This is a genomic window from Brevundimonas sp., from assembly GCF_016463485.1.
Taxonomy (GTDB): Bacteria; Pseudomonadota; Alphaproteobacteria; order Caulobacterales; family Caulobacteraceae; genus Brevundimonas.
In genome coordinates this window covers 1-48,525 of sequence record NZ_JAEMRD010000008.1, presented here as the reverse complement: position 1 = coordinate 48,525, position 48,525 = coordinate 1, and the positions used below count along the sequence as shown (strand labels likewise).

General features: G+C 62.6%; 40 protein-coding genes. 21 read left to right on the top strand and 19 right to left on the bottom strand.

Annotated elements, in window-relative coordinates:
• On the bottom strand, positions 1–1,162 hold a 1,162-nt coding region (locus tag JHC99_RS02785; protein ID WP_366927702.1), incomplete at its 3' end, for an outer membrane beta-barrel protein.
• A 246-nt stretch (positions 1,163–1,408) separates the two neighbouring features.
• Here JHC99_RS02785 and JHC99_RS02780 point away from each other — a divergent pair.
• The 3 genes from JHC99_RS02780 (at position 1,409) to JHC99_RS02770 (ending at position 4,884) form a co-directional block, all read left to right on the top strand.
• Positions 1,409–2,491, top strand: a complete 1,083-nt coding sequence (locus JHC99_RS02780) for an N-acetylneuraminate synthase family protein (RefSeq protein WP_292151942.1) — start codon at positions 1,409–1,411, stop codon at positions 2,489–2,491.
• Positions 2,488–3,651 (top strand): UDP-N-acetylglucosamine 2-epimerase, encoded by a 1,164-nt coding sequence (gene neuC / locus JHC99_RS02775; protein WP_292151941.1) that lies wholly within the window; start codon positions 2,488–2,490, stop codon positions 3,649–3,651. The genes JHC99_RS02780 and neuC overlap by 4 nt, the downstream gene beginning before the upstream one ends.
• Positions 3,652–3,729: 78 nt before the next feature.
• The gene (locus JHC99_RS02770) at positions 3,730–4,884 is read left to right on the top strand and encodes a glycosyltransferase family 61 protein (RefSeq protein ID WP_292151940.1); all 1,155 of its coding nucleotides are present in this window, start codon (positions 3,730–3,732) and stop codon (positions 4,882–4,884) included.
• Positions 4,885–4,898: 14 nt separating this feature from the next.
• Here JHC99_RS02770 and JHC99_RS02765 read toward each other — a convergent pair whose 3' ends face one another.
• On the bottom strand, positions 4,899–5,573 hold the full coding sequence (locus JHC99_RS02765) for an NTP transferase domain-containing protein (protein WP_292151939.1): 675 nt from the start codon (positions 5,571–5,573) through the stop codon (positions 4,899–4,901).
• Between the two features lie 124 nt (positions 5,574–5,697).
• Here JHC99_RS02765 and JHC99_RS02760 point away from each other — a divergent pair, with 124 nt between their 5' ends.
• From JHC99_RS02760 to JHC99_RS02735, 6 genes are all read left to right on the top strand, one after another.
• On the top strand, positions 5,698–6,714 hold the full coding sequence (locus JHC99_RS02760; protein ID WP_292151938.1) for a GDP-mannose 4,6-dehydratase: 1,017 nt from the start codon (positions 5,698–5,700) through the stop codon (positions 6,712–6,714).
• Entirely contained in the window at positions 6,711–7,766 is a 1,056-nt protein-coding gene (locus tag JHC99_RS02755; protein ID WP_292151937.1) for a nucleotidyltransferase family protein, read from the top strand. The genes JHC99_RS02760 and JHC99_RS02755 overlap by 4 nt, the downstream gene beginning before the upstream one ends.
• 143 nt (positions 7,767–7,909) lie before the next feature.
• A complete protein-coding gene (locus tag JHC99_RS02750) occupies positions 7,910–8,689 on the top strand; it encodes an ABC transporter permease (protein ID WP_292151936.1) in 780 nt (259 codons plus the stop codon).
• A gap of 46 nt (positions 8,690–8,735) precedes the next feature.
• The gene (locus JHC99_RS02745) at positions 8,736–9,899 is read left to right on the top strand and encodes a chain-length determining protein (protein WP_292151935.1); all 1,164 of its coding nucleotides are present in this window, start codon (positions 8,736–8,738) and stop codon (positions 9,897–9,899) included.
• Complete coding sequence (locus JHC99_RS02740) at positions 9,899–10,573, top strand: ABC transporter ATP-binding protein (protein ID WP_292151934.1); 675 nt, start codon at positions 9,899–9,901, stop codon at positions 10,571–10,573. Before JHC99_RS02745 ends, JHC99_RS02740 begins: the two co-directional genes overlap by 1 nt.
• Complete coding sequence (locus JHC99_RS02735; protein WP_292151933.1) at positions 10,570–11,433, top strand: hypothetical protein; 864 nt, start codon at positions 10,570–10,572, stop codon at positions 11,431–11,433. Before JHC99_RS02740 ends, JHC99_RS02735 begins: the two co-directional genes overlap by 4 nt.
• Position 11,434: 1 nt before the next feature.
• On the opposite strand, the gene JHC99_RS02730 is transcribed toward JHC99_RS02735, so the two are convergent.
• Positions 11,435–12,481 (bottom strand): radical SAM protein, encoded by a 1,047-nt coding sequence (locus tag JHC99_RS02730; protein WP_292151932.1) that lies wholly within the window; start codon positions 12,479–12,481, stop codon positions 11,435–11,437.
• A 496-nt stretch (positions 12,482–12,977) separates the two neighbouring features.
• Between JHC99_RS02730 and JHC99_RS02725 the strand changes: the two genes are divergently transcribed.
• From JHC99_RS02725 to JHC99_RS02705, 5 genes are read left to right on the top strand one after another with little or no spacing between them, the layout of a single operon-like run.
• Positions 12,978–13,424 carry a hypothetical protein gene (locus tag JHC99_RS02725; RefSeq protein ID WP_292151931.1) on the top strand — a complete coding sequence of 149 codons (447 nt, stop codon included), beginning with the start codon at positions 12,978–12,980 and terminating at the stop codon, positions 13,422–13,424.
• A 22-nt stretch (positions 13,425–13,446) separates the two neighbouring features.
• Positions 13,447–14,514 carry an NAD(P)-dependent oxidoreductase gene (locus JHC99_RS02720; protein WP_292151930.1) on the top strand — a complete coding sequence of 356 codons (1,068 nt, stop codon included), beginning with the start codon at positions 13,447–13,449 and terminating at the stop codon, positions 14,512–14,514.
• 31 nt (positions 14,515–14,545) lie between these two features.
• Positions 14,546–16,303 carry a hypothetical protein gene (locus tag JHC99_RS02715; protein ID WP_292151929.1) on the top strand — a complete coding sequence of 586 codons (1,758 nt, stop codon included), beginning with the start codon at positions 14,546–14,548 and terminating at the stop codon, positions 16,301–16,303.
• Positions 16,300–16,587, top strand: coding sequence for a hypothetical protein (locus tag JHC99_RS02710; protein WP_292151928.1), 288 nt, complete (start codon positions 16,300–16,302; stop codon positions 16,585–16,587). Before JHC99_RS02715 ends, JHC99_RS02710 begins: the two co-directional genes overlap by 4 nt.
• 20 nt (positions 16,588–16,607) lie before the next feature.
• On the top strand, positions 16,608–17,765 hold the full coding sequence (locus JHC99_RS02705) for a glycosyltransferase (RefSeq protein ID WP_292151927.1): 1,158 nt from the start codon (positions 16,608–16,610) through the stop codon (positions 17,763–17,765).
• A gap of 326 nt (positions 17,766–18,091) precedes the next feature.
• Here JHC99_RS02705 and JHC99_RS02700 read toward each other — a convergent pair whose 3' ends face one another.
• From JHC99_RS02700 to rfbB, 6 genes are all read right to left on the bottom strand, one after another.
• A complete protein-coding gene (locus JHC99_RS02700) occupies positions 18,092–19,198 on the bottom strand; it encodes a GSCFA domain-containing protein (RefSeq protein WP_292151926.1) in 1,107 nt (368 codons plus the stop codon).
• A gap of 56 nt (positions 19,199–19,254) precedes the next feature.
• Positions 19,255–20,049, bottom strand: coding sequence for a hypothetical protein (locus tag JHC99_RS02695; protein ID WP_292151925.1), 795 nt, complete (start codon positions 20,047–20,049; stop codon positions 19,255–19,257).
• Positions 20,050–20,175: 126 nt separating this feature from the next.
• Complete coding sequence (locus tag JHC99_RS02690; protein ID WP_292151924.1) at positions 20,176–22,113, bottom strand: glycosyltransferase; 1,938 nt, start codon at positions 22,111–22,113, stop codon at positions 20,176–20,178.
• Between the two features lie 122 nt (positions 22,114–22,235).
• Positions 22,236–24,899 carry a glycosyltransferase gene (locus tag JHC99_RS02685; protein WP_292151923.1) on the bottom strand — a complete coding sequence of 888 codons (2,664 nt, stop codon included), beginning with the start codon at positions 24,897–24,899 and terminating at the stop codon, positions 22,236–22,238.
• Positions 24,886–25,764 (bottom strand): dTDP-4-dehydrorhamnose reductase, encoded by an 879-nt coding sequence (rfbD, locus tag JHC99_RS02680; RefSeq protein ID WP_292151922.1) that lies wholly within the window; start codon positions 25,762–25,764, stop codon positions 24,886–24,888. The genes JHC99_RS02685 and rfbD overlap by 14 nt, the downstream gene beginning before the upstream one ends.
• Entirely contained in the window at positions 25,764–26,825 is a 1,062-nt protein-coding gene (rfbB, locus tag JHC99_RS02675; protein ID WP_292151921.1) for a dTDP-glucose 4,6-dehydratase, read from the bottom strand. Before rfbB ends, rfbD begins: the two co-directional genes overlap by 1 nt.
• A 123-nt stretch (positions 26,826–26,948) precedes the next feature.
• Here rfbB and rfbC point away from each other — a divergent pair, with 123 nt between their 5' ends.
• Positions 26,949–27,515: a dTDP-4-dehydrorhamnose 3,5-epimerase gene (rfbC, locus tag JHC99_RS02670; protein WP_292151920.1), complete on the top strand. Its 567-nt coding sequence runs from the start codon at positions 26,949–26,951 to the stop codon at positions 27,513–27,515.
• On the top strand, positions 27,512–28,375 hold the full coding sequence (rfbA, locus tag JHC99_RS02665) for a glucose-1-phosphate thymidylyltransferase RfbA (RefSeq protein ID WP_292151945.1): 864 nt from the start codon (positions 27,512–27,514) through the stop codon (positions 28,373–28,375). The genes rfbC and rfbA overlap by 4 nt, the downstream gene beginning before the upstream one ends.
• A 15-nt stretch (positions 28,376–28,390) precedes the next feature.
• On the opposite strand, the gene JHC99_RS02660 is transcribed toward rfbA, so the two are convergent.
• Entirely contained in the window at positions 28,391–33,067 is a 4,677-nt protein-coding gene (locus JHC99_RS02660; RefSeq protein WP_292151919.1) for a glycosyltransferase, read from the bottom strand.
• Positions 33,068–33,255: 188 nt separating this feature from the next.
• Between JHC99_RS02660 and gmd the strand changes: the two genes are divergently transcribed.
• The 3 genes from gmd (at position 33,256) to JHC99_RS02645 (ending at position 36,528) form a co-directional block, all read left to right on the top strand.
• Positions 33,256–34,239: a GDP-mannose 4,6-dehydratase gene (gmd, locus tag JHC99_RS02655; protein ID WP_292151918.1), complete on the top strand. Its 984-nt coding sequence runs from the start codon at positions 33,256–33,258 to the stop codon at positions 34,237–34,239.
• 2 nt (positions 34,240–34,241) lie between these two features.
• Positions 34,242–35,210 carry an NAD(P)-dependent oxidoreductase gene (locus JHC99_RS02650; RefSeq protein WP_292151917.1) on the top strand — a complete coding sequence of 323 codons (969 nt, stop codon included), beginning with the start codon at positions 34,242–34,244 and terminating at the stop codon, positions 35,208–35,210.
• Between the two features lie 85 nt (positions 35,211–35,295).
• On the top strand, positions 35,296–36,528 hold the full coding sequence (locus JHC99_RS02645; RefSeq protein WP_292151916.1) for a hypothetical protein: 1,233 nt from the start codon (positions 35,296–35,298) through the stop codon (positions 36,526–36,528).
• Between the two features lie 21 nt (positions 36,529–36,549).
• On the opposite strand, the gene JHC99_RS02640 is transcribed toward JHC99_RS02645, so the two are convergent.
• Positions 36,550–38,730, bottom strand: a complete 2,181-nt coding sequence (locus JHC99_RS02640; RefSeq protein WP_292151944.1) for an AGE family epimerase/isomerase — start codon at positions 38,728–38,730, stop codon at positions 36,550–36,552.
• Positions 38,731–38,923: 193 nt separating this feature from the next.
• Between JHC99_RS02640 and JHC99_RS02635 the strand changes: the two genes are divergently transcribed.
• The gene (locus JHC99_RS02635) at positions 38,924–39,925 is read left to right on the top strand and encodes a phytanoyl-CoA dioxygenase family protein (protein WP_292151915.1); all 1,002 of its coding nucleotides are present in this window, start codon (positions 38,924–38,926) and stop codon (positions 39,923–39,925) included.
• Positions 39,926–39,940: 15 nt separating this feature from the next.
• Here JHC99_RS02635 and JHC99_RS02630 read toward each other — a convergent pair whose 3' ends face one another.
• The gene (locus JHC99_RS02630; protein WP_292151914.1) at positions 39,941–41,422 is read right to left on the bottom strand and encodes a carotenoid oxygenase family protein; all 1,482 of its coding nucleotides are present in this window, start codon (positions 41,420–41,422) and stop codon (positions 39,941–39,943) included.
• Positions 41,423–41,599: 177 nt separating this feature from the next.
• Positions 41,600–42,028 (bottom strand): DUF2141 domain-containing protein, encoded by a 429-nt coding sequence (locus tag JHC99_RS02625; RefSeq protein WP_292151913.1) that lies wholly within the window; start codon positions 42,026–42,028, stop codon positions 41,600–41,602.
• A 249-nt stretch (positions 42,029–42,277) separates the two neighbouring features.
• On the opposite strand from JHC99_RS02625, the gene hslU reads away from it, so the two are divergent.
• Positions 42,278–43,579 (top strand): ATP-dependent protease ATPase subunit HslU, encoded by a 1,302-nt coding sequence (gene hslU, locus JHC99_RS02620; protein WP_292151943.1) that lies wholly within the window; start codon positions 42,278–42,280, stop codon positions 43,577–43,579.
• Here hslU and JHC99_RS02615 read toward each other — a convergent pair.
• From JHC99_RS02615 to JHC99_RS02590, 6 genes are all read right to left on the bottom strand, one after another.
• Complete coding sequence (locus JHC99_RS02615; protein ID WP_292151912.1) at positions 43,576–44,388, bottom strand: CatB-related O-acetyltransferase; 813 nt, start codon at positions 44,386–44,388, stop codon at positions 43,576–43,578. The two genes, hslU and JHC99_RS02615, sit on opposite strands and share 4 nt — an antisense overlap.
• Positions 44,385–45,080 (bottom strand): hypothetical protein, encoded by a 696-nt coding sequence (locus JHC99_RS02610; RefSeq protein WP_292151911.1) that lies wholly within the window; start codon positions 45,078–45,080, stop codon positions 44,385–44,387. Before JHC99_RS02610 ends, JHC99_RS02615 begins: the two co-directional genes overlap by 4 nt.
• On the bottom strand, positions 45,077–46,612 hold the full coding sequence (locus JHC99_RS02605; protein ID WP_292151910.1) for an N-acetylneuraminate synthase family protein: 1,536 nt from the start codon (positions 46,610–46,612) through the stop codon (positions 45,077–45,079). The genes JHC99_RS02610 and JHC99_RS02605 overlap by 4 nt, the downstream gene beginning before the upstream one ends.
• Positions 46,536–47,246 (bottom strand): inositol monophosphatase family protein, encoded by a 711-nt coding sequence (locus tag JHC99_RS02600; RefSeq protein ID WP_292151909.1) that lies wholly within the window; start codon positions 47,244–47,246, stop codon positions 46,536–46,538. Before JHC99_RS02600 ends, JHC99_RS02605 begins: the two co-directional genes overlap by 77 nt.
• Entirely contained in the window at positions 47,243–48,052 is an 810-nt protein-coding gene (locus tag JHC99_RS02595; protein ID WP_292151908.1) for an undecaprenyl-diphosphate phosphatase, read from the bottom strand. The genes JHC99_RS02600 and JHC99_RS02595 overlap by 4 nt, the downstream gene beginning before the upstream one ends.
• A gap of 29 nt (positions 48,053–48,081) precedes the next feature.
• On the bottom strand, positions 48,082–48,525 hold a 444-nt coding region (locus JHC99_RS02590; RefSeq protein WP_292151907.1), incomplete at its 5' end, for a citrate/2-methylcitrate synthase.

The window sequence follows — 48,525 nt, the reverse complement described above, 5'->3', positions numbered from 1 at the left end:
CGATCGTGGCGCGACGGTTCAGCGGCTCGCGCACGCCGTCGGCCGTGGCCTTGGCGAGTTGCGTTTCACCGACGCCGTTCAGCGAGATCACGCCACCGGCGACGCCTTGAGCGACCAGGGCGTCAGCCGTGGTACGGGCGCGGCGGTTCGACAGGCCGATGTTGTAGGCGGCCGAACCGGAGGTGTCGGCGTGACCGACGACCAGGACGCGGGTCGGACGACCGGTCTTGGCGTAGTTGGCGGCGGCCGTGATGACCGAGCGGGCTTCAGCGGTCAGGTCCGAGCGATCCCAGTCGAAGTAGACCACGAACTCACGGGCGACGGGAGCGGCCGGAGCGGTCGGGCGCGGCGGAGCCGGGGGCGCGACGGGGGCCGGCGGAGGCGAGACCGGAGCCGGAGGAGCCGGCGGAGCGACGTAAGGCGCTTCAGCTTCCGGGCCGAAGGCGTAACGCAGGCCCAGCGAAACGCTGTGCGCCGAGTCATAGTCTCCTTCCAGGGTGCCTTGCGAGAAGGCCGCGACGGAGGAGGTCGTGAAGAACTCCATGTCGCCCGTCAGGTAGCGGTAGGTCAGGTCGATGTTGGCGCGGTCCGAAACGGCCCAGGCCAGACCGGCGATCGCCTGAGCGGCGAACTTGGTCGAGGAGTCATCGGCGGCGAAGCCGACGGTGCGCAGGTTGCGGTGACGGCCGATCACGTCGGTGTTGACGTGGTTCACACCGGCGCCGAGGCCGACGAAGGGACGGATGCCCCAGTATTCGAAGCCGAAGTCATAGATGACATTGGCCATCAGGGTCGTCGAGGTCGCGTCGCCTTCGGGCGAGAAGCAGGGGCCGGTGGCGGGCGTCAGGTTGCAGACACCGTTACGGCCGCGACGAGCACGGAAGGTGCCGATGTCGCCCGAGCGGTAGCCGCCCTCGACTTCAACGCGCCAGTTCGGGTTGAACCGGTAGCCCAGGCGGGCGAAGGCGGTCCAGCCGTCGTTGATTTCCATGCGGAAATTGTTGCCCGTCGTCGCCGACTCGAGGTTGATGCGGCGATCGATGTGCTGATAGCCGGCGTCAACCGCGCCGTACCAGCCATCGGGTTCCGCCGAAGCGGCGCCGGCCGACAGGGCAAGAGCCGCCGCCGCGCTGGTCGCCAGGATCATCGTCTTCATACGCATGGGTGTGAGCCCTCCGCCAAAATTGATTCATGCGGCGGTCTCACCGCCTGATGGCTCTCTAACAGCGTTGCCATAGTCGGTCGAGGCGATAACGTCGTTACCCGTGCGTGAATCTGCGACCGTGGCGTTGAAGCTACACGAAAAAATCGTGTCGGGCGGTCCGACGACCCCTGTCCGGGATCGCAGGTGACGCGATCGGGTCCGTCCGGCTTTCGGAACGGGGCGAACCTGACTACAGATTCGGTCATGGCGCACCAGGCTGAACGCTGCGAGATCATCGCCGAGGCGGGGGTGAACCACGACGGCCGCGAGGACCGGGCGCTGGCCCTGGTGGAGGCCGCCGCCCGTGCAGGTGCGGACACGGTAAAGTTCCAGACCTTCGACCCCGAGGAACTGGCCACGGCCGCCGCGCCGACTGCCGCCTATCAGTCCGCCGCCGGCCAGGGCCCGACCCAGGCGGAGATGCTGGCCCGGCTGGTGCTGTCGCCCGCCGGCTTGAGACGTGTCGTCGATCACTGCCGGGCGCACGACATCGGCTTCCTGTCCACGCCGTTCGACATCGGCTCGGCGCGGATGCTGGTCGATGACCTGGGCATGTCGCGGATCAAGGTGGGATCGGGGGAATTGACCAACCTGCCCTTCCTGCTGGACCTGGCCCGGCTGGACCGGCCGCTACTGCTGTCCACCGGGATGGCGGAGATGAGCGAGGTCAAGGACGCCCTCGGGTGCGTAGCCTTCGCCCGCCTGGCGGGGTCGGGCGAGCGCCCGTCGACCGCGGCCTTTCGCGCCGCCCTCGCTTCGGCCGAGGCCCGGCCGATCCTCGCCGGGACGGTCGTCATGCAGTGCGTGACCCAGTATCCGGCCCCCCACGACCAGGCCAATCTGAGGGTAATCGACGCCTATGCCGGGCTGGGCGTCAGGCCGGGCTATTCGGATCACACCCTGGGCATCGACATCGCCCTGGCGGCTGTGGCGCGCGGCGCCGTCGTGATCGAGAAGCACCTGACGCTCGATCGAACAGCCGAAGGGCCGGACCACAAGGCCTCGCTGGAGCCGAACCAGATGGCCGCCCTTGTCGCCGGAGCGCGCCGGGTGACGGAGGCTCTGGGCAGCGCGGTCAAGCAGCCCGTCGAGGCGGAACGGCCCAACATCGCCGTCGCCCGCCGCAGTCTGGTCGCGCGACGCGCCATCGCTGCCGGTGAGGTCTTCTCGTCCGACAACCTCGCCGCCCGCCGGGCCGGGGCGGGTCTGGCCCCCGCGCGGCTGTGGGATCTGGAAGGCGGCCCCTCGCCCCGGGCCTATGCCGCCAACGAGCTGATCGACCCGTGACGGTCCGGGCCCGCATCGGCGTCTTCACCGCGACCCGCGCAGAGTACGGCCTGCTGCGGCCGGTGCTTGCGGCGATGGAGACCTCGGCACGACTGGAGCCCGTCCTGATCGTCAGCGGAACCCATCTGTCGGAACGCCACGGCCGGACCCTGTCGGAGATCGAGGCGGACAGACGGACGCCCGCCATCCTGATCCCGGTTCCCCTGAACGGGAACGCGCCGGCCGATGTCGCGGCGGACATGGCGGCGGTGCTGGCAGGACTGGGGGCCGCCCTGCCCGACCTCGGGCTCGACGCCCTGATGATGCTGGGCGACCGGACCGAGGTGCTGGCGGCGGCGGCGGCGGCGGTTCCGTTCGGTTTGCCGATCCTGCATCTGGAGGGGGGACACAGGACCACCGGCGCGGTCGACGACGCCATCCGCCACGCCGTGACCAAACTGTCAGCCCTGCATTTCACGGCCGCCGAACCCTATCGTCAAAGGATATTGCAACTGGGCGAGGCGCCCGACCGGGTGTTCACCGTCGGCTCAACGGCGGTCGAGACGATCCGGGCCGCCCGCACCGACCGGGCGACGGTGGCGCGGATGCTGGAGACGGACCTGGAGCCCGGCTTCCTGCTGGTCACCTTCCACCCCGAGACGCTGGCGGCAATGAGCCCCGCCGATCAGATCGTGGCCTTTCTCGCCGGGCTGGCGACGGTGAAGGACCGCAAGCTGGTCATCACCCGGCCCAACGCCGACGTGGGGTCGGAGGCCGTGCGCGCGGCGCTGGACACCTTCGCCTCCGAACGGCCAGATCAGGTCATGCTGCATGAGTCCCTCGGCGCGGCCCGCTATGCCGCCGCCCTGACCGCCTGCGACGCCGTGGTCGGCAACTCCTCCAGCGGGGTGATCGAGGCCCCCATCGCCGGTGTCCCCTCGGTCAATGTCGGAGGTCGCCAGGACGGCCGGATCAAGCCTCCCAGCGTCATCGACTGCGTTAACAGGCCGGATGCGGTCGCCGAGGCCCTGACCCGCGCCCTCGACCCTGCCTTCATCAAGGTCGCCCGCCGCCAACTGGCTCCGTTCGGGGATGGCGACGCACCGAAGCGGATCGTCACGATTCTGGAAGCGACCGACTTCACGGACCTGGCGCGCAAGCCTTTCGTGGATCGATACTGACTTTCCCGCTTTCCGTGAACGGCAGGGCCCCGGTCGATTGGGGTCGACGAGTCGAGCGGCCCCCGGCATATAGCCGGCATGAAACCCTACGCAATTCATGGTTTTCTGTCTGACGACGGGGCCGTCCTGGGCGACGCGACCGACCGGGTCAGCCAACCCTCCAAACGTATCCGGCTGGACCGCGACGCCGCCCGCGAGGCCGTGGATCTGTTCGTCGCGCGCGTACCCGACGTTCTGGTGACGAGCTCCTACCTGCCGATCGAGATGGCATCGGGCCGGATGATGCTGAACCAGAGCTATCACGACATCGCCTACTGGTTTCCGGACATGCGGCCCAGGCTGGACGGGGAGCGGTTCAGGCTGGAGTCCGACCCCGTCGTCCTGGACGGCCCCTACGTCCTGATCGGCGGCCCGATCGACCGGGTGTGGTATCACTGGCTGGTCAGCTGGTGCGCCCGGATCTCAATCCTGCGCCTCCTCCGACCGGACCTTTTCAGCGATCCCGAGGTACGCTTCCTCATTTCCTATGAAGCCGGCGAGGCCCAATTCCGCGAGAGCCTGATGGCCATGGGCGTTGCAGAGGACCGCTTGCACTTCGTCAGCCACGGCTTCGACTATCTCCTGAAGGACGCCATCCTCGTCACCTTTCCAGACCAGCGATTCCTCTATCCCGACGTCGTGCGCGCCGTAGCCTCGGACATGAAGGCGCACTTCCTCGACAACACCGGCTCGCGCCCTTCGTCCGGTCGCCGCATCTTCGCCTCGCGACAGTCGATCGACCATCCCAAGCGGCGGGTCGCCAACTGGGATGCCCTCCGCGAAGTCCTCGACGCCTTCGGCTTCGAAGTGGTGTCGATGGGTGCCGAGAGCGCCGCCTCACAGGTTCGGATGTTTGCAGAGGCCGAGTTCGTCCTGGGCGTTCACGGGTCCGACCTTGCCAACCTGGCCTTCTGCGAGCCCGGAGCCACGGCTTTGGTCATCGAAAACGAGCGCAACGTCTATCACGGGATTTCCGCCTCGCTGGACATCCTGTGCCAGATCACGGGCGTCCGATACGACTGCCTCGTCGTGGACGAGGTTGTCGATCCCGACACCGACTATTCCAACTTTCCGGTCGTCCACAACCGCGATGTCATCGTGCCACCGGAGATACTCCGGGAGCGACTGATTGCGCTCGGTTGCCTGCCCCTGCCGTCTGCGGTGGAGCGATCGGTCGCTCGGGTCAAGGCATAGCCGTCAGTGAGTCATCAGGCCTGAACCCCGAGTCCCTCCCGGATCAACGCCTCCGCCATCGTGAAGTCGAACAGGGTGTCCACGTCCCACCCCCGCTCCGACGACATGACCCAGGCCAGGGTTCCCTCCGTCTGGAATGAGCGGTCGATCCGAAGCCGGTCCGGCCGGCCGACATAGACGGCACCGTTGATGACCACCGCTTCCTCGGGCGTGGCCTCCGACTTGCGGTAAAGACCAGCCCCATCCACCCGACCATAGAACCCCGGCGGCTTGGGCATGGTCGAGACTCCGATCACGGTCGGAGCCCCGCGCGCCTCACACAAGGCCACGGCGTCGTCGATGTCGGCGGCGGTGCGCAGCGGCGAGGTCGGCTGGAGCAGGACCACATAATCCCAGACGCCGCCTATCGTCTCCAGCACCTGATCGATGGCGTCGATCACCGAGGCGGTCGGGCCGGCGAGGTAGGCGGGGCGGTCGATGACCTCGACGTCCATGCCGTGCGCCACCCCGGCCACCGCCGGATCGTCGGTCGAGACCACCAGCCGGTCGATCGTCGTCGATACCAGCCCGGCCTGCAGCGTCCATTCGACCATCGGCCGTCCTGCCATGGGGCGAACATTCTTGCCCGGCAGGCGCTCCGAGCCCGCACGGGCTGGGACAATGGCGAGCACGCGTTTGCCTTCGATCATCGCCTGCCTTTCCCGGTTCGCCGTGATCAGAGCAGGCCGCGCCTTACGTCTGGTTAACCACGTTGGACGACATTGCTCCGAACGGCCCCGTCTCCGACAGTGCGGGGGCCGCAGGAGCCGACACGTGAGCCAGCCCATCCCGTCCGACGACGCTCTGACCGGGCTGGCGGGCAAGCGTGTCCTCGTCACCGGTGCCGGCGGCTTCATCGGCAGCCGTCTGACCGAGCGACTGGTCGAGTGCGGGGCGCAGGTGCGCGTGCTGGTGCGCTATACCTCCGACGGAGACGCGGGCTGGCTGGACCGGTCGCCCGTGCGCGGGGACATCGACGTCCGGCGTGGCGACCTGGCCGACCGCGACAGCGTCACCGACGCGGTGCGGGACCGGGACATCGTCTTTCACCTCGGTGCCCTGATCGCCATTCCGTATTCGTACTTGGCGCCCGAAAGCTATGTACGGACCAATATGTTCGGGACCCTGAACGTGCTTCAGGCCGTGCGCGAACTGGGCGTCGGGCGAATGGTCCATACCTCGACCAGCGAGGTCTATGGCTCGGCCCAGACCATCCCGATGACCGAGGCCCACCCCCTGGTCGGCCAGTCGCCCTACTCCGCCACCAAGATCGCCGCCGACAAACTGGCCGAGAGCTATCACCGGTCGTTCGGAACGCCGGTGGTGACCCTGCGCCCGTTCAACACCTTCGGCCCGCGCCAGAGCGCGCGCGCGGTCATCCCCGCCATCGCCCTCCAGATGCTGGCCGGGCGGCCGGTCAAGCTGGGCGACACCCGCCCAACGCGAGACTTCGTCTTCGTGGATGATACGGTGGATGCCTTCCTGCGCGCCGGGATCACGCCGGGCATCGAGGGCGAGACGATCCACACCGGCGGCGGGCGCGAGGTTCGCATCGGCGACCTGCCCCAGATGATTGCCACGGCCGCCGGCGTTTCGGTCGAGGTGGTCGCCGACGAGACCCGGATGCGCCCGCCCGCCAGCGAGGTCGAACGGCTGATCGCCGACGCGTCCCTGGCCAGGACGAAGCTCGGCTGGGGCCCGCTCGTGTCGGTCGAAGAAGGCCTGGCCCGCACCGTCGACTTCATCCGCGCCAACCCGACCCTGTATCGCCCCGACGAGTACGCCGTATGAGCCGACCCGGCGACATTTCCGGCAACCTTCTGGGGCCCGACGACACCCTGCTGACCGCCATCGAGCGGATGGATGGGGTTCGGCGCAAGTTGCTGGTCGTGGTCGACGAGGATCGCCACCTGCTCGGTACGCTGACCGACGGCGACATCCGGCGCGGGCTGATGCGGCGGATCGAGATGGACGCCGCCGTCCGCCAAGTGATGAACCTCGATCCCGTCGCGCTGCGCACCGGCGGATCGGAGGCCGAGGCCGTCCGGCGGCTGTCGGATCGCGGCGTGCAACTGGCCCCGATGCTGGACGCCGAGGAGCGGGTCATCGGCCTGTATCCCGACGCGATCGGCATCTCGGCGACGCGCGATACCCTGGTGGTCATCATGGCCGGAGGGCGCGGCGTGCGCCTGGCTCCCCTGACCCAAAACTGTCCCAAGCCGATGCTGAAGGTCGCGGGCCGGCCCCTGCTGGAGACCATCATCGAGCGGCTGCGCGACCAAGGCTTCTGGCGCTTCCGGCTGGCGGTCAACTATCTGGCCGAGATGATCGAGGACCATTTCGGTGACGGCTCAGCCATGGGGATCGAGATCCGTTACCTGCGCGAGGATCACCCGCGCGGCACGGCGGGGGCCCTGGCCCTGCTGGAGGAGCCGCTGGATGGCCCGATGCTGGTCATGAACGGCGACCTGCTGACCCGGATGAGTTTCTCGGACCTGATCGATTTCCACACCGACCTGGGCGCTCAGGCCAGCCTGTGCGTGCGCGAACACGCCTTCCAGGCCCCCCACGGAGTCGCCGAGATCGAGGGTAGCCGCCTGGTGTCCCTGCGCGAAAAGCCCACCTTCCGCTGGCAAGCCAACGCCGGCGTCTATTGCCTCGATCCATCGGTGCTGGCCCGCGTCCCGGCCCAGGGCCCGTACGACATGCCCGAATTGCTGGCGGCTCTCGCCGCCGACGGCGAGACGGTCGGCGCCTATCCGATCCACGAGTACTGGCTCGACATCGGCCGCCCACCCGATTTCGAGAACGCGCAGACGGAGTTCGGGGCAGTGTTCGCATGACACAGACTGGCATGCCCGCGCCTTTCAAAACATGTGAAACATCGTCCCTTCAACCGCCAATCTAGTTCGCTCTTCCAATGTCGCACTTATATTCGCTATGGGTTCGACGGCCCAGTTGGCGCTCCTGAGGATACGTGGTCGGCATGGCGTTCATTTCTGCGATCAAGAAACATGGGAGGCTGACCGGCGCCCTCATGATCCGCGAGATCACGACCAGATTCGGCCGAGAATGGGGTGGCTTTCTGTGGGTGATTGGCGAGCCGCTGATGTTCTGCGTCGGCGTGATTATCCTCTGGGACTACATTAAGCCGGAGTACGAACATGGCATTCGAGTCTCTGGATTTGTGATGACCGGCTACAGCTGCCTGACACTAATCAGGCACATGATCGGGGCCAATATGACCGCGATCCAGGCGAACATAGGTCTCCTGCACCATAGGCAAATTACAATCCTGCACGTGGTCTTCACACGCAGTCTGTCGGAAATGACGGCCTCAACCGCTGCCTTCGGCGTCGTCTATATTGCTCTGTTGGCGCTAGGGCAGGTTCAACTGCCCTATGATTGGCTGTTGTTCTGGAGTGGATGGTTCTTGATGGGCTGGGTGGCCTTGGGACTTTCTCTCTTCATGGCGTCCTTGGCAATTCGGTTCGAATTTATGGAGCGGATCGTACCTATCATCAGCTATGCCATGATCCCAGCGTCAGGGTGCTTCCAGATGGCAGCCTGGATCCCGGCGCGATTCCGGGACGCCTATCTTCTGATCCCGTTGCCACATGGGGTAGAGATGGTCCGCGGGGCCGTCTTTGGAGAGTTCGTTCACGTATATTATCACCCCGCCTACGCTTTCGCATGGGGTGCGGGGCTTCTGATGACGGCCCTCGTCCTTCTTACTGACGCGAAAGATCGCGTGCACATCGAATGATGCCTCCCTGCGTGCTAGAAAATTCGGCCTCGCCGACGGATGAAAAATGACCGAGCCTAATCTCAGCTACTTGGGCCCTATTCCCAAGGCCCTATCCTACGACAAGCCCACGCCGCCTTGGTGGCGAAGGATTCCTTTACCCTTCCTGATCGTCGTGGTGCTGCCTACGCTGATTGCAGCGGTCTATTATTTGCTGATTGCCTCGCCCCGATATGTGTCGGAGACGCAGTTCGTCGTTCGCGCAGCGAACAGATCCCAGCCCTCGTCACTCGGCATGGCTCTGGAAGGCGTCGGCCTGTCGTCGACCCAGACTGACGCGTTCACCGTGCACGAGTACATGACCTCACGAGATGCGTTCAAAGAGGTGGGGAGACAAGTCGATCTCCGTCGCATTGTAGGCCCCCCGGGCGCGGACGCCTTGTCCCGCTACCCGCGCCCCTGGGAGAAGGGAACTGAAGAAGGCTTTTACAAGGGATTTCAGCGATTCATTGTCGTGGGTTATGACTCCAGCACCGGAATAAGCACGCTGAGGGTCGAAGCCTACTCTCCTCAGGATGCGCGTCGGGTCGCCGAAGTGATGCTGGCAAGCGGTGAGAATCTTATCAATCGGTTGAACGAACGCTCGGCGACAGACGCCGTGCGCGACGCCCAGGCTGCCCGCGACCGAGCGCGCCAAAGGCTCTCAGAAGCTCAACAGCAACTCGTCGCCTTCCGCAATCGCGAACGCTTCATCGATCCCGCAGAAACGGCCACGGAGAGTTCGCGTCTCATCGGCGGCCTGATGGCCACCGTGGCTCAACTGAGGGCGGAGCGGACACAGGTCATGAACGAGGCCGCAAACAGCCCGCAGCTTCCCGTCATCAACAGCCGCATCGCAGCCTATGAAAGCCAGATCTCGGCAGAGCGGGCCAAGATCGCCGGCGATTCCGGTTCATTGGCTCCCAAGCTCAGTGCGTATGAGGATTTGTCGCTGAATCGCGAATTCGCGGATCGGGAACTGACGGCGGCGAATGCGGCCGTCACATCGGCCGAGGAGGACGCCCGGCGCCAGAAGCTTTACCTTGACCGGATCGTCGCTCCGAGCCTGCCAGACGAACCTGCTGAACCGCGTCGCTGGATCGCGATCCTGACCCTGCTGATATCGAGCCTGGTCGCCTATGGTATCGGCTGGTTCATTTGGGCCGGCGCACGTGAACACAGGCAGGAGTGATGGGGAACCCGGCCGATCCGATCGGGCTTCGAGTCGAAAACCTGTCGAAAACCTACCATGGAACAACCCGGTCGCTTTTTGAGGGACTTTCGTTCGACCTGGCTCGCAGTGGCCGCATCGCAATCCTTGGCCGAAACGGCCAGGGAAAGTCGACGCTCATCAAAATGTTGGGCGGGATACTTCCTCCCACCGATGGGCGGATCAGATGGGGCATGTCGTCGTCATGGCCGATCGGATTTGGCGGCGGGTTCCAAGGAAGCCTGACAGGCCTAGACAATATTCGGTTCCTGGCGAGAATTTACGATCGCAACTTCAAGGACGTGCTTGCCCGGGTAGACGACTTTGCCGAATTGGGCCCCGCGCTCAAGGTTCCGGTCAAGATCTATTCATCAGGGATGCGGGCCCGCCTCGCGTTCGGGCTGTCTTTAGCAATCGAATTTGACTGCTATCTGATCGACGAAGTTACCGCCGTGGGAGACGCCCGCTTCCAGCGGAAGTGCAGTGAAGAACTTTTTCAGGCACGTGCTGACCGCGCGCTGATCATGGCTTCGCACGACATGAACATCATCGGCCAGCATTGTGATCGCGCCCTCATCATCGAGAGTGGCAAGGCCAAGATCTTTACCGACATTCACGAAGCCATCGACATCTACACCTGGTTGCGGGCGGCATGAGCGATCCAATTCGTCTGTTCGTTCTGTTCGTCGATGAGCTTGCGGCCAAGATATGGAAGCCGATCCTGGTCGATGCGGCCCATGCCGGGGGTTGGGATCTGCTCGGCGGGACGGTCGAAAACTGGTCCAAGATGACGGATCGATGTCTGATCCTGTCAGACGATCCGGACTGGGGCATCGTCGTTCCTGCCGGCCAATCAGCGGTAATCATGACGGGACCGCCGCAGTGGGAGGGTCACGATCTGGCTGATCCCTTAGAAAAGGACGCTCTTGCCCTGGCATCCGCTCGGCTGGCCAAGGCATCGGCTCTGATTGAAGCAGGTGCCGTCCCCGTCAGAGGCCAGGATAAGCACTTCACCCTGGCTGATCTGATTTCGGTCACTCGAACTTCTGAACCTCTCGGCATCCCAATCAGCCGAACTTCTCCGCTCGACATCTACAAGAGCTTGCCTCCGACATCTGGTGCTGCCGCGATCTGGCCCGCTGAATGCCTATGGTATCCTGTCGGGGAGGCCCTCGACGGCGGTGCGCCGGCCATGGATCTGACTGGGCGTGCACGAATCCTGTTCCATGGCCCGCACATCTATCTCACCCCCGGGGTCTGGCGAGCGACCTTCCAGATCAGTGTCGATCCAGAAGGCGGCGTACCGCCTCTTCGTTTCGAGTGGAAACATGGGGAATCGGCCGTCGTTTGCGACGCCCCAATCAACCAACCTGGACGCTATGAAATCAGTCTTGAGCGCAGATGGGACGTTGTTGGGCCATCCCAGATTGCCGGCTTGATCAACCAGGCCGTCTTCCAGGGCAGTCTCGAGGTTCATGACTGCAAGGTCGAACTGCTTTCGACCGATCCTGCCTGAACTATTCGGTGCGCCCCAGCAAATAGGGACACCCTGCTCCGGCGCAGTGGTTGTGGACCCGGCCATCTATCAGGGATTGGCGCAAGTCTGTCATGGCCTCGCCACGCCAAAGGTCCTCTGCTGAGGAGTTCTGGATGTTGCCGATTGGCGCAGCCCCCCAACAGCATGCATAGGTGTCCCCCGCGTAATGCACGCGCTGTTCCTGCCATGGCAGAGGGCAACGGATCGAACCGTCCTTCCAGGCGATTTCCGTGCCCCTGCCCCAGTCATCAGCCGGAAAGCCGCCTTCCCATCGCGCCGTACCAAGCACCATCGTCATCAGCGGAACTGACTTGGTCTGCGCATACCAATGCAGATGATCAATTTCGAGCATGACCTGATCTCGATCAAGGTGGCTCAACATTTGTTCATCGTAGTTGAACAGTCCCACTGACCATTGGGCAGCGCGCTCGCGCGGAATCTCGTTCAGTGACCACATCTCGACGAAATCTGCGGACATCTGTTCGCAGAGATCGATGACTGCCCCCGCCGTTTTGAGGTTTGCCTTCATCAAGGTCGTCGCAAGGCCAATTTTCGGCAACGTACGACCCATTGCGTTTCGGCGGCGAATGAAGTTTTTTGTGTCTGATACTACCTTCTGCAATCGAATACCACGCAATGCGAAGTTCATCGCGGCGTCTCCGGAGTCAACCGACACCATGATTTTCTTTACGCCCGACTTTAATATTCGATCGATATTGACTTCGTTAAATAACGTTCCATTACTATTAAAATATATCTTGAACTCATCCGTACTTGAGTCTTCGGAAACCGGAAAAAGGTCCAGTATTTTCCAGAACTGAGGGCTCAACAGGGGTTCGCCAAGACCTGTCAGGTCGATGGAACCGGCACCCTGGAGATGGCCGGCCATCTTTTCGATGACAGTGTCTGAAACATCTTCCTTTTTTACCGCAACCACCGCGTGATCGCACATCACGCATTTAAGGTTACATCGTGAAGTGACGGTCAGATTGATCATCAACGGACCGTCGCAGCCAACGTCCATCATCGACACTCCCAACCGTTGGCTGGACCAGCCAGCGTCGCCCCCCCGGCCTCCGTAGCGGCCTGCGGCGGCATCGATCGCGCAGTTGTCGCAATTCGAGCTATGGAAGTTTGTCGCGCGGTCAACTTGCAACACTCACTGGCCGGGGACGGTAAAATCATCGATCCGTGCGTCACGCTATGGCATTGCCTCACGCAATTCGCTAGTCGCTATCCTCGGGGAAATCAGGACAGTGACACCGCCTTTGCCAGATAGAATCGATGAAATCAGGGCGCGGGCAATCGCCCTGCGAGTGTTCGACGAGCCATGGTATGCGGGGAGAGTAGGCCTGCCTGAAAGCCAGGCATGGGACCACTACCTCGTTCACGGCTGGCGCGAACTTCGCGACCCGTCCCCACTCTTTGATGTCGCATGGTATGATCGCGGCGTTCGGCATGGCCTTTCGCCCGTAGCGCGGTTCTGCGATCCGACCACGGCAGGCATACAAACGCCTCACCCGATGTTCGATCCCGATTGGTATGCTCGGGCATATGCCCGCCCCGGCCTGACGAACCGCAACGCCTGGGAGGACTTCATCGCCACAGGGCTGACCAACGATCCCGGCCCGCTGTTCAGCGGCAATTGGTACCTGAACGAATACGCAGACATCGCAGACAGCGGTGCCAATCCGTGGATTCACTTTCTCGAGCACGGCGGGATAGAGGGTCGAAATCCTGGACCGCTGTTCAACTCGGCCTGGTATCTCGACACCTATCCGGGCGTGAGGGCGGCCGGGATCAACCCATTGACGGATTTTCTGTCGATCGGCGCAGGCTTGGGACGTAACCCATCACGATATTTCGACTGCGCCTGGTACGCCAAGACATACATGACCACCGACCAGAACCCGCTCGTGCATTTCGTGCTTACGGGGCAGGCGGCCGGGTTCAACCCCAGACCGCGCTGACGCGGAACGAAGGCTTGGTAAAATGGACTGCATTCTCATCACCGGCGGTGCCGGATTCATCGGCTGTGAACTGGCACATCGCATCGGCGACGCCGGCCTCCCCATCGTGGCCGTCGATAATCTGCTCGAGCAAGTTCACCCTAAAGGCGGTCGACCTGAGAGAATGCCTGCGCATGTAACGCTGCTGAAGGAAGATGTCCGAGACCCTGCGTTCTGGGAACGTTTCCTGCTGACCCACAACGTCAAGGTTCTGATCCATTTTGCTGCGGAAACGGGAACGGGCCAGTCCCTGACCCATTCCGCGCGCCACGTCAGCGTCAATGCGCTGGGGACTGCGGAAATGGTCGATGCCTTGTCGCGGAGTGGCCAGGTTCCGGATCAGATCCTGCTTTCATCGAGCCGGGCGACCTATGGCGAAGGCGGTTGGATCGCGGGAGGCGAGGTCTTTTATCCGGGTTCGCGCAAGCTGAGCGACCTTCAGTCGGGGGTGTGGGGCTTCAAAGGGCCGAACGATGCACCGGGCACCCCACGCCCTCATCGAGCGTCAGACACTCACCCCAAGCCGACCAGCGTCTACGGGTCCACCAAGCTGTCGCAGGAGCATATCCTGGCGTCATGGGCGGCTGCGCACAAATGCCCTTTGACGATCCTGCGTTTTCAGAACGTCTATGGTCCCGGGCAATCACCTTTCAATCCCTACACCGGCATCATCAACATCTTCCATCAGGTTGCCCGAAAGGGTGGCACAATCGATGTTTATGAAGATGGTGACATCGGCCGCGACTTCGTCTTCATCACCGATGTCGTCGAAGCCTGCCATGCGGCGCTGCAAAACCCACCCGAAACGATCCGGACGCTCGATGTCGGATTTGGAGAGGTCACGACGATCCTCCAGGCTGCCCAGTACGTCGCCAAATTGCACGGCGCGCCGGAGCCTGTCATCAGCGGCAAATTCCGGAATGGCGATGTTCGCTGGGCTGTCAGCGATCCGCACGATCTCGAGGCAGAGCTCGGTGTTCGCGCAAAGGTGACCTTCGAACAGGGTTGCCGCGAAGTCGGTGAATGGCTCGTGGCGCAAGGTTACGCCTGATGTGCCTCTCGGCCCCGGGACGCACGCGAGCGTGACGATTCGAGCGATCATTTACGGCTCCGGTCAACCGGACGACGCCTGGATGCTGACGCTCAGGGCCGTCCAATCCCTGCAGGGATTGGGCGGCGTCGTTGTCGCTGGGTCTGCCTTCAGCTCTACTAAGACAGGCCGGGTCAAGGCTGTTGATCGCCCGCTCAGCAGCCTCGTCGCCCAAGCCCTCACCGACGGTGCCACACAGCTGCTGCTGCTTACCGCACCGGTCGATCTGTCTTCAGACTTCCTGGAACGAGCGTCTCGCTGGATCGACGCCGACTCCAGGATCAGCACGGTCAGCGTCCTGACCAACGAAGTCAGCCTGGCCGACGGCACCCTGTCGTTCGCCGATATCATCTCACGGGGTTCGCCCGACCAGGTCGGGCGATTGCTGGGCCATGAGCGAGGCGAAATCGGGCTCGTGTCCCTCGCCCTCGCCGATGGAAGCCTCTGCATCCTGGGACGCAATGCGCTAGAAGCGACCGGGGGGCTTTCGCCGGAGTTCGATGACGACCCGGCCCTTTCAATCGCAGAGTTCAGCCTGCGGTCCTCCCGACGCGGCTTCAATTCCTTCCTCGACACCGGCAGCATCGCATTCGTGCGAAAGGGTCATGCGAGAACGCGGAAGCTCGATGATGACGCTGTCCGTCGACGTCGGCTCGCGACGGCTCACCGCTTCTTTCCCGCCCTCTACGACGCCTCTCGCGCCGGCCGTGGAACATCTCTTGCGGACGCGCTTATACTGGCGGAAGCCAAGACGAAGGGCCTGCGCGTCCTGCTCGTTTCGACGGACGAGGGCCCCCATGGCGTTTCTTCAGCGCGGCTCGACGTTTCGGTTCGCCTTCTGATCCAGGATCCGACCATTCTGGAGGTCGGGGTCTGGACGCGCAAGTTGAGCAAGGCGCTACTTCAGCTTTCGCTAGACTCTAAGGTCGTGCTGATCGACTCCTATGAAAGGGCACAGGCCTTCGATGCCAACATCGTTCACCAGATAGCTGGCGACGTGGGCCAGGCAGCCGATCTGCGGTGGTTGGGCCATCGGTCGGTTCGTACACTGGACACGATGCCGCGATCTGTCTCTCAGCGTCTCGCCGCCGGGGCTAGCGATATGGTTCTGACGTCATCGCCTCTCCTACACACCAGCCTTCGCGGGCGTCGTAGTCCTGTGGCGCGCGAACGCGTCCGGTTGGCTCCGGATCCCGAAGGCGTAAACAGCGTTGATGGCGTACCAACGCCGCCGTCAGGCTTGTTGCGCGCGGGGCTTGCTGCCGAGAGGTTCGCCGTACTCGCCACCGAAACCTTTGCCCACCCCGAGATCCTGAGCGCGCGTCGCCTGGTCGAAGCGTCGAACACCCAGTTGCGCCTGATCGTCATTTCTTCACGTCCCAGCCTGCACGGCACGAACGAACAGACCTCTATGCCGTCGTCGAAGAATGTCAGAGAGTTGTGTCTGCCGCATATGCTGCCGCTCGAATGGGCTTGGGTCGTTCAGCATGCTGAGGTGGCCCTGATGGGACCCGGTCAACTCTCGGCCGACCTTGCGGGAGAGATAGCGGCGCTTGGAACGGCCCCGATAGGGCTGGCCAACACCAAGGCGGCCGACATCGCCGACATCGTGGCGTCCCCCGAGCGATCCGCCGCTCAGAGGAAGGCGATGACCAAGGCCGTGAACGGCAAAACCGATCAAGACACCGCCGCCGATTTGGTGGCAGTGTATCTCGACGCCATGGCGCGTCCCTCCTGGAGGTACTCATGAAAAAGCCGAGCCCTGCCCGCCTCACTCCCGAGACCGTGCAGCCTGCCCTGGAAGAAATCTCGCTGAAAAGCGCATTGATCGACGTTGAGGTCGCCAATGCCCGCGCCATCGATATGGCCCGACGACTGACCGCCATGTCGGAAGAAATCCTGAACCTGCGCAGCCAGCTCTATGGCCGCCAAGGTGAGGCGTCGACATCCGGCTCGCATCATCGCGCGCCGGACGCCGGCGAAGAGACTTTCGATGATCTGGCCGCTCAGGAAGCGGCCCGACTTTCGCGCTGATCGAACCGGAACACCTGACCATGACCAAGCCGCGCGTACTTCATTGCATCACGGTCTACAACGGCCGCGCCATCGTGCCCCAGGCGCTCAGGAGCGCGATGCGGATGGACAGGTCCGTGGCGGATTTCGACGTCCTTATCCTGGACGACGCCAGCCCCGAACCCGGCTGGAGCGCGGACCTCAAGGCGCTCTGCGAAGAGGTGGGTGCGCTGTATTATCTGACGCCGCGCAACCTCGGCATCCCCCGCAACGTCAGCCTGGGGCTGAACGCAGCGGTGACGCACGGCTATGACTATGTGACGATCAACAACTCCGATGTGTTGTTTCCCAAAAACTTCATCTCCGGAATGGTCACCGGCTGTCTCCAGAACCCGGGCGTCGGTTCGATCACGGCGTCGTCCAACAATGTCTCGATCTATTCGGTCCCGAACGAGGATCCCGATCGGTTCATCGGCAACCAGGAAACAGTGGACTGGATCTCAAGCGTCGCCCAGACCCATTTCCCTGGCACCGTGATCGACATCCCCGCCGGGATTTCTTTCGCCATCATCATGCCGATCGACGCCATCCGGACGGTCGGCGTCATGGATCCGATTTTTGGACGCGGCTATTGCGAGGAAACGGACTGGAGCCTGCGCAGCCTTCAGGCCGGCCTTCGGCTGACGATGGCACCCGGCGTGTTCGTCTATCACCAGGGTCGCGGTTCGAACCTGGAGGCCGGCCTCGTCAGCGAAGGCCACACCAGCGTGCCTGAGAACGAGGCCATCATCGACCTGCGCTACCCCAATTTCCGCCGCGAGGTGGACGCCTATTTCCGCAGCGGCCGCAACAGCTGGGAGGCCTCAAAGCTTATCCACGAACTTCACGATTACTCCGCTCGGGCCGACGGCGTGCATATCGAAGTCGGATCGATTGTGCCGGTGGGCGACGGCAAAGGGCTTCAAGTCAGGGTATCATCTAGGAACAATCTGACCGAAGTAGTCTTGGCGCACAAAGGCTTCATACAGACGTTGCATTTCGACAGCGAGAAGTCTGCTGTTGATTTCATCGAGGCACGCTTTGGCCAGACGAAAGTTTACGTAGTAACCCACGATCATTCGCCAGTCGCAGTGCGTCTTCGGACCGCATTCCCGACGAACCTGACAGAACGGGCTATCGGATACCCTATGAGCGTTTAGCCCCCTCGGGGTTACGGGAATTCGGCTGCCGCATAGTGTCGAGGTCTTTTGCCAGAACCGCCAGGGCGTGAGCGAGTCCCAAGATCTCATTGAAATCAAGATCACCGTCCGGACAGTCACGCCAGATCCATATGAAAATAGCATGGTGGATCATGGGCCGTTCCGCCACCCTGCAGCTGTGATGCCGTCAGAACAGGCCTCGCCTGAATCGCAAGACGATGACCCTGAGGTTGACATCTCGCCAGTTCCTGAAGATCAGGGGCACCGTGAAATACCCCAAGCCCCTTCAATCAAGCGCCTGTTAATCGATCACGGCCAAGCATCGTTCAGGCACTCGGGCTTGAGGACTCTTCTTCCTCAAGAGACGCTTCTATCAAAGCCTCTTCACAAGCCACGTGGACCACGTCGTTCATACGGGCAAGGAAGTCTGAAGGCTGCTGCTGCGTCACGACAGGTGCCGCATCGAGCTCCGCGCCCGTAACGTGGCGCATGAAAAGCCTCATGACGTGGCTGACACCCTCCTCTGTGACGTCACGGAGAGTTTCATCGTAGTAACGACCACGATTGAAGTTTCCGGTTATGATCTCGTAAGAAGGATAATAATTTACCTGATCAAAGTCCTGACAAAGATGCTCCGCTGCAACTCGCAATACTGATTTACTATACGTAGTGCTAACAAGGACATGCCTGTTCAATGCTGTGGCCGCCAAGGGCACAGGCGAAACAGTAAGAATTACCTTCGCCCGAGAATTGACTTTCTTCAGGAGCTCGAAAAACTCTGTCATATCCGCGATGACTTCGTTCGCAGTCAAATTTGTGAAGCCATAGATCGAGTCGTCAAACTCTCCACCGGAAACACCGGGGCAAACTGGCAATGCTGTTCCATCCGCCTTGTTGTACCAGAGCTCGGTCAGCCCCAGGGTGAAGACGAAAACATCGAGTTCCGCGAACATTTGCCTGACGAATGCCAGGTGGTTCTCCCGATCGGCTCTCAACTCATCAAGAGTCGCGAACCCCGACGGCTGGATCGCGGGGCGAAACGGATCTACCCAGGCACCATCCTGATTTCGCCACGCGTCTTCGACCGACTCAAACCCACCATGAGCGCGCTTGAACAATTGAACGAGCTGTCGCGATGTGTAGATGTTTCCGTAGCGCGCGGAGAAGGTCCCATAATTGTATCTTTTCGCCATCTCCGGGACAGCGTTGATAAGCTCGTGTGCAGCTTCAGGGACGAAATAATTAAAGCCGCTCTGACTGAGATATCGGGCGATATGCTGGGCGAAACAGCTACCTGCAGTAGCAACGCGATCTGACAAACCGATCTGCATCGGAAACGAAACGACCGGATCGACCTCGGGGTAAGGCAAGGCCGCAACAGACTTTGACCACCGTGTAAACTGGGGAAGTGCTTGGTAAGGATGTTTTGCCATCGACGATCTCGGGTCCAAGATTTTCTAGTGCTGGTCGCGGAGAAACGGGTTCACGGTCATAGCCACAGCCAGCCGCCGTAGTGTCCGCCGAGCCGCTCCTCAATCTGCTGGCAAATCAGGCGTCCATACCACTCGCCTGCGTGCGTGGAATCACCGGAATAACCCTCAGGACGCAGCCACTTGCCGTCCAGCATTCCTTCGTCCGGAGCCGGAATGAAAGTGACGCCATAAGCTTCGCAGGCCTCACGGACGATCTGACTGTGCACACGCCACAGTTTATACCTCAACAGAGGCGGGGTGATCGGGCGATCACCTTGATCCTTGAAATAGTTTTCGAGGTGAAGTGAGACGTAGTGATTGTCACCGATCGGTGGAGGCGACTCGATGTGAAAAAGCGGACCGTCCTTCCGCTGGCTCATCACACTTGTGTTCATAATGTGAAACCGAGCCTGGTATTCGATAAAGGCTCGCACAGCATCGTACGGAATCAGTCGCCGCCCGGGAAGACGCGGCAGGTCCGGCTCGCTTGGAAGGATCACATCGAAAGGCTCATCCATCTCGAGCAAGGTGAGCGCGTTGTGGGCGTTTCCACCAAACATCGAAACATAGGCTCGCCTATGCTCAGATGGAATCTCCTCGTCGATCAGTTTGTCGAGGTGGGGATTTGGGACCAAATGTCCGCCTCCGGCATCTATCGTAAACTGATAGTCAATGCCGTACTTTATCGTATTGAATACACGATGAATAACCGGAATCGTCTCAGCTGAAACCTCACCCTTGCGGTCTTTCAACCCCTGAACAACCGAGGACAGATGGCTGTTGCCACAGATAATTACTGAAATGGGCGACATACTTACCTTCCTAAGCGTTTCAGCTCAGCCTCGACCGACTGCACGATTACCATGTAAAATTCGACTCGAGGTGCAACCCGAAAAAAGACAATAGACGGATGAACGCCTGATCCGGAAAGACTTTCATCAATGCTGGTTCGGAGATAGGGCCAGCGTCTTCTGGTAGGCGTCGACCATGATGCCGGCGCAGCGATCCCAGGTCAGGTGGGCCACGCCCTCGGACGCTGCGAGGATCGCCTGGCGGCGGACGGCAGGGTCGGAGATCAGACGCTCGGCGCGGTCGGCCAGTTCCTCGATTCCCCAGCCCTTGGGCGCATCGGGATCATCGATGAATTCGGCCAAGGGGCCAAAAGCGACATAGAGGGCCGCCTTGTCGAAGCGCGCGACTTCGGACGGCACCAGCCCGAACCCTTCGGCCGACGTCGGATACATGATCAGGCTGGCACGATCGAACAGCCAGTCCCGTTCTTCGCCCGTGATGTCAGCCAGTCGCAGGACATCGGGCTCGTCGATCAGGAGGCGCGCCTCATCCTGCCGACTGGAGCCGAAGGGGACCGTCGCCCCGGCAAGCACCAACCGAAGATCATGGCCTCTGGCTTTCAAGGACTGCCATACCCGAATGGAAACATCGCGGTTCTTGTGCGCATAGGTTGCGCCCAGACTGAAGAGGAACGGCTTGTCCGTCCAGCCCCGCTGCACGAAAGCCGCAGGCTCGGCCCGCTTTCCCTTGTTGTCGCGATAGTCGACGCCGTTCTCGGCGACGTGCAGTCGATCCTCGTCAATCAGCAGGCGATCCTGGCGCATCACCGCCACCACGTCACGGCTGATGGTCATGACACCGTCGGCGCGCGAAGCGACCCGCGACAGGTTGGCACGGTATTCGAGCCAGTCCTCGGGCTTCTGGAAGTACGAACCGTTGCGATAGGCGATGAGGTCCTGAATCGTCACAACAATTCGCTTGCCCAACGCCCGCCACCGCTCCCAGGGGATCGGCTCATGGGGCTGGTAGGGTCTGTGGATGATATCGACTTCCGGCGCGTCGGGGAAATGCAGGCCACCGGACGAGACGAACGTGATCTTCGATATCTGGCGCAGCGGCTGCACATAGGCAGGGACACGGCTCGGATCCGGGACCGCCAGATAGACAGCACGAATCCCCTTCTGGGCCGCAAGCGAACGGCTGAGGGCGACCGTCAACAACTGGGTTCCCATCTCCTGGGGACCCAAGCATGAACCGTCGATCAGGACGCGCAACCCCTGGGTCCTTGCCCGGGCGATCGAGAGCTCGTCGGCCAGGGCACCGCCGTGCGAAGATACCTCGATATCGTAGGCGGCGAGAGCCGCGCCGTTCCACGTGTCGAGCACAGACCGATAATCTCTATCCCGCAAAACTGATCCAGACGGCCCGCTCCAGTCCCACGACCGTGTGATGAACGTCGTCACATCGACGACGTTGACATAGCCGTAGCCTGGCCCGTCCAGCGAGAGTGCGGCGAGCACGAGCCGCGGGTCCCTGAACGATATCTCACGCCCACCACTGCGGAACGTCTGCCAGCCGAGGATCGAAACCAGAATGGCCGCACCATCCGCTGCTGTGATCGGCACGGGCCGGGCGTCGCCCCTGGACCGCAGCTCAGCCGTCAGGGTGCGCTCGTTGTGGCCTTCCGCGCCGACAGGGACCTCTGCATTGTGGTACGGAAAACTCAGACCGCCGGCGCTGTTCGACAGAAACGATACCGTCCCGATCCGGCCATCCTTGGCCAGCCAGTCCCGGGCGTTTTCCAGAACCCGTTCCGGCAGGGCGACGGGCGCAACGATGACGAAGACTGCGCTGGGCGATTTCTCTGCAAAGCACTGATCCAGCGCGTCGACGAGGCTTGCAAAGCCAACCGCCTCGAAGTCGGCTCCCAACCCGATCCGAGGTGCCCTTGATCGCTTGTCGAAGGCCACAACGACCGAGTCGAACTCGGCGCTGTCCCTGAGGTCGCACAAGGTTTCGGCCCAACTCGAGCCATGTCCGGACACCCAGACGAGCGCGGCGACGCCGCCTGTTCGATCGCCCATCATCCGAACCTTATCATCCCCACACGCCAGCATCTTGTCCTAAGCCCAATCGCGGCTTCGGTACAGAAAGGATGCGCTTCTGGACGGTGGATTGCTTGTTTTACGCGCGGGCATGCGTCGGCTCATTGCTCATGATGGGCAAACCCACGTTCCAGCGAGGCATAAAGGCGCTTGAGGACCTCGCGACGTGATTTGCCAGCCTGCAGTTCCTGAAGGCTGTGAATGGCACCGAACCCTTCGGCCGGGCGGCCCAGCGCGCCCAGGAAGGCAACGTTGATGAAATCTTCGTCGTTTGCGGGACCAGGCAGCATCGCCGTCCAATCAGAGGTCTTGACGGCCTTGACGTGAACCTCACTGCCCTCGATTGTCAGATCGACGAGCGCGAACCCTGTGCTGCGCATCCAGACTTCCAGGCCCTCGGACCGCATTGGCGTGAGGGGATAGGTGTCTTCCGGTCGATAAGCCGAAATCAGTTCGAACTCGCCGCCCAAGACCAGACTGTCTGCCCATTCGAGCAAGGCTTCTATGATTTGCTCGGGGGTCACGTCTTCTCCGAGAGCCGTAGCCCGCAGCAACCCTCCCTTCTCGGCAGGCATCAATCCACCGCTCAAGTCGGCCGTCAGAACGCGTGATTGCGGCAGGCGTCGCCAGGCCGATCGGGCGACAGCGCGTAATCCCGGCAGTCTCGCAAGGGCCTCGAAGATTTTCCGGGACCGGACACCCACCATTGCGCCCAGCGCGCTGATCGGTTCGACAGAGGCCCCCATCGGTGCCGAAAAGGCTGGATACCGCTTTGCCGACGGCCTGGCGGCCTTGGCTTGCGCGATCTCCAGAGCACGGCAGGTCTCGACGTACAGCAGCCTGCGCATCAGGTCTTGATAGGTCAGGCTTGCCCATGCCTTGACCAAGGCCTGTTCGAGCGCTTGCACGGCATGGGTCCACGCATGTGGCGCAGTAGTCTGGGCTGGAGCGATCCAAACCGGGGGATTGAGTGCGGCGTCGGCCATTTCTCCGGTCGTCGCGAAAAGATGGATGTTCTCGCCGCCCGGAACCTGCGCCCTGATTTCATGGAACACTGGCAGGTCGCGCGCGATGACCGGCTTCTGGCGGGACAGCGCATGCATGATCGGGAAGCCGAAGCCCTCATAGTGGCTCGGGAAAAGGACCACGTTTGCCCGATCGTACAAGCCGTCGACTTCAGCTTGCGGAATCTCACCCGCGGATACGCTGGTCACACCCGGCACCTCCGGCACATCCAGACCCAGAACACTGATGGACGGCCTTGTGTCCTCACGCACAAGGCGCGCGACCGTGTCGAGCACGTGTTTGTGACTGTAGTGATTCCCGACCAGGAGAATCCCGCCTTCAGGTCGCGCGAAGGGTTCGTTCGACGAGCGGTAGTCGGCGGGATCCGTCGAGCACAAGGCGACGAACTCGCAGATGTCCTCCGGGACCTGAAATCGGCGGTGAAACTGGTCGCGCGAAAACTCGCTGATGTAACCGACAACTGGCGTGGTTTGCAGCATATGGGACCAGACGCACCCGAGGTCACTGTGGTCCAGGTTCTGGCAATCCATCGCAATGGTGTCGAGAATCAGAAAACTCGTGACCGGAGCCAGGTCCGACAATGAGATCAGGTGCTCGATCGCAAACGGCTGAGCCAACCGGATAGCGGCGGCGAAGGGAGCCATCTCCCTTTCCTGGCCTGCACAGTAGGTCAGGCCGTCGATCTGGTCCAATCCGTGAAACTTCAGGGCATCACGCGAGCAGGCGATATGAAGGTCGTAAGCGTCGCGGTAGCGAGCGGCGAAGGCGCGGATCATCTTGACCGCAAGCTCGAACGTTCCGTTGTAGCTCGGTCCGATATTATTCGCGTCGAATAGAATAGTCCTGCGCCCCGCGGTTCCCGGCACGAGTCCGGCCAAGGCCGATTGGGCTTTGAATTCTATAGCGTTGAAGTATCTCGAAACCGCCCGCTCGTATTCGGGATAGCGTTCGAGCAGTATTTGTCGGTTCTTTGACTCCCGTGCTGCAGGCCCGATCTCGCTCTGGTTGAACGAGATGCTTCCCATGTGGAAGACAAAGGCGTGGTTGGCCAGAACCGCCCGATAACCCCTTCGATTACACCTCAGGATGAAATCGTTCTCTTCGTTGTAACCACCGCCAAAAATGGGGTCGAAAACTCCGAACTCCTCGATCATCAGCCAGCGGACGTAGAGACAGAAGCCTACTGCCGTCGGCACAAAAGTCATTCTCGGCAGATAGGGAGAGAGGGCTTGGTGCGCCGCCAGGGCATCCGTGGGATCGAGCTGCCGAAAGCGATCAGGATAGGGCGAGTTGCAGATTGTCGCGTTGTTCGAACGAGGACTGACCACCGCAGTGAGAGGATCCAGTCGAGAGACCTGCGCCATCTCCGTCAGCGCGCCCGGGGTCAGGATCGCGTCGGAATTCAGCAGTAGGAGATCGGCGTGAGCAGCATGGGCAATGCCGAAGGCGAGATTGGCCGATCCGACGAACCCCAGGTTCTCGGCGTTCGTTATGACCTCCAGGTCGATCAACGCAGCGAGCTTCGGTATCCGGAAAGTGAGTTCCGCGGTCAGAGGCTCGAAACCTGGCGAGTCGTTGATCAGTACGACCCGCCCTCCCAGCGCAGAAATTTCCTCCGCGGCACCGATCAGACTCTCTATGAGTCCCTGAACAAGTTCAGGAGCCCTGTAGAGGGGGGTAGCGATAATGAGGCCCGCGGCGACTCGGTCCGCGGCCTGAGGCCGCTCAATTTTCTTCACGATAGAGATCGCTCAGGCGCCCGCGCCAGTCCCACGGTCGCCAGCCAATCTCGGACTGAAGCTTGGCGCAGTCGAGCTGCGAGTTGGCGGGGCGTGCCGCCGGGGTCGGGAAATCCTTCGTCGTGATGCGGTTGATCTGCGGTGCGGGCCGGCCGGCTCGTGCCTCTTCCTCGAAAATCGCGACCGCGAAGTCCGCCCAGCTCGCACGCCCGGCTCCAGCGCAATGGTAAACCTCTCCCCCCCTGATTGCTCCATCAAGCAGCGCTCTTGCGAGGCGAGCGGCTCCTTCGGCGACGTCGGAGGACCGAGTAGGGCTGCCGATCTGATCATCGACCACGCCGAGCGTGTCTCGGCTCTGGGCCAAGCGCACCATCGTCTTCATGAAATTTGCGCCGTGGACGCCATAAACCCACGCGGTCCGCATGACTGCCGTTCTGCCGATCGCAGCCAGGACACGGTCCTCCCCCGCAGCCTTGCTCGCGCCATAGACGCCCATGGGCTCGCGCGGGTCCGTCTCGATATAGGCGGAGGCTTTGCGACCATCGAAGACATAGTCTGTGGAAATCTGAACGAAAGGGATGCCGGCGACGGCTGCCGCTTCGGCGAAACGTCCCGGCATATCCGCATTGAGGGCGAAAGCAGCTTCGGACTCGCTTTCAGCGCGGTCGACCGCAGTATAGGCCGCAGCGTTCACGATCGCATCAGGCCGGTGCTCGGCCAACAGGGTCGCAGCATCCACCTGGGTCAGGTCAGCCGTCTCCCGCCCGACTGACACACTCGAGGCAAAGCCCTGGGCCTTTGCCGCTCCCGGCATGTCCAGGGCAACCTGCCCGGTTCCGCCCAGAATCAGAAGTTTACCGGCCACTATGCGTTGACCTTTGCGGCCAAGCCCAACCGTTGACCGTCATACCCGGCCTGAAGCGGCTTCCACCACCAGTCGTTGGCAAGATACCAGGCGACCGTCGCTTCCAGGCCCGTGGTGAAATCATGCTCCGCGCGCCATCCGAGCTCGGTTTCCAGCTTGGTTGCGTCAATGGCATAGCGTTGATCGTGCCCGGGACGATCCGCGACGAAGGTGATGAGATTCCGCCGCGGACCCGACGGCAACGGCCCGGTCAGACGGTCCAGAACATCGCAAATCGCCTCGACAACCTCCAGATTGCGCCGCTCGTTGCGCCCGCCAACATTATAGGTCTCCCCTACCGCGCCCGTCTGGACGACCAGACGCAGCGCCCGGGCATGGTCCTCAACAAACAGCCAGTCGCGGATTTGAGATCCGTCACCATACACCGGCAGAGGCTGCCCAGTCAGAGCCTTGAGGATGCACAGCGGGATCAGCTTCTCTGGAAAATGGAAAGGTCCGTAGTTGTTGGAACAGTTCGAAATCAGCACCGGCAAGCCATACGTATGACCCCACGCGCTGGCTAGATGGTCGGAAGCCGCCTTGGACGCAGAATACGGCGACCGCGGATCGTACGGTGTCGTCTCGGCAAACAAACCCTCTTCGCCAAGGGCACCATAGACCTCGTCGGTCGAGACATGCAGGAAACGGAACCGTTCAGCAGCCTCCTCGTCCAGCCCTCGCCAGTATGCCAAGGCGGCATCCAACATCACATGGGTGCCTACGATATTGGTCATGATGAATGGCCCGGATCCCGTAATAGATCGATCGACATGGGATTCCGCCGCCAGATGCATCACGGCATCGGGCCTATGCGTCGCGAATACATCCGCAACAGCCTTTGCATCGGTAATATCGACTTGCGCAAAGGCGTACTGCGCAGATCCCTCCAGCGAGGCCGTGGACCCCTTTGTTGCCGCATAGGTCATCACGTCCAGGTTGACGACCGAGTCTCCCTCCGCGACCAAATGCCGGCAGACCGCTGAGCCGATAAAACCGGATCCACCGGTAACGAGGACTTTCATAGGCTATCTTCCACCGCTGTGCGCCGCCCATTAAGCTGGCGCTCAACCTCAAGGCAAGCCGGAAGCGCTTGGCGACGCCATACAGCCATGCCAAAGAGGCACCGGCTTTGCAGGAAGGGCGCAATGGACGTCGAACGATTTGATATACCGGGGCTGTTGTTGCTCACTCCCCCCAAATTTGGCGATCAGAGGGGCTTTTTTTCCGAAGTGTTTCGTCAGGATCGCTTCTCTGCGGCCGCCGGCGAGGTCAGTTTCGTCCAGGATAACGTGTCTCGGTCTGCGACCAAGGGCACAATTCGCGGCCTGCATTATCAGGCACCGCCATTCGAGCAGGGAAAGCTTGTTCGCTGCAGCGCCGGGAGGATTCTGGATGTGGCTGTTGATGTGCGCGAAGGGTCTCCGACTTATGGCCAGCATGTCGCCGTCGAACTTTCCGATGACAACTGGAAGCAACTTTGGGTTCCCGCCGGCTTCTTGCACGGCTTCTGCACCCTGACTGACGACGTTGAATTGAGCTACAAGGTAACCAATCTTTATAGTGGCGCTCATGATGGCGCGGTGGCGTTCGACGATCCGGACATCGGGGTCGATTGGCCCGTTACCCGTGACACCGCCGTGGTCTCCGCCAAGGATCTCGTCGCGCCCCGCCTGTCGGAGTGGACGACGCCGTTCACGGGCATGATCCGATGAAGGGAATTGTCCTGGCCGGGGGTTCGGCATCGCGCCTTCATCCGGTCACCCTCGGGATCAGCAAGCAACTGCTGCCGGTCTACGACAAACCGATGATCTACTACCCGCTGTCAGTTCTTATGATGGCGGGTATTCAGGACATCCTTATCATCTCCACCCCACGCGACATTCCCATCTTCGAGGCCATGATGGGTGACGGGTCGCAATGGGGCGTCAGGTTGCAGTACGTGATCCAGGACCAGCCACGAGGCCTCGCCGAAGCCTTCCTGCTGGGTGAGACATTCATTGACGGCGACAGCGTCTGTTTGGTCTTGGGCGACAACCTCTTCTACGGCGTCAACCTTGAGGGTTTGCTCGCCAACGCCGGCGCGCGTGAGACTGGCGCGACCGTGTTTGCACAGCAGGTTATAGACCCTCATCGCTTCGGCGTCGTTGAGTTGGATGAAAGCGGTCTCGCTCTTCATCTGGAGGAGAAGCCCGCCAATCCGCGTTCGAACTGGGCTGTTACGGGCCTCTACGTCTACGACGCTTCGGTCGTCGAAATCGCCAAGGCAGTGAAGCCGTCACCGCGCGGCGAACTGGAAATCACTGACGTCAACCAGGCCTATCTGGACCGCGGAGACCTCTACGTTCAGCGTATGGGCCGTGGCTATGCGTGGCTGGACACCGGCACGCATGAGTCCCTGCTTGAAGCGTCGGAGTTCGTTCGCGCCATCGAACATCGCCAGGGCCTCAAGATTGCGTGTCTCGAGGAGATCGCGTTCCACAAGGGCTGGATCGACCGCAACGGGCTCCTGTCCCGTGGTCAACTGATGAAAAACTCGGCCTACGGTCAGTATCTGATCAGCTTGGCAAATTGATCGATTGCCAAGCCTTCAGGGGCGACGCCCGGGTCGTATCTCAGCGCAGATCTGTTCCAGTCGCTGGGCCATGGCCTGTCCTCGAGCCTTCAACGAGGCCTTCTCCGCTACGTCCAGTTTTGCCTGGGTGACTTTCGAAAGCGATGCCTGCGGCGATGCGGTCAGAGAGCGCATGGCCTCGGCAACGCTTTCGATTGACGGCCTGGCCCAGACTGATCCCGGCCAGTAGCCCGTCGCTGCGGCAGCCACTTGTTCGATTTGATAGTCGACGAGCCACGCCGAGCGCGACGAAAGCATGTCTGCATGTCCGGAGTACGCCATTGCGACGATGGGCTTGCCTCGTCCCATGGCGGCAAGGACATTTGAGTTCCAGCCCGACGTCCGATCCAATGCGAGATAGGCGTCGCAATTGTCCAGGTTCGTGTAACGGTCTCGAGAATCCAGGGTCGCGGTCACTATCTCAACGGCCGCGCCGCCTGCTTCGCAACGCAGTTCCGACAGCAGAGCTGGCGCGTTGCCGAGGCTTGACGCATCTATCGTCAACGATACCCCGCTCTCCGGGCCGAACGCGCTTTTGAACGCTCGAATCGCATCGATTGCACCACTTTGAGCAAACAATTCAGCACTTCCTGCATCTGCAAGAAAGACGAACCGCTCATGCGAGTCCAGACGCGGAGACGATACCATCACTTGGCCTGGAGGCAGGACGCAAACAGGTAGCCCAAGACGTTCCCTTAGCCGCCTAGCCGCGTGTTCGGTCGTAGTCCAAATCTCGTTCAGATCCCGAGCAGCCTCTATCCAGGACGGTGGGATAATATCGAAGGGCCAGGGCCAGTAACCAATACGATAGGTCCGACGACGCCGCGGCGCGAGGCCGGCACGATCATAGATGTCGTCAAGCCCTTCGTCAGGCCTGGCGAACAGAATCGTGATGTCATGCAACTCCATGTCCAGATTTGGCATGGCGTCGCTGCGGGGGCCGCCCACGTCCCGTCGGCTGGTGCTGACGTTCGCCACCAGCAGACTTTCGGCTACCGCGTCGGCTGGATCTGACGACCCGATAAGATTTACGCCCCCCGCCGCCAGATCTCGCGCCAGGCGATCTCGGGCGGTTGCTCCGCGAACATCCGTAAGAAACCCGGTCGCGTCGCTTTCCCCATCAAGGAAGGTCAGAAACGCCAGTGCGCTTTGCGTTTCATCGAAAGCCGCCGGGAACCGGCGTTGCCACGCCTCTTCAGCGTCGTAGGCCATTCTGACCCGTGTTTCCGCTGAGGTGCTCATGGCCCAAAGTGAAGGCTCAGCCCAGATTTCGTGAAGATCGTACGTGACAGTCAGCCAGGCCGCTAAGCTATCAGCGCCCCTCGGCGTCAGGGCATCCGGAAACCTGGCTTGCCAGGAGGGTGTCAGCCGCCAGGTCGTGGAGATTGACTGATCAGACAACTCTGCGGACCAGAGACCCCACCACCAGACCTCCTCCGTCCTGATACCGTGTCCACTACGGCCCGCGTTGAATAGCCAAGCCAGGAAGTCTCTGCGCCCACCGGGGGTCAGACCCAAGGGAGCTGTCCGGCGAGCTTCGGCGTCATCGCGCCACACAGCGAGCGGACGTTGCCACAACTGCGCATCGAACGTCTTGATCATAACGTCGCTGGTCAGCAGCCCTTGGTCGACAAGCCAGCGGGCGAACTCACCAGTCTTGCCACTGGACAGAGCGTCGGGAAAGCGCTTCCGATTGACGGGATACAAGAGCAGTTGGTCCAGAGTTACACGGGACGCGGACCAAAGGTCGACGGCTGAGCCTACCTCATGGGCGCGCCATTTGATGCGCTCGGGAGGAACACCGGCGGCCAACGCGATTTCGCCGACATTGGCGACATCGATCCGACTGGCTTTCGGGGCGCTTCGCCGCGCAGCATCAATGGCGGCAAGCAGGCAAGCCTGACCTGTCGGGGCGTCAGCAGCCGATACCGTTGGGAAAGATATCCGTGGATCCAGTTCCGGATGATGAAACGGATCCTCGGTCACACCCATCTGCTGGATGTCGAAAGCCAGTCGGACGATGTCTTCCGGGGGGTTGCTTCGGCCGCGCGTGGCACCTTCATGATGAACCAGCGCAGCCTTCGGCGCGTAGGCGATACGATAGCCAGCCTGCCAGATCCGCAAGCACAGGGCGACGTCGCTGTTGGCGATTCTGTAGGTCTCGTCGTAGCGGCCGACCTGCTCGAAAACCTCACGTCGAACCAGCTGGCAGGCCCCCATCACAGCAAGCCAATTGCGGGGGACATCCGGCGACCCGAAGACGCTCCACTGTCCGCGCCCTCCTCCACGGAACATCAAACCGCACAGATCAACGCCGAGAGCTGCCCCAGCGTGCTGCAGTTCGCCGCCCGGATAGAGAAGCATGGCACCAACGATGCCAACCCCGGGTCGCGTAGCGAAGCGAACCAGTTCGTGAAGCCAGTCGGGCGAGATTATCTCGATGTCATTGTTGAGGAACAGAAGTAGCTCCCCGCTGGCTGCCGCCGCCCCGGCGTTGCAGGCTGCCGAATAGTTAAACGTCTTGTCGTGGCGGACCACACGGGCGGTACCGGACTCTTCTAGCGCTTCCAGATAGGTGAGGGCGTCGATGTCAGCGGACAGATTGTCGACGACGATGACCTCCAGATCGGGATAGTCGGTGCCGCACTGCAATCCGTCGATGACGCGGCGAAGCAGATCTACACGGTCGCGCGAGGGGATGATGACCGATACTCGGGGCGCGTCGATGACCGGCCAGGTGGCGTCCAGGGCACCGTCCGGTCGCGTGAAAACGCTGACATCCTTTCCCTGCTCGCGCCAGTATCGGCTGAGCACGGCGCGAAAATCGACTGAGCGGGCACTTGATGCGATGGGTCTGTCGAGATCCGTGAAACCAGTCCTCGTGCAAAGTACGCGGGGCAGGCGCCGGATCGAGCAAGTCTCCGCGCCGAAGCGCAACGCCAGATCCCACTCCGCGGCTTCGCCGGCTTCCGCTCGAAAGCCGCCTAATGCCAGAGCTTCGGTTCTCCGCAGTGCACATAGACGGCCGAAGTAGTTGTAAGAACTGAGCAGCTCTGGCGACCAACCCGGCTTCAGAACGAGGTCAGGTTCACCTGACCTTGGATGCAGGCATTTTTCATCCGTGTACAGGACGCTGGCCCGGTCGTAACGCAAGGCATCGGCAAGAGCCTTCAAGGCATCAGGTGCCAGCACATCTCCCGCATCAAGGACAAAGACATACTCGGCATCAGCCCGTTCAAGCAGCGCGCCCAGTCTTTGACCCCGACTCTGCGAGGTGCAACCGACCACCGCAACGCCTTCGCCAACGTCTAGCCCGACGACCGAAGAATCGACCGCCAGAATGGCCTTCCATCGACCGATTTCCTGTTTCCTCAGGCGTTGAAGTGTGGCGGCCAGATGGACGGGATCGGCATTCCACCCGTCGATCAAGACATCGAAAGTGATCAGGCCTCCAGGCGCGACCGGGTTCTCGAACTCAGGCGCACGGGGATAGCGGCCATCTTGCCAGCCGAACGCGATGAAATGTTTCAGTGCATCCGAATGAGCGAGTGCAGCGTCCGGATTGTCCTTCACATAGAAGGTGGGCTCGAAGACCGGGCTTTGCCAGTCGTCATGGGCACGAGCGTAACGGATATAGGCTTCCAGCTGACCATGGCCCGCCCCGGACGGGCGGGACTGTTCGTAGGCATGAGGGTCAAACCCGGGACTGGGCCAGAAGCCACGCGCCTCTCCGTGTTCAAAATAGTGCTGCAGGGGGATTTCCCCCGCCGTCAGAAAACCGCCATACGTCCGGCGATACCAGCGCGTCGAAAAGTAAGGACCGGGGTCTCGGTCGAGAACCGCGCCATGCAATACATAGTGGGTAAAGGGTAGCAGGTCGGACCCCGCTGCATCAGGATACCGAGACCGATACCAGTCGGCGTCAAACACCGGAGATCCCGCCAGTCGATCTGCAAACGGCCCCGCCGGCAGGGGCAACCGGCCCTCGCTTCTGCCCTTGTGGAGATAATGGGTAAGTGCCCCCGGCGCCCCTTCGAGGCCTCCGACCAGCTGATCCACATACCATACTGCGTCAAAGGCTGGAGAGGGTGACAGACCGGCCGGTTCACCGACCGCAAGAAAGTGAGCGAGAGGATCTGCTGGGACTTCGCCTTCCGGTTGCTGGCTCGCGTACCAGTCGGCATCGAAAAGGCCAGAGTAGTAGACATCAAGCGCCGTTAGGCCTGACCAAATGGGTTCCACCGGCTTGTCATCCGCCGGTGCAAAAACACCTGCAACTGCCCCAATAACCGCGTCCGCTGACCCTTGACGATCGGGAGCTCGACGGGTGGCAGCGCTCTTGTCCAGCGCGGGCGGCAGTATCGAAATTCCCTTCGATTTGCCGACCGCCAGATAGTGAGAAACGGGTCCCATGGCATTGCCTAGTCCGCCCTCCAATTGCGCGACGTACCATTCTGGGTCGAACTTGGCCGACGGAGCGCGACGCTCAGCGTCACCGACAGCGATAAAGTGAGCAAGCGCATCCTCACCGGCGTCGTCATAGTGGGCGCGGTACCAATCGTCGTCGAAAAGCCCGGACAGAAAAAGAGCTTCTGCATTGAGCGACGGCGGTGGCACTCTATCCGATGGGCCACCCACAACCTTCACGGTCACGCCTTCATCCTGCTGGTACGTCCCAGAATCATGCCACCGCTTCCTGTGGATCCTCACGCCCGACTTAAGGTGGAGCCCTTGAGGTGACAACAAATATCGCAATGCGGCACGCGAGGGCAGGCAAAAGGTTGTGCAACGAAGGCCGCCTTGCTACGGGCGGTGAGGTTTGAACTGAGAGAAGAATAAGAATGGGACGGATCGCGTTGGTGACCGGCGTCACCGGTCAGGACGGAGCCTACCTCTCCCAGTTGTTGCTCGGCGAAGGCTATGAGGTTCACGGTCTGGTACGCCGCAGCAGTCATGCGGAGGTTCACAGCCACCGCCTGAACTGGCTTGGCATCGCCGGAGACGTTAAGTTCCATGACGGCGACATGGGGGACCTGTCGAGCCTGATCAGGATCATGCGGACGGTCAAGCCGACCGAAATCTACAACCTTGCCGCTCAGTCTTTCGTCGCCGCCTCGTGGCAGCAGCCGATACTGACCGGAAACGTCACGGCCTTGGGTGTCGGAAACATTCTGGAAGCGGCGCGCCTCGAAAGCCCCGACGCGCGCTTCTATCAAGCCTCTTCGTCCGAAATGTACGGCATGATCCAGGAGCCGATGCAAAAGGAAACGACACCTTTCTATCCGCGTAGCCCCTACGCTGTCGCCAAACTCTATGGGCATTGGCTGACTGTGAACTATCGCGAGAGCTTCGGCCTCCATGCTTCCAGCGGCATACTTTTCAACCATGAGTCTCCGCTCCGCGGCCTGGAGTTCGTGACGCGAAAAGTCACCGACGGCGTTGCGCGCATCAAGCTTGGCAGGGCCAAGGATCTCCAACTCGGCAATCTGGACGCCAGCCGCGATTGGGGACATGCCAAAGACTATGTCCGGGCGATGTGGCTGATGCTTCAACAGGACAAGGCTGATGACTATGTCGTATCGACCGGCCTGACCTTCACGGTGCGACAGCTTTGCGAGACCGCCTTTAGCCATGTCGGCTTGAACTTTGAAGACCACGTCAAGATCGCCGACGCCTTCAAGCGCCCAGCCGAAGTCGAGCTTCTACTGGGTGACTCGAGCAAGGCTCGCGAAAAACTTGGCTGGACGCCGGAGATCACATTCGAGTCGATGATCGCAGAAATGGTAGAAGCCGACATCGCGCGTCTACGCAACGGCGCTCACTGAACATGCCTCCCTCGGTCCTGCTGACCGGGGCATCCGGCTTTATTGGCCAGCGTCTGCTGCCGCGATTGCGCCAAGCCATGCCAGAGGCAATCATTCATGCGGTGGGTGGTCGAGATTCTCACTCAGCAGCCTATGATGGCGTCCATTCGGTCAATCTGGACCTGAACGATCGGCAGGGTATCCAGGATCTTGCTCGTTCGACCCGGCCTGATGTCGTCCTCCATCTCGCGGCACAATCGAGCGTGGCCAGTTCGCTGTCCTCGCCCTGGAGTGGCTGGCGAACCAATCTATTCGGAACGCTCGAACTCGCCGAAGCCGTCAAAGAGGTTCGGCCCGACGCGACACTCCTTTTCGCTTCGACGGCCGAAGTCTACGGCCGCGCGTTTTCATCCGAGGAGACCCTGACTGAGGACAGCCCGCTGGCGCCTGCCAACCCCTATGCCCGCAGCAAGGCCGCCTGCGAGTATGCCCTGCAAGACTTGTGGGACAAGGATGGGCGATTGATCGCGCTACGCATCTTCAACCACATTGGGCCAGGACAGGACGAACGCTTCGTAGCTTCTGCATTTGCGGCTCAGATTGCGCGCATCGAGCATGGGCTTCTTCCACCTGTGATCAAGGTGGGCGACCTTACGGTGGAACGCGACTTCGGAGATGTGGATGACCTCATCGACGCGTTTGTGGCCGTTCTTTCGGTACGGAATGGCCTTCCTGCTCGATCCACGTTCAATGTCTGCGCCGGACATCCGGCACCAGTTCAAGGATTGCTCGACGGATTGATCTCTCTCTCTTCGGCCACGCCGCGCATCGAGATCGATGCAGACCGCCTGCGACCCGGCGAGTTGCGTCGTGTCTCCGGTTCGAACGCCGCCCTGAAAGCGGCCACAGGCTGGACTCCCCGACGCCAACTGCCAGAGACCCTGGAAAAGTTGTTGACCTACTGGCGCGGAGTGGTCGCCCAGCAAGTCTAGGTCAAAACGGGAACGGCACCCTAGCTCGGTTTCAACCAAAGCTATTCGACGACCAAATCTCGCGGCCTTTGAAACCGGACCACCGATGCGGATATTGTTCTACATTGAGCCTGTCATTTATCACCGGGACGCCCTCTTCCTTTCGCCGCACTGCAACTTCGTCCGCTGCATCATAAACGCTAATGGCGATCCTGGTGTCACCTATGCTCTTGCCACCAGCCCGTGGCTGATCCGCGAGTATCTGGCTCAGGTCGAGGCGCACGGCGGTACGGCAGACATCGAGTTTTTTGAAATCGATCCGGTCGCACTGCTAGCGCCGTTTGATTTCGAAACCCGTGACTACTCACGCGACATGTTTGGCGATACCCTGGCGAATGGCCCGATGTTGAGCGCCCTGCGGGATTTGCGACGGAGTTTCGACGCCGACGTCGTGATTTGCGGAACGGACAATCCCTATATCCGTCAAGTGTTTGACGATCGATTGGTACTCCATCACGACCTGTCGCACATCCGTCGGCGCGACGGGCAATATAATACGTTTCTCGACGGATGCGGCCTGAGCGCGACAAGCGTTCTCAATGTCGCCAAGACCGAAATCCTGAGTGAAAACGTCGCCTCCGAAGTCCTTACATCGCTCACGCTGAGACATACCGACATGGTGTTCAACTCAGCCGGTGCCTCCGAAAAGCGCTCCGCGTTCCAAGCGTGGCGAAAGCATCAGGGACTTGCGGACACAGGCTTGGCACTGATTGCGCTGCAACATGCCGATCTGCTGGGCGTCGAGGGCTCCTGCAACGGGAAAAGCGCATCCAGTGTCCTGATGAGCTCGATATCGGCATTGCCGCCGGGATGGGTCGGGGTCGCGTCATACCATCCAGGCGATCCGTCGCTGAGAGCCGTCGCACCCTTCCTGACCGACTGCATGGATCAAATGGTGCAGCCACCACTCGAACTGTTCAGCCACGGCTCCGACCCGCTTGTTCCCGCATTCGACGCCGTCGTCACAGTATCGTCCAAAGTAGGTTTGATGGGCCTGCTTGCGGGCAAGCCGGTGGTATCGCTGGGTCAGTCAGCCTATCACCGATACTGTGTGCGCGAGGCGAAGGACCTGAACGACGCCCCGACATTGGACGCAGCTGATATCGGCAGGCTCATCCGGTTCATGAGCAACCGCTACTACTGGACGTTTTCCGAACTCTTTCAATCGAACGGCTTCGTGTTGTCGGCGTTGAGGAACATGAGCCGTTACGCATCGGTCAAGGATTACCACTTGGATTTCTCGACCTGGTCCCCTGACCGACTCGAGCGTCTTGCCTGACGGGCCTCGCCGGGGCCTCGATCAGGCTAGATCGAGGGCGTCCAGACCGGCCTCCTCACTATCGGCCAGCTGACGGAAAGCCGCCATGATATGGTAGAAGGAACTGGCCGGCGCAGGTTCTTCTATGAATGATCGATCAGGCAAACGCTTGTCGTGCCACAAGCCATCGTCGGTCAGATAGAACCAGAGCGCGCGCTGAGCCGCAGCAGCGTCTTCGAGATACGCGCGATGTTCGGCGTCCTGACTGGCATCCGCCAGGATCAGGGCGGCCTTCAGCCACTCGGTCTGTGGCCAAAGACGCGCCCGACGGCTGCGAATGGTTCCGTCTTCGTTCAACCCATCGACAGCGACCGCCAAGCTTTCAACCACACCGTTGACGCCATGTCCGTACAGGGTGCGAGCGACGGCCATGGCTCCGGCATCACCGCGAGCGCGCGCGTAACGTGCCATGAGCCAGGCCCATTCAAACTGGTGGCCGGGTTCGACCAGGCGACCGGCCTCGCCGGCTGCCGGTGACCAATCCGCTGCAAAAAACTCGCGCAGGAAGCCACCCTCTGAATCGATGAAGGTTGTACGGGCCAAGGCAACCACCTGGTCGGCAAGCTCTGCCCAGGCCTTGTCGCCGCCGACTTCTTCCCAGGCCAGACACGCCTCGAGCAGATGCATGTGGCAGTTGGACTGATAGGCGTCATCTCCACTCTCGATGAGCGCGCCGTTGGCCAGAGCCCGGCCGCGAAGCGCATCCCGGATAGTAACCGCCCGGGTTTCCAGGCTGGCGTCCGCACTTCCCGCCGCCTTCGCCATGGCGAGGGCGAACATCACGAAAGCCTGGTCGTAAACCATCGCGGTTTCATCCAGCGGGGCGCCTTCGGCCGTCAACAGCGTGCGGCATAGTCCGTCATTGCGCAGGTAGTCCGAGATCAGACGCTCGACCCCTGTGTCGACTGCCCGCCGCCACGGCCCTTGCCACCCCATCAACCCGGCCTGAGCGTAAACATAAATCTGCCGGGCCTGAACGCGGGCTCGGCGCGACGTGGCCACAGGCCGGCCATCCAGGCTGATGACCTCGGCGAACACACCGTCTTGCGACTGACCCAGCGTGGCCCAGGTCGGCAGGGCGCGTACGCGGAGCCAGTCGGCGAACCGTTTTGCACCTTCACCCAGTCCTTCGGGAACAGGTCGCAGGAAGTCGAGATGCTGGGGCGAGGTGATTTTCAGCCTCTCCACGATCTTCTTCACGTCTTGAGACCGCGACAGATCACAGACCAGGACCGCGTCCCTCTCAGCAATGATGGCTAGGTTCCGTACACCCAGCGCCGCGATCATGATTCCGTCGGACGAACGGGCCAAACATCCTTCGGCGTCCTCGAAGATGTGCTGCCCGGTATCCCCCTCGCCACTTGCTGCGATCGCGTCCCATGCACCCAGGTCAGACCATGCAAAATGCACCTCAAGCACGGACGCCAGCCGGGTCTTCTCCATCAAGGCGTAGTCGATGGATATCTTGGGCGCGCTGCTGAAAGCCTCCGTGAGAACCTCGACAGATTGACCATTCGCCACCGGCAGGGCGGCGCGCACCGCCTGCTCGACAGCCGGGGCGTGAATGGCCATCTCTGACAGCAGTGTCTGGGCAGCGACGACAAAGTTGCCGCTGTTCCATAAGTAGCCAGCGGCGATGTACTCGGCGGCAGTCGGAGCATCGGGCTTTTCAATGAACCGATCGACGTCAGACAGTCCGTGGCCCGAAGGCTTGATATAGCCATAAGCCGACGAGGCCTCTGTCGGCGCAACGCCAAGCGTCACCACCCGGCCAAGCCGCGCGCTTCCGGCGGCCACCCGAACGGCCTCCTGGAAGCTGGAATTATCCGTGATGTGATGGTCGGACGCGACGAAGGCGTTCACTCCCTCGGGGTCCCTGATCTCCGTCCATGCCGCCGCTGCGGCCATGGCTGCAGCCGAGTCCCGCGCCTCGGGCTCAAGCAGAACGTGTGCCCCGATCCCCAGTTCTTCGAGCTGCTCCACGATCCATGAGCGGTGACTGACTCCCGCAACTATGATCAACTGGCTGCCGTCAGAGACAAGGGGCTCGACCCGTAGCACGGTCTCTTGGAAGAGCGACCGATTACCCGCCAACGGTATGAATTGTTTCGGCTTCGACGGTCGCGACGCCGGCCACAAACGGGTCCCAGACCCACCGCACATTATCACGGGATAAATCTTCATCGGCTGCTACTTAGACCAGCGATCGGTCGTTTCAAAGCGCTCTCATGCTGACGGGAGAATCGAGCAGTCCTAGCGCGCGAGACGCATCATCTGATCGGATCGAAGGACGCCAATCGCCTTGCTCGCTCAGATCGAGCGAGCTACCAACGCAGCGACCGCCTGGAGCCGCCCGATGAGCAATACCGTGTACCACTCCAAGCATGGCGGCATGTGGATTGACGCCGAGGACTGGCGCGAGCGCCTGGCCGATCGCCATCTTTCCCAAGAGGACAAGGATCGTTTGGAGCGCTTTGTCCGGGACGGATATATAATCCTGGAGCAAGCAGCATCGCCGGAGGCGGTTGATGCTTTCCAGGCCGAAATCGCGCGATCGTTCCGCTTCGGGAATCCTGACGTTCTGTTTCAATCACACGGCAGTCAGGAGACCCTGCCTTTGACCGAGGCTGTCGATCGGTTGGGGAGCCGGGTGGTTGACGCCTATGTTCCCCTAAGACAGGCGTTGGACCTCTTCAGTTCACCTGAGCTCGTTCGGTTTCTGCGTCTTATCTTCGATGAAGATCCGTTGCTGTTCCAAGGTTTGAATTTCGACCAGGGGTCGCAGCAGGGCCTGCATCAAGACACGGCCTATGTCGTGCTCAATCGGCCGATGGAGTTGGCGGCCTGCTGGATCGCGCTTGAAGATGTGCAGGCCGGATCCGGCGAACTGATGTATTCGCCGGGTTCACACCGGCTGCCCGATTGGGACTTTGGGCCGGATCGCAAGCACTGGGATCGCAGCGTTGACGGTGATGCGACCCATGACGAATGGAGCCAATTTCTTCGGTCGAAAGCGGAGGCCAGCGAACACGGCATTCAGACCTTTCTGGCTCGTAAGGGCGACATCCTCGTGTGGCACGCCGACCTCGCCCATGGCGGCTCGCCGGTCACACGACCCGAACTGACCCGACAGAGCCTGGTCGGTCACTTCTGCCCCTTGAGCGGTCGACCCCGATACTTCGACTACGGTCCCATCCGCCACACCGTGAGGCGCTGGGGATCGATCGCCTATTCGAGCGGTCACTACGATCTAGCTCTGCGAGACGCACCCGAACCGGTGGCTCTTCCGGAAGGAGCCTCGTCGAGCCCGCACATTATGGCCGATCCAGAAGCGGCGTCTTCGACCAATCTCCTCTAGCCGGAAGCGGGACAGTCAACCCCGCCAAGCCCCGTGAAATCCCGCCGGCAGCGCCACATCGGCGGCCCAGGTCACCAGCGGCCCGTCGGACACATTCCCTGCGTCGAACGCATGCAACTGGGTGACGCCCGCCCCCAGGTCGATGGACGGCACGATCAGCCAGGCGTCGCGTTCGCGGGTCCCGCCCGGACGGGGCACGAACACCGCCTCCTCGACCACGTGACCGGTGCCGAAGTGGAAGGCGTCGGCGCGCCCCGTCGACCAGTCCTGGACCGCCAGGCCAGTCGGCAGGGGCCGGCCCGTCGTCTCGCCGGCGGTGTGGACAGTCAGGCTGCGTCTCAGCCCGGCGAACCGGGGGTTGGCTTGGGGGAACTCGCCCGTCATCCCGCTCGACACCATCTCGGCCCGCCCGTCGGCGTGCAGGGTGACCAGGGCCAGCTTGGTCGGCTCGCCGGGCACTCGGCCACGCCCCTCGACCAGAACCCGGGCCCCCTCGACCGCGAACTCGATGTCCTTGCCAGCGGCCACATCGAACTGGATCGTGCCGTCGCTGTCGGCCCAGGCGTCGCCCAGGTGGAAGAAGGAGAAGGTCGGCAGTTCATAGACCCGGCTGCGGGTCAAGTCGGCCTTGTCCAGCACCACCACCTGCGTCCCCATCTCGGGCCGCCAGCCGAACTGTGTCGTGAACGGCATGCCGTTGCGCTCGTGAATCCATGGCTGGAGCACGAAGATCAGGTGCCGGTCGGTCGCCGTAAAATCATGGAAATAGCTGGCCCGCGGCAGCGTCACGACCTGGGCCTCGATCAGGTCACCGCCCATGTTCAGGTGCCAGACGATGACCTGCGCCCCGTTCGCTCCGACGTTCCAGACGGTGCCGTCGGGATCGAACCGGGGATGGGCCTGGAACGGCATGCCCTTCAGGTCGGGCTTCAGGGTCACATACTGTTCCGTGGCCAGGGTCTCGGCGTCCATCTGCAGTGGCGACCCGCCCTCCCACAGGGCCCAGACCTTGTCGCCCGCCACCATGACGGCGGTATTGGCGCAGTTGGCGTCATCGACCGAATCGATCCGGGCACCGGTGCGGCCGGGCGTGCCGAAACCGGGGGTGACCACGGCGTCGAGCTCGGTCTCGGTGCGGCGCTTGTTGGTGTCGGCGAACCGGGCACGCAGGGTGACCTGACCGCCAGCGATGTCGAAGGACCGCATCAGGCCGTCGCCGTCGAACCAGTGGGTGGCCGATCCGCCCGCGCGGCGGAACTTGCCGGGGCCGTTGCGGAACAGCGTCCCCTCCAGCCCGGCCGGGGCACGTCCCCGGATGCGGCGCATAGCCCGGGGCGCAACGTCCGCTTCCAGATCTCGCGTCGCCAAGGCCCAGTCGGCGGCCCCGGCGTCATCGGCGACGTTCAGGGCGGCGGCCGCGCGCGCCATCTCGGGCGTGACGACGGCGGCGGAGAGGGCGGCTGCGCCCATCAGGATGTTGCGGCGGGTGGCGGTCATGGCAGGGGGTCCAAATCTTGTGGGTGTGTCTCCCTCCCCCGCGGGGGAGGGTGGTCGAAGCGCAGCGAAGACCGGGCGGGGTGGGCAAGGCGAGTTCCGCGCTCGATTGCCTTGCCGCCCCACCCGGCGGCTGCGCCGCCTGCCCTCCCCCGCAGGGGGAGGGAGAAGTCCGTGCCTTCAGCGCAGCACGATCGTCTGGGTCACCGGACCCGAGGCGGCAAAGTGGGCGGCGTCCCAGCGGGCCGGCCCCATGTTGCCACGCGCATTGTTGGAGAAGGCGAAGGGCTCGGTCGGCATGCCGAACGGGTTGGTGTTCATCTTCCCGTCGCCGTCGACGTCGTGAAAGCTCTTGGCCGCATAGTCGCCAGCGGGCAGGTCGGCGAATGTGGCGCTGTGCTGGCCCGCCCCGACATCGACCATGGCCTGGGCTACCGGCGCACCACCGGAATAGGCGGCTTCGGAGTTGTACAGCACCACCATCACCTTGCCGGTCGTGGCGGCGGTGTCGAAGTCCAGGGTGATGGTGGTGGGGGCGGCCGTCTCTGCAAGAGCGGGGGCCGAAACCAGCAGGGCGGCGGCGAGGGCGGCGGAAGCGAAACGGATCATGACGGGCATCCTTGTGAAGAGCGGTGTGGAGGAACCCGACCGCCGGGCTCCGATGTCCCGACCATCCCCCCGCCTTCGACGCGCCGCCACCGGACTTGCGGCGATGACCGGCCCGGCTTCGTGAACGGCGGTGCCTGTCCGTTCGCGAAACGCCGATGAACACCTCCGATCGCGAACGGCGCGCCGTTGGACAGGCTGCGATGACCCTGCCCCCTCCCGCAGGACGCATCGGTGCCCTATCTGATCGTCATGACCGATCTGTCTCCCCGCGAAATCGTCTCCGAACTCGACCGCTTCATCGTCGGCCAGCACGACGCCAAGCGCGCCGTCGCCGTGGCCCTGAGGAACCGCTGGCGTCGCAAGCGCGTGCCGGCCGACTTGCGTGACGAGGTCACGCCAAAGAACATCCTGATGATCGGCCCCACCGGCGTGGGCAAGACCGAGATCGCCCGGCGCCTGGCCCGGCTGGCCGGCTCGCCCTTCCTCAAGGTCGAGGCCACGAAATTCACCGAGGTCGGCTATGTCGGTCGCGACGTCGATCAGATCATGCGCGACCTCGTCGAGGCCGCCCTGATCATGGTCCGCGACCAGAAGCGCACCGGCGTCCGCGCCAAGGCCGAGGCGGCCGCCGAAGACCGCATCCTCGATGCCCTGGTCGGTCCCGGCTCCGGCCCCGCCACCCGCGACCGTTTCCGCAAGAAGCTCCGCTCCGGCGAGATGGACGACAAGGAGATCGACATCGAGATGGCCGATGCGGCTCCCACCCTGCCCGGTCTCGACATGGGCGGCGGCGGCAATGTCGGCCTGATCAACCTGTCCGAGATGCTGGGCAAGATGGGCGGCGGGCGGACCCGATCAGTCAAGACCACGGTCAAGGACGCCGTCGCCCCCCTGATCACCGAGGAGAGCGACAAGCTTCTGGATCAGGAGAGCCTGACCCGCGAGGCCGTCGATCTGGCCGAACAGGAAGGCATCGTCTTCCTCGACGAGATCGACAAGGTCGCGGGGCGGCAAGACCGGGGCGGTGCCGATGTGTCACGCGAAGGGGTCCAGCGCGACCTGCTGCCCCTGATCGAGGGCACGACCGTCTCGACTAAATACGGACCGGTGAAGACCGACCACGTGCTTTTCATCGCCTCGGGCGCCTTCCACGTCGCCAAGCCCAGCGACTTGTTGCCCGAGCTTCAGGGACGGCTGCCGATCCGCGTCGAGCTCAAGGCCCTGACCCGCGACGACTTCGTGCGCATCCTGACCGAGCCCGAGGCCAATCTGATCCGCCAGAACCAGGCCCTGCTGGCGACCGAGGAGGTGACCCTGATCTTCACCCTAGACGCCGTTGAAGCCATGGCCGACGCCGCCGTCGCCGCCAATGGCGCGGTCGAGAACATCGGTGCTCGCCGCCTGGTCACCGTGATCGAGAAGGTGCTGGAGGAGACCAGCTTCAAGGCCTCGGACCTGTCGGGCCAGACCCTGACCTTCGACGGCGATCAGGTCCGCGAGAAGGTCGGCGACCTGGCCCGCAATGCCGACCTCAGCCGGTTCATTCTCTAGCCCAGCGTCACCGTGTCCGGTCTCCACGGCTCCAGACCCGCTTCGACGCGGGCGATCACGCCATCGGCGAAGGCCAGCGGATCCGTACGGTCCAGGCCATCGAACGCGAACCAGGCGTAGTCCCACCAGCGTGAGGCCTTCAGCCGCGCGACGGTTTCGGCCGGGAACCGCTGGCGGATGGGCCGGGCCGGCACGCCACCGACGATGGTCCAGGGCTCGACATCTCGCGTGACCACGGCGCCGGTGGCGATGACGGCACCCGTCCCTATCGTGATCCCCAGGCCGAGCGCGACCTGATCGCCGATCCAGACGTCGTGGCCGATGACCGGATACTCCAGCCCCTGTCTCGAGGCGAAGGGTTTCGGCTCGAACCCCGCCCCCGCCTCGGCCGCAACGGCGTCCAGCGCATCGCGCAGCGGCGGTACGAACGGCGTGTCGGTGGGCTTGAAAAACGCCACCGACGTCGAGACCCAGTCGGTCGGATGAGCGAAGTCGATGAACCTCAGACCCCACCCGATCGAGCAGTACCGCCCCACGCTCAGCCCGGCCGGCAGCGGCGAATGCGAATAGGAGGCCGCGCCCATCGTGCACAGCCCGCCCGGCTGCGCCCACCGGCTCGGCGCATAGGGCCCGCCATAGAAGGCGCAGGGGCCCTCGATCGTGATCGGCCCCGCGATGCGGATTGCCTCGAGACCGGCCAGCCAGCCCCCACCCGCGGCGACCTCGTCACGGTCATAGGAGAACAGTACCCGCGCCTGCCGGAACCGCTCCAGCAGGTCCGCGTCCACGACGATGTCGGTGCCAATCATCCGCCGAACCGTTTGGCGTAGAAGAACTGCGCCATCTCGAACTCGTCCATCGTGTCGATGTCCAGGCCCTCGATGGGATCGGTGACCAGGAAGCCCGGCCTGTCACCGACCTGGAACCGATTGCGGATCATGTCGCCCTTGCGCGCCAGCCACAGCGCGCAGTTCATCTGGTAAAGCGGCTTCAGCAACTGGCTGTAGCTGGCCCACACCCCCCATTGATAGTTCACCGGCAGGAAGTCGGCGTTCAGGAAATAATGCTGCTGGCGGGTCACCGACATGATGCTGTCGACAGTGCCCCTGCCGTCGACGGCGGGCGTCCCCAGCATGGCGATGGCTTCGCTGTAGCGGGTGAACAGCGGATTCGTCAGGGGGGCCCAGGCGACCTGGTTCTCGGACGGAACGGGCGCCTGTTCCAGGACCCCGCACAGCACCTCGGACCATGGCGTGGTGTCCAGCGTCAGCCGGGGGTCGCGCGGCAGGAAGATAGCACCGTTGGCTTCGGCGACATCCCGCGCTGCCTCGACGTCGCTGGATACATAGATGGCGCTGATTTCCGGAACGGCGCGAAGCTGCTCCAGCTTGATCTCCAGCATCGACCGCTCGCCGTGAAAGGGGCGGAAATTCTTGTTCGGCACCCGTCCGGACCAGCCCTTGGCCGGCACGATGGCGATGACGTTCGACGTTTCGCTCATGCGCTGACCGGCCAGTATTTGTGATGCTCGCTGTCGGTGATCGCCTTGCTCTCCTGGCCGACGATCCGTTCGGCCTGACGGATGTGATCGACATAGTCCTTGAAGTCCGGCGTGGTCAGGTCGACCGCCACTGCGTCGAAATGGGCCCAGTCGGTGTTGCCCAGCTTGACGTGTTTCTCGACCATCCGCGCGCCCGCCGCGACCGCGAGCGCCGAGGCCATCCAGCCGAAGTCGTGACTGGAATAGCCCGGCACGATGCGGGGGTCGGTCCGCGAGAGCTCGTGATAGTGGCGCACGACCCCGATATTGCAGTCTTCGGCCCGGGTCGGATAGGCCGAGTTGGCCTGCATCAGCACCAGCCGCTCGCACCGGGTGAAGGTCTCCAGCACCCAGTCCTCATAGGCCTGATCGGTCATGCCGGTCGACAGCACGATGGTCCCCTCGTACGACCCCGCCACCGCCGCCAGAAAATCCCGGTGTTCGGAGATGGTGGAAGGCAGCTTGACCATCGCCGGCTCCAGCGCCGCGATCAGATCGAACGACGGCCTGTCGAGCACCGAGGCGAACCACCCCAGACCCAGCTCTGCGCACATTGCCGCCACGAACTCGAAGTCGTCGCGGTCGAGTTCCAGCTGTCGTCGATAGTCTCCGAACGTCTTGCCGAACGGTGACGCATAGGGTGCCGCCAGTTGCTCGGCGCTGTAGAAGCTGTCGACGTCGCGCTTCTGAAGCTTCACATAGTCCGCGCCCGCTGCCCGTGCCGCCCGGATCATGCGCTCGAGCCTGAGCCGATCGCCGAAATGGTTGGTCGTCAGTTCGGCCACCACAGCCACCCCGGAACCTGCCGGCCGGTCCTGATCGGCACCGCCGCCGAACGCGTGGTTCAGCTCGGTCGGCGACAGGGCGCTGAAGCTCTTGGCACCCACGTGCCGGACGTCCAGTTCGGAGCCCTTCAGCACATAGAGGGCGTTCAGGAAGAAATACTCCTGCATCCCGAACACCAGTCGCCGCTCTTCGTCGACCGCATGCGAGAAGTCGGCACCGATCCGCCCGGAATAGGCATGGCCGGCGTCGTACTGGAAATCCAGCCCGACCATATAGACCGTCTGGGGCCGACCCCGTTGCGCCGCGACCCGCCGCGCGATCTGCAGAGCGGTGATGAAAAGAATGTCCTCGATCTGCAGCTGTCCGGCCTGGAACCGCTGCATCATCAGGTCGCTGGATTCCTGGCTCAGCGGCGCATGATCCAGCCGGATGACCGTGCGGTTCAGTGCCGTCATCGAAGTCGAGGTGACATAGGCCCGCGACTTGAAGCCGTTGTCGGCGACGCTCTCGGCCACCCAGCCGTCATGGAAGACGCTGATATCGACCGGCGCGATCCGCTCTGCGTCGTTCAGGCCGATGACCAGGGCGCCGGAGAATATCCGGGGGTCGATCTGGTCGACCGACGGGCCCTTACCCAGGATGAAGATCGTATCGGTGGCGTATGTCGAAGCGATGTCGGCGATCAGGCTCGAGATAGGATCCGTCATAGGGTCGCCCCTCCACCGTCACGTCGCATCCGTGCTCCTTGGCCAGCATCAGCCCGGCCATCACGTCCCAGCTCTTGGCACCCTTTGGGTTGGCGAACCGCGCCAGCGACCCGCGCACCACATTATACAGATTGTAGACCGCGCACCCCAGGATTCGCGCCTCCCCTGCCCCGACCAACTGCTGGGCCAGTTCCGGCGTGATCGAGGACGAAAAGCCGGTGATCCGCGAGGCGTGCCGCTCGATCGGCTCCCCCGTCATCATCCGCTCGCCCAGTTCGGGCAGCAGCAGCAGGCTTCCCTCGTGACCGCCGTCGCGCCACAGCGACAGGGACACGCCCCACTCCTTGAGGCCAGAACAGAAGTTTTCCGTGCCGTCGATCGGATCGAGCACGGCGGTCCAGGACGCCGCGCCGACGGCAGCCGCCACATCATAGCTCTCCTCGCCGACCAGGTTGATCGACCCCAGCCGCCCCTCCAGCAGGGCGTGGATTTCGCGTTCAAGACGCACATCGGCGTCGGTCACCGGGCTGCCGTCCGGCTTCCAGGTCACAGTCCGGCGCTGGGCCAGGATGGCGGGGAGGTCCGCCATGACGTGAGCGCAGACGGCCTCCAGCACGGGCCGGACGGTGCTCATCCGATCAGGCCGGCTTGCAGCAGCGCCAGTCCCACGGCCCCCACCGCGATCCGCCACCAGGCGAACGGCGCGAAGCCATGTTTGGTCACGAAATCCAGCATCGTCTTCACGATGATCAGCCCACTGACGAAGGACACCACAAAGCCGATGGCGATCAGGGTCAGGACGTCGCCGGTCAGCATTTCGCGACTTTCCCAGAAATCCAGGCCGAACGCGCCAACCATGGTCGGGATCGCCAGGAAGAACGAAAACTCCGCCGCAGCCCGCTTGTCCACGCCCAGCAGCAGGCCGCCGACGATGGTGGCCCCGCTGCGAGACACGCCCGGGATGATCGAAAGACACTGGAACAGGCCGACGCCCAGCGCGGTCTTCGCCGAAAACTTCATCGCGTCATGCTCGCGCGGCTGCGGCGCCCACCGCTCCAGAGCGATCAGGGCGATGCCGCCCACGATCAGGCTGACGCAGACCACGGTGGGATTGAACAGCACCGTCTTGATGAAATCGTGGAACAGCAGGCCGATGAGGGCCGACGGGAAAAACGCCAGCAGGACCGAGATCGCGAACCGCCGCGCCGCCGGATCCTTGCCGGGCAGCCCCAGCAGCACCTTCCAAAGTCGCCCGAAATACAACGCCACGACCGCCAGGATGGCCCCCAGCTGGATCATGACGATGAAGGTGTCCCACTTGTCGCCCTGCAGCCCAAGAACGCTCTTGGCCAGCAACAGATGGCCCGTCGAGGACACCGGAATGAATTCCGTAAGCCCCTCGACCAGACCCAGGATGATCGCCGCCAGCCAGTCCGCCATGAACCCCTCAGGTTATCGCCGGGGTCGCCTCACTGCGCCGTCGGTCTCGGCCCCACATAGCGCAACCGCGCCGCGATAGGCGAGCCGTCGATGACCTGATCCAGTGCATGACCGAGCAAGCCGACCAGCCGCCCGATCAGCATCAGGTCCGCCGCCGCATCGCGGGGCAGGTCCAGCCGCCGCGCCAGCAGGGCCAGGGCCAGGTTCAGAGTGGGGCTGCGCCCCGACGCCGCCTCGCCCTCTCGCGCCACCGCCGCCAGATCGGCAGGCAGGGCCGAGGCCGCCAGCAGCGCCGGCCCGCGCGGATCGCCGTCGGGCCACAGCGGGTCGAAGAACCCGGGAAGTGTCCCCTCGGCCGCTCGACGCTTCGACACTCCGGCCGGATCGCGCCGGGCTTCGTGGACATGGGCGATGGCAGCGATCAGATCGGCCTGTTCGGTCGATCCCGCCGTCGCCACCAGACCCGCCAGCGC

What these genes read in the sequence shown, in the direction of transcription:
- JHC99_RS02725 (WP_292151931.1), top strand. Translation starts at nt 12,978, where the DNA reads ATGTTCGATCCCGATTGGTATGCTCGGGCATATGCCCGCCCCGGCCTG.
- JHC99_RS02780 (WP_292151942.1), top strand. Translation starts at nt 1,409, where the DNA reads ATGGCGCACCAGGCTGAACGCTGCGAGATCATCGCCGAGGCGGGGGTG.
- JHC99_RS02635 (WP_292151915.1), top strand. Translation starts at nt 38,924, where the DNA reads ATGAGCAATACCGTGTACCACTCCAAGCATGGCGGCATGTGGATTGAC.
- JHC99_RS02595 (WP_292151908.1), bottom strand. Translation starts at nt 48,052, where the DNA reads ATGGCGGACTGGCTGGCGGCGATCATCCTGGGTCTGGTCGAGGGGCTT.
- JHC99_RS02705 (WP_292151927.1), top strand. Translation starts at nt 16,608, where the DNA reads ATGACCAAGCCGCGCGTACTTCATTGCATCACGGTCTACAACGGCCGC.
- JHC99_RS02700 (WP_292151926.1), bottom strand. Translation starts at nt 19,198, where the DNA reads ATGGCAAAACATCCTTACCAAGCACTTCCCCAGTTTACACGGTGGTCA.
- JHC99_RS02745 (WP_292151935.1), top strand. Translation starts at nt 8,736, where the DNA reads ATGACCGAGCCTAATCTCAGCTACTTGGGCCCTATTCCCAAGGCCCTA.
- JHC99_RS02710 (WP_292151928.1), top strand. Translation starts at nt 16,300, where the DNA reads ATGAAAAAGCCGAGCCCTGCCCGCCTCACTCCCGAGACCGTGCAGCCT.
- JHC99_RS02615 (WP_292151912.1), bottom strand. Translation starts at nt 44,388, where the DNA reads ATGATTGGCACCGACATCGTCGTGGACGCGGACCTGCTGGAGCGGTTC.
- JHC99_RS02740 (WP_292151934.1), top strand. Translation starts at nt 9,899, where the DNA reads ATGGGGAACCCGGCCGATCCGATCGGGCTTCGAGTCGAAAACCTGTCG.
- JHC99_RS02770 (WP_292151940.1), top strand. Translation starts at nt 3,730, where the DNA reads ATGAAACCCTACGCAATTCATGGTTTTCTGTCTGACGACGGGGCCGTC.
- JHC99_RS02690 (WP_292151924.1), bottom strand. Translation starts at nt 22,113, where the DNA reads ATGGGCGATCGAACAGGCGGCGTCGCCGCGCTCGTCTGGGTGTCCGGA.
- JHC99_RS02735 (WP_292151933.1), top strand. Translation starts at nt 10,570, where the DNA reads ATGAGCGATCCAATTCGTCTGTTCGTTCTGTTCGTCGATGAGCTTGCG.
- JHC99_RS02755 (WP_292151937.1), top strand. Translation starts at nt 6,711, where the DNA reads ATGAGCCGACCCGGCGACATTTCCGGCAACCTTCTGGGGCCCGACGAC.
- JHC99_RS02765 (WP_292151939.1), bottom strand. Translation starts at nt 5,573, where the DNA reads ATGATCGAAGGCAAACGCGTGCTCGCCATTGTCCCAGCCCGTGCGGGC.
- JHC99_RS02640 (WP_292151944.1), bottom strand. Translation starts at nt 38,730, where the DNA reads ATGTGCGGTGGGTCTGGGACCCGTTTGTGGCCGGCGTCGCGACCGTCG.
- rfbA (WP_292151945.1), top strand. Translation starts at nt 27,512, where the DNA reads ATGAAGGGAATTGTCCTGGCCGGGGGTTCGGCATCGCGCCTTCATCCG.
- rfbC (WP_292151920.1), top strand. Translation starts at nt 26,949, where the DNA reads ATGGACGTCGAACGATTTGATATACCGGGGCTGTTGTTGCTCACTCCC.
- JHC99_RS02645 (WP_292151916.1), top strand. Translation starts at nt 35,296, where the DNA reads ATGCGGATATTGTTCTACATTGAGCCTGTCATTTATCACCGGGACGCC.
- JHC99_RS02610 (WP_292151911.1), bottom strand. Translation starts at nt 45,080, where the DNA reads ATGAGCGAAACGTCGAACGTCATCGCCATCGTGCCGGCCAAGGGCTGG.
- JHC99_RS02630 (WP_292151914.1), bottom strand. Translation starts at nt 41,422, where the DNA reads ATGACCGCCACCCGCCGCAACATCCTGATGGGCGCAGCCGCCCTCTCC.
- gmd (WP_292151918.1), top strand. Translation starts at nt 33,256, where the DNA reads ATGGGACGGATCGCGTTGGTGACCGGCGTCACCGGTCAGGACGGAGCC.
- rfbB (WP_292151921.1), bottom strand. Translation starts at nt 26,825, where the DNA reads ATGAAAGTCCTCGTTACCGGTGGATCCGGTTTTATCGGCTCAGCGGTC.
- JHC99_RS02730 (WP_292151932.1), bottom strand. Translation starts at nt 12,481, where the DNA reads ATGATGGACGTTGGCTGCGACGGTCCGTTGATGATCAATCTGACCGTC.
- JHC99_RS02720 (WP_292151930.1), top strand. Translation starts at nt 13,447, where the DNA reads ATGGACTGCATTCTCATCACCGGCGGTGCCGGATTCATCGGCTGTGAA.
- JHC99_RS02625 (WP_292151913.1), bottom strand. Translation starts at nt 42,028, where the DNA reads ATGATCCGTTTCGCTTCCGCCGCCCTCGCCGCCGCCCTGCTGGTTTCG.
- JHC99_RS02650 (WP_292151917.1), top strand. Translation starts at nt 34,242, where the DNA reads ATGCCTCCCTCGGTCCTGCTGACCGGGGCATCCGGCTTTATTGGCCAG.
- JHC99_RS02600 (WP_292151909.1), bottom strand. Translation starts at nt 47,246, where the DNA reads ATGAGCACCGTCCGGCCCGTGCTGGAGGCCGTCTGCGCTCACGTCATG.
- JHC99_RS02750 (WP_292151936.1), top strand. Translation starts at nt 7,910, where the DNA reads ATGGCGTTCATTTCTGCGATCAAGAAACATGGGAGGCTGACCGGCGCC.
- JHC99_RS02605 (WP_292151910.1), bottom strand. Translation starts at nt 46,612, where the DNA reads ATGACGGATCCTATCTCGAGCCTGATCGCCGACATCGCTTCGACATAC.
- JHC99_RS02695 (WP_292151925.1), bottom strand. Translation starts at nt 20,049, where the DNA reads ATGTCGCCCATTTCAGTAATTATCTGTGGCAACAGCCATCTGTCCTCG.
- hslU (WP_292151943.1), top strand. Translation starts at nt 42,278, where the DNA reads ATGACCGATCTGTCTCCCCGCGAAATCGTCTCCGAACTCGACCGCTTC.